The 57,241-nt window shown below is 70.1% G+C and carries 49 protein-coding genes and 2 pseudogenes (2 of these 51 cut by a window edge); 32 read left to right on the top strand and 19 right to left on the bottom strand.

The features are described from left to right. The 3 genes in view from ACFYXS_RS05220 to ACFYXS_RS05230 are tightly spaced (each overlapping or abutting the next) and all read left to right on the top strand, a layout consistent with a single transcriptional unit that may run on beyond the window. A protein-coding gene (locus ACFYXS_RS05220; RefSeq protein WP_389244044.1) for a carbohydrate ABC transporter permease crosses the window boundary here: on the top strand, positions 1-69 show its final stretch. It extends 822 nt beyond the left edge of the window; only the last 69 of its 891 coding nucleotides appear in the window; its start codon lies beyond the left edge, outside the window; it ends in the stop codon at positions 67-69. Next, positions 69-1,049 carry an aldo/keto reductase gene (locus ACFYXS_RS05225; RefSeq protein WP_389244046.1) on the top strand — a complete coding sequence of 327 codons (981 nt, stop codon included), beginning with the start codon at positions 69-71 and terminating at the stop codon, positions 1,047-1,049. The genes ACFYXS_RS05220 and ACFYXS_RS05225 overlap by 1 nt, the downstream gene beginning before the upstream one ends. Next, on the top strand, positions 1,046-1,690 hold the full coding sequence (locus ACFYXS_RS05230; protein ID WP_389244048.1) for a ThuA domain-containing protein: 645 nt from the start codon (positions 1,046-1,048) through the stop codon (positions 1,688-1,690). The genes ACFYXS_RS05225 and ACFYXS_RS05230 overlap by 4 nt, the downstream gene beginning before the upstream one ends. A gap of 97 nt (positions 1,691-1,787) precedes the next feature. On the opposite strand, the gene ACFYXS_RS05235 is transcribed toward ACFYXS_RS05230, so the two are convergent. From ACFYXS_RS05235 to ACFYXS_RS05245, 3 genes are all read right to left on the bottom strand, one after another. Beyond that, positions 1,788-3,899, bottom strand: a complete 2,112-nt coding sequence (locus tag ACFYXS_RS05235; RefSeq protein ID WP_389244050.1) for a LamG-like jellyroll fold domain-containing protein — start codon at positions 3,897-3,899, stop codon at positions 1,788-1,790. Positions 3,900-4,155: 256 nt separating this feature from the next. Then, complete coding sequence (locus ACFYXS_RS05240) at positions 4,156-5,679, bottom strand: GMC family oxidoreductase (RefSeq protein WP_389244052.1); 1,524 nt, start codon at positions 5,677-5,679, stop codon at positions 4,156-4,158. An 80-nt stretch (positions 5,680-5,759) separates the two neighbouring features. Beyond that, positions 5,760-7,241 carry an aldehyde dehydrogenase gene (locus ACFYXS_RS05245; RefSeq protein WP_389244055.1) on the bottom strand — a complete coding sequence of 494 codons (1,482 nt, stop codon included), beginning with the start codon at positions 7,239-7,241 and terminating at the stop codon, positions 5,760-5,762. A gap of 529 nt (positions 7,242-7,770) precedes the next feature. Here ACFYXS_RS05245 and ACFYXS_RS05250 point away from each other — a divergent pair. Next, positions 7,771-10,014: an RICIN domain-containing protein gene (locus tag ACFYXS_RS05250; RefSeq protein WP_389244057.1), complete on the top strand. Its 2,244-nt coding sequence runs from the start codon at positions 7,771-7,773 to the stop codon at positions 10,012-10,014. A 104-nt stretch (positions 10,015-10,118) separates the two neighbouring features. Further along, positions 10,119-10,586, top strand: coding sequence for a hypothetical protein (locus ACFYXS_RS05255; RefSeq protein ID WP_389244059.1), 468 nt, complete (start codon positions 10,119-10,121; stop codon positions 10,584-10,586). Positions 10,587-10,620: 34 nt separating this feature from the next. Here the strand turns inward: ACFYXS_RS05255 and ACFYXS_RS05260 are convergent, their stop codons facing one another. After that, positions 10,621-11,196: an ArsR/SmtB family transcription factor gene (locus ACFYXS_RS05260; protein WP_389244061.1), complete on the bottom strand. Its 576-nt coding sequence runs from the start codon at positions 11,194-11,196 to the stop codon at positions 10,621-10,623. A 197-nt stretch (positions 11,197-11,393) separates the two neighbouring features. On the opposite strand from ACFYXS_RS05260, the gene ACFYXS_RS05265 reads away from it, so the two are divergent. Together ACFYXS_RS05265 and ACFYXS_RS05270 are read left to right on the top strand one after the other, a co-directional pair. Continuing rightward, the gene (locus ACFYXS_RS05265) at positions 11,394-12,026 is read left to right on the top strand and encodes a hypothetical protein (protein ID WP_389244063.1); all 633 of its coding nucleotides are present in this window, start codon (positions 11,394-11,396) and stop codon (positions 12,024-12,026) included. A gap of 817 nt (positions 12,027-12,843) precedes the next feature. Further along, positions 12,844-13,356, top strand: coding sequence for a glycine-rich domain-containing protein (locus ACFYXS_RS05270; protein ID WP_389244696.1), 513 nt, complete (start codon positions 12,844-12,846; stop codon positions 13,354-13,356). A gap of 163 nt (positions 13,357-13,519) precedes the next feature. On the opposite strand, the gene ACFYXS_RS05275 is transcribed toward ACFYXS_RS05270, so the two are convergent. The 5 genes from ACFYXS_RS05275 to ACFYXS_RS05295 form a co-directional block, all read right to left on the bottom strand. Then, a complete protein-coding gene (locus tag ACFYXS_RS05275; RefSeq protein ID WP_389244065.1) occupies positions 13,520-14,611 on the bottom strand; it encodes a PP2C family protein-serine/threonine phosphatase in 1,092 nt (363 codons plus the stop codon). A 704-nt stretch (positions 14,612-15,315) separates the two neighbouring features. Continuing rightward, the gene (locus ACFYXS_RS05280; protein ID WP_389244067.1) at positions 15,316-15,726 is read right to left on the bottom strand and encodes a hypothetical protein; all 411 of its coding nucleotides are present in this window, start codon (positions 15,724-15,726) and stop codon (positions 15,316-15,318) included. Positions 15,727-15,936: 210 nt separating this feature from the next. Continuing rightward, entirely contained in the window at positions 15,937-16,116 is a 180-nt protein-coding gene (locus ACFYXS_RS05285; RefSeq protein WP_389244069.1) for a hypothetical protein, read from the bottom strand. Between the two features lie 134 nt (positions 16,117-16,250). Further along, positions 16,251-17,210, bottom strand: a complete 960-nt coding sequence (locus ACFYXS_RS05290; protein ID WP_389244071.1) for a hypothetical protein — start codon at positions 17,208-17,210, stop codon at positions 16,251-16,253. Positions 17,211-17,358: 148 nt separating this feature from the next. Further along, positions 17,359-17,598, bottom strand: coding sequence for a hypothetical protein (locus tag ACFYXS_RS05295; protein ID WP_389244073.1), 240 nt, complete (start codon positions 17,596-17,598; stop codon positions 17,359-17,361). A 134-nt stretch (positions 17,599-17,732) separates the two neighbouring features. Between ACFYXS_RS05295 and ACFYXS_RS05300 the strand changes: the two genes are divergently transcribed. After that, complete coding sequence (locus ACFYXS_RS05300; protein ID WP_389244075.1) at positions 17,733-19,043, top strand: HEAT repeat domain-containing protein; 1,311 nt, start codon at positions 17,733-17,735, stop codon at positions 19,041-19,043. Here ACFYXS_RS05300 and ACFYXS_RS05305 read toward each other — a convergent pair. Then, positions 19,001-20,425, bottom strand: a complete 1,425-nt coding sequence (locus ACFYXS_RS05305; protein ID WP_389244077.1) for a helix-turn-helix domain-containing protein — start codon at positions 20,423-20,425, stop codon at positions 19,001-19,003. The two genes, ACFYXS_RS05300 and ACFYXS_RS05305, sit on opposite strands and share 43 nt — an antisense overlap. A 237-nt stretch (positions 20,426-20,662) precedes the next feature. Here ACFYXS_RS05305 and ACFYXS_RS05310 point away from each other — a divergent pair, with 237 nt between their 5' ends. From ACFYXS_RS05310 to ACFYXS_RS05340, 7 genes are all read left to right on the top strand, one after another. Beyond that, positions 20,663-21,184 (top strand): hypothetical protein, encoded by a 522-nt coding sequence (locus ACFYXS_RS05310; RefSeq protein ID WP_389244079.1) that lies wholly within the window; start codon positions 20,663-20,665, stop codon positions 21,182-21,184. Between the two features lie 484 nt (positions 21,185-21,668). Beyond that, the gene (locus ACFYXS_RS05315) at positions 21,669-21,836 is read left to right on the top strand and encodes a hydrophobic protein (RefSeq protein ID WP_389244081.1); all 168 of its coding nucleotides are present in this window, start codon (positions 21,669-21,671) and stop codon (positions 21,834-21,836) included. Positions 21,837-22,062: 226 nt separating this feature from the next. After that, positions 22,063-23,037 carry a GNAT family N-acetyltransferase gene (locus ACFYXS_RS05320; protein ID WP_389244083.1) on the top strand — a complete coding sequence of 325 codons (975 nt, stop codon included), beginning with the start codon at positions 22,063-22,065 and terminating at the stop codon, positions 23,035-23,037. Between the two features lie 395 nt (positions 23,038-23,432). Beyond that, the gene (locus ACFYXS_RS05325) at positions 23,433-24,242 is read left to right on the top strand and encodes an alpha/beta fold hydrolase (RefSeq protein ID WP_389244085.1); all 810 of its coding nucleotides are present in this window, start codon (positions 23,433-23,435) and stop codon (positions 24,240-24,242) included. Next, positions 24,242-25,504 carry a PP2C family protein-serine/threonine phosphatase gene (locus ACFYXS_RS05330; protein ID WP_389244087.1) on the top strand — a complete coding sequence of 421 codons (1,263 nt, stop codon included), beginning with the start codon at positions 24,242-24,244 and terminating at the stop codon, positions 25,502-25,504. The genes ACFYXS_RS05325 and ACFYXS_RS05330 overlap by 1 nt, the downstream gene beginning before the upstream one ends. Before the next feature lie 11 nt (positions 25,505-25,515). Next, on the top strand, positions 25,516-25,857 hold the full coding sequence (locus ACFYXS_RS05335) for an STAS domain-containing protein (protein WP_389244090.1): 342 nt from the start codon (positions 25,516-25,518) through the stop codon (positions 25,855-25,857). 326 nt (positions 25,858-26,183) lie between these two features. After that, complete coding sequence (locus ACFYXS_RS05340; protein WP_389244698.1) at positions 26,184-26,999, top strand: LLM class F420-dependent oxidoreductase; 816 nt, start codon at positions 26,184-26,186, stop codon at positions 26,997-26,999. Between the two features lie 168 nt (positions 27,000-27,167). On the opposite strand, the gene ACFYXS_RS05345 is transcribed toward ACFYXS_RS05340, so the two are convergent. Continuing rightward, on the bottom strand, positions 27,168-27,764 hold the full coding sequence (locus ACFYXS_RS05345; protein WP_389244093.1) for a TetR/AcrR family transcriptional regulator: 597 nt from the start codon (positions 27,762-27,764) through the stop codon (positions 27,168-27,170). 195 nt (positions 27,765-27,959) lie between these two features. On the opposite strand from ACFYXS_RS05345, the gene ACFYXS_RS05350 reads away from it, so the two are divergent. From ACFYXS_RS05350 to ACFYXS_RS05370, 5 genes are all read left to right on the top strand, one after another. After that, positions 27,960-29,588 (top strand): MFS transporter, encoded by a 1,629-nt coding sequence (locus ACFYXS_RS05350; RefSeq protein WP_389244700.1) that lies wholly within the window; start codon positions 27,960-27,962, stop codon positions 29,586-29,588. A 149-nt stretch (positions 29,589-29,737) separates the two neighbouring features. After that, a complete protein-coding gene (locus ACFYXS_RS05355; RefSeq protein ID WP_389244095.1) occupies positions 29,738-30,640 on the top strand; it encodes an NmrA family NAD(P)-binding protein in 903 nt (300 codons plus the stop codon). Positions 30,641-31,153: 513 nt separating this feature from the next. Further along, a complete protein-coding gene (locus ACFYXS_RS05360) occupies positions 31,154-31,312 on the top strand; it encodes a hypothetical protein (protein ID WP_389244097.1) in 159 nt (52 codons plus the stop codon). Between the two features lie 229 nt (positions 31,313-31,541). Beyond that, on the top strand, positions 31,542-32,219 hold the full coding sequence (locus ACFYXS_RS05365) for an SMI1/KNR4 family protein (RefSeq protein WP_389244100.1): 678 nt from the start codon (positions 31,542-31,544) through the stop codon (positions 32,217-32,219). Between the two features lie 512 nt (positions 32,220-32,731). Then, positions 32,732-35,461: a glycoside hydrolase family 95-like protein gene (locus ACFYXS_RS05370; RefSeq protein WP_389244102.1), complete on the top strand. Its 2,730-nt coding sequence runs from the start codon at positions 32,732-32,734 to the stop codon at positions 35,459-35,461. Positions 35,462-35,559: 98 nt separating this feature from the next. On the opposite strand, the gene ACFYXS_RS05375 is transcribed toward ACFYXS_RS05370, so the two are convergent. The 5 genes from ACFYXS_RS05375 to ACFYXS_RS05395 form a co-directional block, all read right to left on the bottom strand. After that, positions 35,560-37,173: a peptidoglycan-binding protein gene (locus ACFYXS_RS05375; protein ID WP_389244105.1), complete on the bottom strand. Its 1,614-nt coding sequence runs from the start codon at positions 37,171-37,173 to the stop codon at positions 35,560-35,562. A gap of 511 nt (positions 37,174-37,684) precedes the next feature. Then, the gene (locus ACFYXS_RS05380) at positions 37,685-38,359 is read right to left on the bottom strand and encodes a flavodoxin family protein (RefSeq protein ID WP_389244702.1); all 675 of its coding nucleotides are present in this window, start codon (positions 38,357-38,359) and stop codon (positions 37,685-37,687) included. A 273-nt stretch (positions 38,360-38,632) separates the two neighbouring features. Continuing rightward, positions 38,633-39,298, bottom strand: coding sequence for an RraA family protein (locus ACFYXS_RS05385; RefSeq protein WP_389244107.1), 666 nt, complete (start codon positions 39,296-39,298; stop codon positions 38,633-38,635). A 373-nt stretch (positions 39,299-39,671) separates the two neighbouring features. Beyond that, the gene (locus ACFYXS_RS05390; RefSeq protein WP_389244110.1) at positions 39,672-40,589 is read right to left on the bottom strand and encodes an NADP-dependent oxidoreductase; all 918 of its coding nucleotides are present in this window, start codon (positions 40,587-40,589) and stop codon (positions 39,672-39,674) included. 264 nt (positions 40,590-40,853) lie between these two features. Further along, positions 40,854-42,122, bottom strand: a complete 1,269-nt coding sequence (locus tag ACFYXS_RS05395; protein WP_389244112.1) for an MFS transporter — start codon at positions 42,120-42,122, stop codon at positions 40,854-40,856. A gap of 593 nt (positions 42,123-42,715) precedes the next feature. Between ACFYXS_RS05395 and ACFYXS_RS05400 the strand changes: the two are divergent. The 5 genes and pseudogenes from ACFYXS_RS05400 (at position 42,716) to ACFYXS_RS05420 (ending at position 48,335) form a co-directional block, all read left to right on the top strand. After that, positions 42,716-43,547, top strand: a pseudogene (locus ACFYXS_RS05400) (PPK2 family polyphosphate kinase). A gap of 44 nt (positions 43,548-43,591) precedes the next feature. Then, positions 43,592-46,321, top strand: a complete 2,730-nt coding sequence (locus tag ACFYXS_RS05405) for a cation-translocating P-type ATPase (protein WP_389244114.1) — start codon at positions 43,592-43,594, stop codon at positions 46,319-46,321. Between the two features lie 172 nt (positions 46,322-46,493). Next, on the top strand, positions 46,494-46,850 hold the full coding sequence (locus ACFYXS_RS05410) for a carboxymuconolactone decarboxylase (protein WP_389244116.1): 357 nt from the start codon (positions 46,494-46,496) through the stop codon (positions 46,848-46,850). Between the two features lie 137 nt (positions 46,851-46,987). Beyond that, positions 46,988-47,401 carry an SHOCT domain-containing protein gene (locus ACFYXS_RS05415; RefSeq protein WP_389244118.1) on the top strand — a complete coding sequence of 138 codons (414 nt, stop codon included), beginning with the start codon at positions 46,988-46,990 and terminating at the stop codon, positions 47,399-47,401. A gap of 100 nt (positions 47,402-47,501) precedes the next feature. After that, on the top strand, positions 47,502-48,335 hold the full coding sequence (locus ACFYXS_RS05420) for a class II glutamine amidotransferase (RefSeq protein WP_389244120.1): 834 nt from the start codon (positions 47,502-47,504) through the stop codon (positions 48,333-48,335). Positions 48,336-48,481: 146 nt separating this feature from the next. Here ACFYXS_RS05420 and ACFYXS_RS05425 read toward each other — a convergent pair whose 3' ends face one another. Continuing rightward, positions 48,482-49,069: a hypothetical protein gene (locus tag ACFYXS_RS05425; protein ID WP_389244122.1), complete on the bottom strand. Its 588-nt coding sequence runs from the start codon at positions 49,067-49,069 to the stop codon at positions 48,482-48,484. 373 nt (positions 49,070-49,442) lie between these two features. Further along, on the bottom strand, positions 49,443-49,910 hold the full coding sequence (locus ACFYXS_RS05430; protein WP_389244125.1) for a hypothetical protein: 468 nt from the start codon (positions 49,908-49,910) through the stop codon (positions 49,443-49,445). Between the two features lie 453 nt (positions 49,911-50,363). On the opposite strand from ACFYXS_RS05430, the gene ACFYXS_RS05435 reads away from it, so the two are divergent. From ACFYXS_RS05435 to ACFYXS_RS05460, 6 genes are all read left to right on the top strand, one after another. Beyond that, positions 50,364-51,461 (top strand): MerR family DNA-binding transcriptional regulator, encoded by a 1,098-nt coding sequence (locus ACFYXS_RS05435; protein ID WP_389244704.1) that lies wholly within the window; start codon positions 50,364-50,366, stop codon positions 51,459-51,461. Next, positions 51,458-51,649: a hypothetical protein gene (locus tag ACFYXS_RS05440; RefSeq protein ID WP_389244128.1), complete on the top strand. Its 192-nt coding sequence runs from the start codon at positions 51,458-51,460 to the stop codon at positions 51,647-51,649. The genes ACFYXS_RS05435 and ACFYXS_RS05440 overlap by 4 nt, the downstream gene beginning before the upstream one ends. Positions 51,650-51,785: 136 nt before the next feature. Then, the gene (locus ACFYXS_RS05445; RefSeq protein ID WP_389244131.1) at positions 51,786-53,384 is read left to right on the top strand and encodes a molybdopterin-dependent oxidoreductase; all 1,599 of its coding nucleotides are present in this window, start codon (positions 51,786-51,788) and stop codon (positions 53,382-53,384) included. A 120-nt stretch (positions 53,385-53,504) separates the two neighbouring features. After that, complete coding sequence (locus tag ACFYXS_RS05450) at positions 53,505-54,164, top strand: fasciclin domain-containing protein (protein WP_389244133.1); 660 nt, start codon at positions 53,505-53,507, stop codon at positions 54,162-54,164. Between the two features lie 144 nt (positions 54,165-54,308). Further along, positions 54,309-54,896 (top strand): sigma-70 family RNA polymerase sigma factor, encoded by a 588-nt coding sequence (locus ACFYXS_RS05455; protein ID WP_389244136.1) that lies wholly within the window; start codon positions 54,309-54,311, stop codon positions 54,894-54,896. Further along, the gene (locus ACFYXS_RS05460) at positions 54,893-55,654 is read left to right on the top strand and encodes an anti-sigma factor domain-containing protein (RefSeq protein WP_389244138.1); all 762 of its coding nucleotides are present in this window, start codon (positions 54,893-54,895) and stop codon (positions 55,652-55,654) included. Before ACFYXS_RS05455 ends, ACFYXS_RS05460 begins: the two co-directional genes overlap by 4 nt. Positions 55,655-55,734: 80 nt before the next feature. Here the strand turns inward: ACFYXS_RS05460 and ACFYXS_RS05465 are convergent. Beyond that, positions 55,735-55,923, bottom strand: a pseudogene (locus tag ACFYXS_RS05465) (class II glutamine amidotransferase); the annotation flags it as partial. Positions 55,924-56,059: 136 nt separating this feature from the next. On the opposite strand from ACFYXS_RS05465, the gene ACFYXS_RS05470 reads away from it, so the two are divergent. Further along, on the top strand, positions 56,060-57,241 hold the 5' portion of the coding sequence (locus ACFYXS_RS05470) for an MFS transporter (protein WP_389244140.1). The gene runs 408 nt beyond the window's last position; 1,182 of the gene's 1,590 nt are visible here — the first part of the coding sequence; the start codon lies at positions 56,060-56,062; the stop codon falls past the right edge of the window.

The raw sequence follows: 57,241 nt of genomic DNA on the forward strand, positions 1-57,241 counted from the left end.
GCCCTGCTGTTCCTCTCGCTGCAGCGGTACTGGCGGGTCGACCTGCTGTCCGGGGGAGTGAAGGCCTGATGCGTCACGGTGCCGGCCCGCGGCCGGTGGCGGCCGGGCTGCCCCGCCTCGGCTTCGGCGCGGCGGCCATCGCGCAGCCGCCCGTACCGGCCAGTCAGGCCATGGACTGCCTGGGCGCGGCCTGGGACAGCGGGTTCCGTTACTACGACACCGCACCGATGTACGGCGACGGGCGCTCGGAACTGCTGCTGGGATGGATGCTGCGGGGACGGCCGCGGGACGCGTACGTGCTGAGCACCAAGGTCGGCCGGCTGGTCCGGCCCGGCCACCCGGACACCGCGCGCACCGGTGCGGGCTGGATCTACGACTTCAGCCACGACGGAGTCCTCACCTCCCTCGACGAGAGCCTGCGGCGGCTGGGCGTCGACCGGGTGGACATGGTCTTCATCCACGATCCCGATCACCACTGGGAACAGGCCCTGGACGGCGCGTGGCCCGCACTCGCGCGGCTGCGGGACGAAGGGGTGATCGGCGCGGTGGGGGTCGGCATGATCCAGGCGCCCATGCTGGCCCGGTTCATCCGGGAGACCGACATCGACGTGGTGCTGGCGGCCGGCGTCTACACCCTGCTCGACTCGCAGGCCCGCCTCGAACTGCTCCCCGAGGCCGAGCGTCGGGGCGTCACGGTCGTCGCGGCCCAGGCCATGCACGGCGGGCTGATCGACGGAGCCGTCCAATCGCAGTTCCGCTACCGGCCGGTGACCGAGGAGATCCGGGCGACGGTGGCGCGGATCGCGCGGATCTGCCGCGCGTACGGGGTACCCACCGCTGCCGCAGCGCTCCAGTTCCCGCTGGGACACCCGTCCGTGGGCTGCGTCCTCACCGGCCCCGCCTCGCAGGCCCAACTGCGTGAGAACCTCGACTGGGCGACGACCGAGATCCCGCCGGCGCTGTGGGGACGGCTGCGGGAGGAGGGCCTGCTGCCCCCGGACGTCCCCGTGCCCGCTCTTCCCGCGCCACGCCCCTGGAGCATCCCGTGAGCCGCATCGTCATCCTCTCCGGCGTGTCGGGGGTCGACGACCCCTGGCACGACTTCACGGCGACATCGCAGGCCATCGCGGACTGTCTGGACGCCGCCGGCTGGACCTGCACCGTGGAGACCACCGGCCGCTCCGACCGCGCCGGCCTGACCGACGCCGACCTGTTGATCGTCAACAGCGGGCTGGGGTCGCCCCCCGGACCGGGGACCGATCCCTCGGCGGCCCTCCTCGACCACCTGGCCTCCGACCGGCCGGTCCTGGGCGTCCACACCGCGGCGAACACCTTCGGGGCGGTGCCCGCGTGGGCGCGGCGCCTCGGGGTGCGCTGGGTGGACGGCGTGTCGATGCACCCGCCCATCGGCCCGCAGCGACTGACCCCGGCGGCCGGGCCCGTCCTGGCCGGCCTCGACGAGGTCACGGTCCACGACGAGCTCTACAGCCACCTGGACGTGCTCCGCCCGGCGGACGTGCTCCTCGCGCACGCCCTCGACGGCCGCGACCACCCGCTCGTCCTCGCCCGCTCGCAGGGCAGGCAGCGGACCGTCTACGACGCGCTCGGACACGGCGTCGAGTCCTACGCGTCGGCCACCCGCCGCGAACTGCTGCGCCGCGAGGTGCGCTGGCTGCTCGACGCGGGCTGAGCCGCGCGTGCCGGTTGGCCGGAGCCCGACGGCCCGCCGGAACCTGGGTTTCGGCGGGCCGTCGCGAGGTCGGACCTCAGGACTCAAGGGGGACAGGTCAGTAGCACAGGCAGGGATTCGTTTCCCCGCCCAGGCCGAACACGTCCGTGTCCCGGAGCGCACCGGAGTAGGCCTGCACCTCGTCCACATCGCCGTGGAGGTACTCGCCCCAGCCGTCACCGTCCTTCGCGCGGCCGATCTGGAGGTCACCGGTGCTGTGCCAGCCGTTGGGGAGGCTCGCGGTCGCCTGGGCGTTGGTGTAGCCGTCGGCGAAGAGTTTGACCGTGTCGGTCCCGTCGTCGTAGATCACGACGAGACGGTGCCCTTGGCCCTCACCGCCGTCCGCGGCCGCGATCTGGGACACCACCTTCTCGGGGGCTCCGACCTCGTCCTTCTCCGGCATCACCAGCTGCCAGGTGTGCGTGGACGGCTCGTAGCGCACCTTGAAGGCGTCGGTGTGCTCACCGGCCTGCGACAGCACGGTCATCGGATGGGCCGGCACGGAGTCCGCGAGGCGCACGACGACGCCGAGGGTGAAGCTGTCCCCGGTGTCCACGACGGGCCCGTCTGCGGCGGCGTACCCGGTCTCCCCGTCCAAGCGCAGATGCCCTTCGCCGACGAGCGGCGGCGGCATGTAGGTGCAGTCGGGGTCGAGGTCCGGGATGCACGAACTGTCGGACACACGGTAGATCGAAGCCCCCGCGCCGAGTCGCAGCGGCGCGCCGCCCGACTGCTCGGGGCTCGTGCCGTCCTCCTCGCTCCCCAGCGACCAGTGGCCCAGCAGGTTGGGCCTGCGCAGCGCCAGTTCGGCCATCTCACCCGGTACGACGACCCGGTCGTAGACCTGTACGTCACTGACGTCGCCGTCCCACCGGTCACGGTAGCCGGTGGTCCCGCGGGTGCGTCCCATCTGGAACGCGCCGGCCGTCGTGGCGGGAGACGCTTCCGCGGCGGTGCCGACCTCGTGGCCGTTGACGTACAGATGTGCGCGGCCTGTCTCGGCGTCGTAGAGCCCGAGCAGATGGGCCCACTCGCCGGTCTCGGGCGCGCCACCGGACACTTGAGCGCCCGCGATCGCGAACGACCAGACCGGACCGGGGTCCTGGCTGCGCAGCCCGAGGCTGAAGCCGGCCTTGCCGTCCGCGTCCTGGCTGGCGACGGTCATGGTCCGGCCGGTTTCGTCGGGCCGCGCCCAGGCGCTGACGGCGAAGGTCTTGCCGATGTCGGTGGCCGGGCCGTCCGTGGTGAGGAAGCCGTGGCCGCTGCCGTCGAGGTTGACCGTGGTGGCGGCCGCGGTGCCCGCGGGCGCAGGGCCGCCGAAGGCCACGCCGGTGCCGGCACGGGCGGCGGAGCCCGTCTCGGCAGCCGCGGAACGGGAGCCCGCGGGGTCCTCCAGCCTCCAATGGGCGACAGGGGCACGCCCGGACTTCACGTTGAACTCGTACTGCGACTCAGCGCTGGGTCGGCCCGACCTGTCGATCGCCTGAACCGTCAGCCGATTGGGCCCGGAAGTCAGCGGGAGGTACGGAATGGTCACGGCTGCGCCCGGCCGCTGGGCGGAGACGGTCCCCACCGGACCGCCCAGGAAACGGTAGGTGTACGACACCACGTCGTCGGACGGCGAGTCCATCGTGAAGTGGCCGTAGACGCCGACCCCGTCCACCCGGAACACGTCCTCGGGGTACTCGGGGGAACTGATCGTCGCCTTCTCAGGGTTCGCGTCGTCGTACACGAACGAGCAGACCGAGCCGTCGCCCTCATCGCTCCATGCGGAGGTCGCCCGGCCGTCGTTCGCGCGGACGTGCCAGGAGACGACCGTGTTCGCCGGGACGTCGTTCGGTATCGTCCAGGAGAACGGGGCCCCTGACGAGAAGGTGCCGGTGGTGAAGCCGCGGCGCTGCTGCACACCTGCCGCGTCCGTCCACCAGGCTTCGAACTCGCCCGTGACCGCACTGCCTTCGCCGGGCTGGTTGTCCTCCTCCGGGTCGTACAGCACGGCACGGAGCCTGGGCAGCTGCGAGATGTACGGTGTGTCGTCGCCGGTCGCACAGGCCTTGCCCTCCGACTGGAGGTCCTGGACCAGTGGCTGCTTCGGCGGCAGGTTGTCCAGCGCGTGCGCCGTACCGGTAGCGGTGACCAGCAGCGCCACCGCGCAACTCCCCACCACCATCTGTCTCCGCCGGTGCGTCCTTCCGAACCCTGTCAAGTGGCCCTCCCCTGTGATCGAGGCTCGTGGATCACACGAGCCGGACGAAGCTAACAGAGATCGCTGACAGCGCCGAAAGGGTTTTCTCTTCGTCCGGGCCAGCTGGAATCGCAGGTGGCAGCCTGCTGGAAGGGGATCGGTCTGTGACTGCGAAGGTTCGCCGGGTCGGTGGGTGCGGCAGATGCGGAAGGTTGTCCAGGCCGCCCGTGAACCCCTTCCGTCAGGGCCGCAGCATCTCGGCGGCCCGTTCGGCGATGGCGCAGACGGTGGCGTTGGTGTTCGCCGAGGGGATCGAGGGGATGACGGAGCCGTCGGCGACGCGCAGGCCGTCCACGCCGTGCACCCGCAGGGTGGTGTCGACGACGGACGCGGCGTCGTCGCCGATGCGGCAGGTACCGACGGGGTGGTGGTAAGGGGCCAGGGTCCTGCGCACGTAGTCGCGCAGGGCGTCGTCGCCGGTCGTCCCCGGGCCCGGCTGGGCCTCGTGACCGCGCCATGCGTCGAGCGCGTGCGCCCGACCGATCTCCCGCGCCAGACGCAGGCCCCGCAGGGCGGTGTCGAGGTCGCGGTCGTCGCCGAAGTAGTCGGGGTCCACCAGGGGGAGGACGCAGGGATCCGTACTCGCGAGGCGGACGCTGCCACGGCTGCGGGGCAGCATCGGAGAGACGCCGATGGTGTATCCCTGTCCCGCCCCGGGCATGTCGGCGGCCGGGATGTGGCCCGGGGCGTCGATGAAGAGCACTTGGAGGTCGGGGCCGTCGAGCCCGGGCTCGGTGCGGACCAGGCCGAACGCCTCGCCGTGGTTGTTCGCTGCCGCCGGGACCGGACGCGCCGACCGGTAGACGACGTTGGTCATCGGGTGGTCGTGGAGGTTCGCCCCGACACCGGGCAGGTCCACCAGGACGTCGACGCCCGTACGGCGCAGGTGTTCGCCGGGGCCGACGCCGGAGAGCATCAGCAGTTGCGCCGACCCCATGGTGCCCGCGGTCAGGACCACTTCGCCCGTGCAGCCGACCGCGAAGGTGCCGTCCTCGGTGCTGTACTCCACGGCCGTGCACCGCCCGCCGGTGATGCGCAGACGGTGGGCGAGGGCCCCGGTCACCACGGTCAGACCGGGGCGGTGCAGGGCGGGCGTCAGGTAGGCGTCGGCCGCGCTCTGTCGCCTGCCGTCGACGATGTTCAGGTCGGCCCAGCCGAATCCCTCGTCGGCTCCGCCGCTGATGTCGGACGCGCGCGGGTGGCCCGTCTCGGCCGCCGCTTCGAGCAGGGACGCCACGACCGGGTTCGGGGGAGTGGGCGGTCCCACGGTCAGGGGGCCGCCGACGCCGCGCAGCGTGGGATCGCGTCCGGAGGTGTTCTCGCTGCGCTTGAAGTAGGGCAGGAGGTCGTCGAACCCCCAGCCGGCCAGGCCGGATTCCGCCCAGGCGTCGTAACTGGAGCGGTGGCCGCGCACGAAGTTCATCGCGTTGATGGCCGATCCGCCGCCCAGCGCGCGCCCGCGCGCGATGGGGACGGCGGTACCGGTGGCCCGCTGCGGGACGGTGGTGTCTCCCCAGTTCGCCGAGGTGCTCAGCAGGGCGGGCCAAGCGGGGGGCGCGCTCATGTCGGTCGTGGTGTGCGCCGTGCCCGCCTCCAGCAGGAGCACCCTTGCGTCGTCGTGCTCGGTCAGCCGTGCGGCGATCACGCAGCCGGCCGTCCCGCCGCCCACGACGACGTAGTCGTAGCTGTCGGTGGTTGATTCCATGGTGGTCCGTCCCCGGATTTGTTGATCGGTTGTGCCGCTTTCCCGTTGACTCCTGTGCGTGGGCCTCGCGGGCGGCGCGGTCACTCCGTGATGGGGTAGCGCGGCGGCTGGGGTCCTTCGATGGTGATCCACTGGAGTTCGGTGAACTCCTCCAGCCCGGCGCGCCCGCCGGACTTTCCGTGACCGCTGTTCTTCACGCCGCCGAAGGGGCTCTGCGGCTCGTCGTCGAGCGTGGTGCCGTTGATGTGGCACATGCCGGCGTTGATGCGCTTGGCGAGGTCGAGGGCGAGGGGGATGTTCCGGCTGAAGACGGCCGAGGTCAGCCCGTAGTCGCTGTCGTTGGCCATGCGCAGGGCTTCCTCGGGCCCGTCGACGGAGATCACGGCGACCACGGGACCGAAGGACTCCTCGCGGTAGACGCGCATGTCGGGAGTGACGTCGGCGAGCACGGTGGGTGTGAAGCACGGGCCGTCGGCCGTTCCGCCGGTCAGCAGCCGCGCGCCGGCCGTGACGGCGTCGTTCACCAGGCCGGACAATCGCGTGATGCTGTCCGCTCCGACGACCGGGCCGAGCATCGTCGACGGGTCGCGGGGGTCGCCGCACCTGACGGTGGCGGCGAGGGCGGCCAGTCGCCGCGTGAACTCGTCGGCGACGGAACGGTCGACGATGATGCGTTCGGTGGACAGGCAGCCCTGTCCGGAGTTGGCGAAGGAGCCGAAGGCGGTGGCGCTGACCGCCCGGTCGAGATCGGCGTCGGCGAGGACCAGGGCCGGTGCCTTGCCGCCGAGTTCGAGGATCGCCTGCTTCATGTGCGCGGCGGCCTTCTGGGCGATGATCCGGCCCACCCGGGTCGAGCCCGTGAAGTGCACCCTGCGGACCGCCGGATGGGCGATCAGCGCGTCCACTACGTCGGGGGCGTCCGCGGGGGCGTTGGTGACGAGGTTGTAGACCCCGTCGGGGAGTCCGGCCTCGGCGAGGCATTCGGCGACCAGGCCGTGCGTGCGCGGGGTCTGTTCCGACGCCTTCATCACCACGGTGTTGCCCAGGGCCATCGCGGTGGGGACCGAGTTGCCGACGAGCAGAGCCGGTGCGTTCCACGGGATCAGGCAGGCGACCACGCCGACCGGCCTGCGGACCGCGATCGAGGTGCGGCCCGGTACTTCGGAGGGTATGAGCTGGCCGGTGAGGCCCTCGTGGACGGCGCTCGCCGCGTAGCGGAACTTCTCGGCGAGGGCGGTGGTGTTGAAGTGACCCCAGCCGGCGGTGCCGCCCATCTCCGCGGTGATGGCCGCGCAGATCTCCGCGGCCCGTGCTTCCAGTCGCTCGGCCGCGGCCCACAGCAGGCGGCGGCGTTCGTTGGGCGGCAGCGCGGCCCAGGAGGGGAAGGCACGTTCGGCGGCGTCGCACGCGCGTACGGCATCCGCGGGAGCGGCCGCTGCGGCCCGCGAGGCGACCTCGCCGGTGAAGGGGTCGCGGGCGACGTAGGTGTGCGCGTCGGCGGCCTGCTGCCAGGTGCCGTCGATGAGTAGCTGCTGAACGGGGTTGTCGATGGTGATGGTCACGGGATGTTCTCCTGCTCGGGGACGTCGCGGATCGCGCGGATCACGACGCTTGGCGGCATCGGAGGTCCGACGGGACGAGCGGCACGGGCCGGCGTCGGGAACGGCCGGCGGTGGCGCCGGGGCCCGGGGCGCCCGTGGTGGGGCGGAAGCCGAGCCGGTCGTCGTCCTCGGTGGATGGGTGGTGTTCCAGCCCAACAACAAGGGAGCCTAGCGCCGATAACGTATATATGCAAACAATGCTAACAACACTCCCAAAAATGAACAAAGGGGTGATTCCAGACCCGCCCTCCTCGTTACCGAACGTCCCTAGGCGTGAGCGGAACGTCGCGGCACATCGTGCAGCCATGTGCCGACGAGTGCCGGTCCTGCCGAGGAGCGAGTCGGTACCGAGCATCCTGACGATCCGTCATATCTTCATGCGGGCCCCATAATTCACGACTTAATTTTTGGTTTGTATTGACGCCCGGGCCGCCGGCTCCTACCGTCCGATCCAGCTCGCGCACCCCGCAACGCGACAGAGGAGACACGCGTGACCAACGCTCCCGCCGTGCTCGTCCGAGTCCGCCGTCACCGCAGACTCACCACCGTCCTCACCACCGCCACCCTGCTGCCGGTCGCCGCCGGCATCACCCTGCTCGCCGCCCCGGAGGCCGGGGCGGCGACCATCCCCACCATCCCCACCACCGTCGTCAGCGCCAACAGCGGCAAGTGCGTGGACGCGCGTGCCGCGACCACCGTGAACGGCACGGCCGTGCAGCAGTACACCTGCAACGGCACCGCCGCCCAGTCCTGGCAGTTCACCGCGACCGACAGCGGCTACTACCGGATCGGCGCGGCCTCCGCGCCGAATCAGGTATGGGACGAGACCGACGTCTCCACCGCCGACGGCGCGCTGACCCAGCTGTGGCTCTACGGCGGCGGCACCAACCAGCAGTGGCTGCCGGTCGCCGAGGCCTCCGGCTCCTACCACTTCGTCAACCGCAACAGCGGGAAGTGCCTCGATGTCCCGTCGGCGTCCACCGCGGACAGCGTCCAACTGCAGCAGTACACCTGCAACGGCACCGCCGCCCAGTCCTTCGCGCTCTCCGGCGGCGTCACACCGCCGCCCAACACACCGGACTTCGGCCCCAACGTGACGGTTTTCGATCCGTCGATGTCGGCGGCCGCCATCCAGTCGAAGGTCAACTCGGTCTACGCCACCCAGCGAACCAACGAGTTCGGCACCCAGCGCAACGCCCTGCTGTTCACTCCCGGCACGTACAACGTCGACATACCCGTCGGCTACTACACGCAGGTCTCCGGGCTCGGCCTGTCGCCGACCCAGGTCTCGATCACCGGTGGCGGCGTGCACGTCGAAGGCCACCTCGAGGACGGCAACGCCACGCAGAACTTCTGGCGCGACGTCGAGAACATGTCGCTGAGCCCCAGCTCCGGCAGCACCATGTGGGCCGTCTCGCAGGCCGACCCGTTCCGGCGGATGGACGTGCACGGCAGCGTGAAGCTGTGGGACGACACCCACGGCACCAGCACCAACTGGTCCAGCGGGGGCTTCATCGCCGACTCCCGGATATCCGGCCAGGTCAACTCCGGGACCCAGCAGCAGTTCCTGACCCGGAACACCGCGCTGAACGGCGGCTGGACCGGCCGCAACTGGAACATGGTCTTCGTCGGTGACACCGGCGCCCCGGCCACGTCCTTCCCCAACCCTCCCTACACCACCGTGGCCCAGAGCCCGGTCATGCGGGAGAAGCCGTTCGTCTACGTCGACGGTACGGGCGCCTGGAAGGTCTTCGTCCCGTCACCGCGCACCAACGTCCAGGGGCCGGACTGGGTCAACGGCACGCCCCCCGGGACCTCGCTGCCGATCGACCAGTTCTACATCGCCAAGCCCGGTGACACCGCCACGACGATGAACAACGCGCTCGCCGCGGGCAAGAACCTGATCATCACGCCGGGCGTCTACCACCTGTCCGCCGCTCTGAACGTCACCCGCCCCGACACAGTCGTGCTCGGGATGGGCCTGGCCACCCTCGTCCCGGACAACGGCAACGCCGCGATCACCACGGCCGACGTCGACGGCATCGACATCGCCGGACTGCTGATCAGCGCGAACACCACCAACTCCGCCACGCTGATGCAGGTCGGCCCGGCCGGGTCCACCGCCGGTCACGCCGCCGACCCGATCGTGCTGCACGACGTGTTCTTCCGCATCGGCGGCGACATCCCGGGCAAGGCCACCCAGACACTGGTCGTCAACAGCAACGACGTCATCGGCGACGACCTGTGGCTGTGGCGCGGGGACCACACCAACGGCGTGGGCTGGACGACCAACCCGGCCGCCAACGGACTGATCGTCAACGGCAACAACGTCACCATGTACGGCCTGGCGGTCGAGCACTACCAGAAGTACCAGACCACCTGGAACGGCAACGGTGGCCGCACCTACTTCTACCAGAGCGAGACCCCCTACGACGTGCCCAACCAGGCCGCCTGGACCACCAGTGGCGGCGATCTCGGCTACGCCTCGTACAAGGTCGCCAACTCGGTCACCTCGCACGAGGCATGGGGCGTGGGCGTCTACGCCTACCTCCGTGACAACCCGTCCCTGGTGCTCGGCCACGGCATCGAGGTGCCCACGGCGTCCACGGTGAAGTTCCACAGCATGGTCACCACGGTCCTGGGCGGTGCCGGCACCATCAACCACATCATCGACAACACCGGCAACCAGGTCACGGCCTCCAGCAACGTGGCCTACCTGGTCAGCTACCCGTAGACCCGTCCGCACCCTTCCCGCACCGGACGCAGGGGCCGGCCCGAAACCGGGCCGGCCCCTGCGTGTTGCGGCTCCTCGAGCCGCCCGCTGAGAAGTGGGCGGGCTTGCTGAGCACGGACGAGATCGTGCGGGGCTACGGGACCGCGTTGCCCGCTGACTATCTGTGGCTGATGGAGACGTACGGTCCGGGCGAGATCTCGCACTACCTCGGAATCCATGCTCCGGTCGGCGCTTCCGAGGTCGGAAAGGTCTCCGGCGTCTCTCCGAGCGAGGCCTACCCGGATGAAGGCGTGGAAGGCCTCTATCCGGAGTACCTGGTGTACGGCGGCCTTTTCGTCTGGGGATACACCCCCGACGGCGACGGCGCGTTCTGGAGCACCAACGGTGAGCCGGACGCGTGGTCGGTCGTCGTCTGCCGCAGGCACCACGGTCCTGACGAGCCGGCGTGGTCCCGCTACGAGTACGGCATCGTGGGGTTCCTGGTGCGCACCTTGCAGGGGCGGCTTCAGCGCAACCCCTTCAGCGGCACCGACCTGTGGCGGAACGAGACCGCCAGATTCGCACGCGACTGAGCGGCCGTCGGACTCCCTTGCGCCGCCCTGCCGGTCAGTCGGCGGGCAGGCCGAACCAGCGGAGCAGCACCGGTCGTGCGTCGTCGGGGGCGTCCTCGGGCCCGCGGGCATAGCGCGCGAGCAGGGTCAGATAATCGTCGTGGAACGCGTCCAGCTCGTCCTTCGTGAGGTGGACGAGGCTGCGTGAACCTCGCATCCAGCCTTCGGACTCCGCCTGTCCGGCGGTGAACTGCCGGGCGAGCTCGACGTCCTCCTCCATCCTCATCCGGTCGAGCTCGGCCGACAGGACGCGCTCGGCCTCCGTCAGCTCGTCCTGCGGCGGTCTGCGGATGTCGAGGCCGCGCACCCCGCGCCACCAGCGTTCACGCCCGGTGGAGCGCTCGGGGATGTCCTCGATGAGGCCACTGCGCTCCAGCATGCGCAGGTGGTAGCTGAGCGTCCCGGTGTTCTCGCCGAGGGCGGCGGCCAGCGTGGTCGAGGTGGCCGGGCCCGCTGTGCCGAGGTGGCGCAGGATCCGCAGGCGCAGGGGGTGCGAGAGGGCCTTGAGCACCTCGGGGCTGTTGACCGTGCGCTGCTGCTCTGCGGCTTCCGCGCTGCGCTCTTTCGTCATGGCGTCAGTCTATCCAGACAGCAGTAATTTCTCTGCAGACCTTCCTCTGCAGAGAAATCTCTGCAATGCTGTGACGCATGACACCGAACCGAGTGACGTCGAATCCCGCAGTCCGCCGCTTCACCAGAGCTGCCGCAGGGGCCCTGATTGTGGGGCTCGTCCTGGGCGCCGCACCCGCGCGAGGAGTCGAACGGGCAGTGAGTCCACCCGAGTTCGACTTCTCGGCCTGCCCGACCGTCGACGAGCTGCCCGCGGGAGCGGACCCCGGGACCTGGCGTTGCGAGGCCATGCACGCCACAGGGCACCTCCGCATGGGCGCCGTCGACGAGCCGCTCACCGAACCCATGAGGATCACCTTCGCGGAAGGCCGTGTGGACGGTGAATACCGCCAGATCTTCGGGGGGATGACCGCTGCGCCGGTCCAGGTCGGAGGCACCCCGTTGACCCTGACCCCGCAGTACGGCGGTTACTCGGACTTCCTGTCCGACGACACCCGGCGCGGCGAGTTCGACATCAAGTTCGCCATAGGCTGGGCGCACGGGCTGCCGGGCATGCCGTCGTCGGGCTGCTCGGTGGGCAACGATCGCGACGCGGTCCACCTGGTGCTCAAGGACACCGATCCCACCCGGGTGATATCCCAGGACCCCCTGGTCGCCGCCTTCGGCGCCCAGGACGCGGAGTTCGCCGCCCCGGGCACCACTGGCTGCGGCCCCCTGAGGCGCGTGCTCGACCGGGTCCTGGGCCTGCCGTCCGCGGCCGGGACGAACGCCTTCGACATGGATGTCACGGTGGCCATCCGGCCCTATGCGCAGACGGGTGAGGTTGAGTAGGCGTCAGCACCTGTAGGCCAGGTGACGTGGTTCTTGCCGCCTGAGCCGCGCCACGGGTCACCTGCAGGGTCCTCCCATCGACATGGATGCGCCGCACGCCTGACGCAGCCGTTGTCGCTGCACCCACCAGCAGTGCCGGAGCACTGCCGTTGAAGGCGTGTGATCACCCGGTCGCCTACCCGATGTGCACTACGGGCAACGCAGGGCGAGTCTTGCTGTGGGCTCGTGGCCGTCCCGATGGCTCTTCTCTCCCGGTGGGGCGGCGTCCGCTGTCCATTGCGGGCCCCTTCCTGGAGGTGACGTGTTGTCCCGAATAGCCATGCCTCAGGCGCCCCGGCGGCTGCGTCGAGGCGGTGTCCGGTTGTGGACGTCGGCTGCGAGCGTGGCCCTGGCGTCCAGTGCCCTGGCAGGTGGTGCGTACGCGGGAAGCGCCAACGACGGCCATGCTGAAGCGGTGAAACCCGCCGCGCCGGCCGGTTTCGCGGACCCGTGCTTCCTCTTCCCCGACTTCCCCGGGTGGTGCCCAAGCCGCCCCGGCTACCCCGGACGTCCGGGGCGCCCCGGTCCTTCCGGTCCTCCCGGCCCTTCCGGACCTCCCGGCCCGCAGGGCCCCGCTGGACCTGCCGGTCCTCAGGGGGCTCAGGGCGGGACTGGCCCGCAGGGGCCCACGGGGCCGCAAGGGCCGATGGGCGACACCGGCAGTCAGGGCCCGGTCGGGCCGCCTGGGATCGACGCCGCTCCCCACGACCTGGTGGACTTCACCGTCGGAGCCGCGACGTTCACTCCTCCCGCCGGGGTCACCAAGGTCTTCGTGCAGATGTGGGGCGGGGGCGGGGGCGGCGGGGGCGCCAGTCAAGAACTGACTTCCGTCCCCTTCGGCGGAGGCGGGGGCGCCGGTGGTTTCGCCTGGTGCGCCGTCCCGGTGACCCCCGGAACGGCCTACCCAGTAGTCGTCGGTCAGGGCGGGGCAGGCAGCCCGTCCACCGGGCAGGACGGCGCCGACGGGGCGGACACCACTATGTCCGGCGATGGCGGTGTCACCGCCACCGCACGCGGCGGCGCCGGCGGACGCTTCGGGGGCCACCTTCCCCTGACGACCAGTCCTGGCGGAATGGGCACCTGTCAATTGACCAGCGGTACGACCCGTCAAGGCGCCGCAGGTCAGCCACCCGTCACTGCCGATGGGCCGGCAGGCCAGGGGGGTCAGCCTGCGGTCAACGGCATCGTCGAACCCACGCCGTCGGGGGCAGGTGCCGGCGGCGACGGCGGCGCGCTCCACCGACGAGTTGCCCCTGACGGCGGCGCCGGATACGCCGTCATCTGGTGGTAATGCCGCACGTCTGACCGGCGCCACGACGCAGCACAGCGGCCCGGAGCCCCATGAACGGGGTTCCGGGCCGCTTCTCCCACGCGACCTTGGCCGCGGGCGTCGTGCACAAGATGGTGCTCCGCTCGGATGGCGAAGGCCCGAATGGCCGGCGCACGCTCATCGGTCATGAGTTGTTGGGCACACGGGTGATGGTGAGGAGCGCCATGTCATCAGCTCTCCGGCCACCGGCGTGTCGGCAGTGGTCGGCGACCAGAGCGTCGAGAAGCGCGTCTGGGCCGGCATGGCGATGTTCCGTGCATACGCCGGTGGGGTCGTAGAAGATGCCCGTCTCGTTCCGTGCTTCGGTGAGTCCATCGGTGTAGAGCAGGAGAGTGGCCCCGTCGGGGAACGCCATCGTGTCGACGCACGCGGGGCTGTGGTCGAGAGCCCCCAAGCCCAGGGGCGGGCTTCGCCTTGAGGGCTCGACATATCGCACCGTGTCTCCGAGGATCAGCAAGGGCGCCGGATGGCCTCGGTTGACCAGTCGGACCTCGTTGCCCCGCGGGGGGAACTCGACCAGTACGCCTGTGACGAAGCCTTCGAACTCGGTCAGGATCCCGGACTGTTGAGCTTCGAGGACGACGGCTTGCTCCAGCCGTTCCAGGAGACCGGTCAGGGTGGGCTCGTGCCGGGCTGCTTCGTGAAAGGTCCCGATACCGACCGCGACGGCCCTGACGGCCCCCATCCCCTTGCCCCGAACATCGCCGATCACGCAGCGCACGCCGAACGGCGTGTCGACCACGACGTAGAGGTCCCCGCCGATCCGCGCATCCGCCTGAGCGGCCTCATAGCGTGCGGCAAAGCACAGCGGACCGATTCTGTCCGGCGGGCGTGGCAGAACAGCACGCTGAACAGCCGCCGCGATGTCACGGACGGACTCCAGCTGCATCTTCCGGTGGTACAGCACGCGATTGAGGAAGACCGCGATCACGGTCACTGTCGCAACCATGATCAGCTCGCTGAACGCGATCGCACTCCAGCGATACCCGAAACGCCGGAACAGCAACCAGTCGACGAGAAGCGCGATCACCCCGGTGAGGACGGTGCCCCGTAGGGACAGCAGAGGCGCTGCCGACAAGATCGCAGCCGCGTAAAGGGCCGAAGCGCTGACGGTGCGGGGCGTACTGATGTCGATCAGTACGGCAACCAGAAGCAAGAGGGCCGGCAGCAGGCGGCTCCACTTCCCTACCCACTTCCACGCTCCCAGCCTTGCCACGTGCGTAGCTCCCGATTTTGCTGGGCCCCTGGTCAGCTCAGGCTAACCGCCCCCCATCCGCCCCGCTCCCCACGTCACCTGACCGGCCCACGCCGTGTTCCACCCCACGGCGGTCACCACCCAGGCGGGGGTACGCCGAGCGTGTGCGCCGTGAGCGCTCGGGTCGTTACGGCACGGCTGGTTCGGCGATTGGTCTGCCGCATCATTCGTGTCGCTCTTTCAGGACCGCGTGGCACAATCCTCCCCTGATCACGGGGGCACACAGCCCCCGACCTGGGGGTACGGCTGTGCGCAGGATGAAGCGGGCCGTCGTGGCGGTAGCGGCCATCGCGCTCGGAGCCGTGGGCTGCGACACCGACGACGCCGGCACGTCCGCAGCCCCGGCGTCGACGTCGCCTCAGCCTCGGCCCGCGGGCACCGGACCGCTCACGAAGGAGGCTGTGCGGGCGGACCTCGACACCTCGGCGGCGGAAGCGGGCCTTCCCGCGAACGTACCGGCGTACGCCCGCACGAACGGAGGGGCCTTGCCTGACACCGCCTGCCCCGCTGTGGGTTGAGGGTCAGCAGACCCACGGCCCGGGGAGTTCGGCTCGCACGACGTCGAGATCGGCAGGCGTGCGTCCGCGGGCGTGAATCCAGGACCCGTCCTCGGTGCAGTCCCGGCGCACGAGTCGGCCGGGAGCCGCGCACCACCGCAGTGGCGATCAGCTCGTCAAAGGTCGGCGGCCTTGGTCGTCAACGGGCGGCAACGCCGCGTACGCTCGCTCGACCTCGCCCAGGTACTGGTCCAGGCGGAAGCGAACTTCCTCGACAGGCCTTCCATCGAGGCCCGGGTACATCAGATCGGACCAGACGACCGTCTCGCTTCGGAGCCGGACTCGGACGGTCAGTCTGCCGGGCCCCGGTTCGGGCTGCTCCTGGGTCGCCACATCCACCGTGCACGGGTTCTCCGTCGGATAGAGCGGCCCGCCTGGGCGGAGCGGCCGCCTCGGACCGAGCCCGGCCATTCTGCTGTCGCTGCGCGTGATCATGTCGAGGGCATTGACGAAGAGGTACGTGTGAACGGCGGCACACGCAGGCAGCCCCGGGCACGCGCCGATGAGCAGCGTGCTCACCGCGGCATCGCTTCGCCCACCGGGCAAGGCGGCCCTGAGCTTGTGCGCGGATCTACGCGGCATCCGCGGGATGTGACGTCACGGGCCGATAGTAGCGTCTACGTCGTGCCAGGTCGGAAGGCTGAGGCGGCGGACGATGACCATCCTGGGCAAAGGCTGACCTGCGGCGACGCGGTCCTGCCCCTGCTGTGCGGCGCAGCTTCCGGCTCGTTACTGCTTCTCCGGCGGGACCTTCGCCGCAGGCGCCACCCGGCGGGGCCGGAACACTCGGAATATCCGTTTGATGCCCTTTTTCAGCCCTTCCAGCAGCGCATCGCCGATCAGCTCCATGATGATCCACGCGACACTGCGCAGGATGGCGCGCACGATTGCGCCGACTATCTCTTCCATCCGCTCCTCCGAGGTCCGCGGCGGATGACGATACACGCGGGCGTTTGCGCGATCTTGGCATGGCGGCCCGCCGGCCCACGAGATGGCCGCGGTGCCTGTCCGATCCGCGCCATGGGAAGTCCATGAAGCGCTGATCAGCCGTTCTCCGCCTCCAGGAGCAGCGCATCGAGCGCCGCACGCGCCGCGGTCAGTTCGGCGGGGGTGGGATCGGCCGGTTCGTGCGGAACCAGCGCGGCGGGGTTGACCACGACAGTGGCTCCCTCATCGGCGACGAGGGCAGACAGTGCGCCGATGTCGATCGGCGGGACGACGCGGCCGAGCCGACGCAGCGCGGCCGTGATCGGGGGCCTAGGGAAGGGAAAGTCCGGGGGGAGCAGCCCGGCCTGCTGGGAGTGGTCGGCGCCGTGGAAGTCCAGGACCCAGTTCTCCCAGCGCGGCAACGGCCAATGATGGATGCCGACCACGGTCCGCACGGCCCAGAGCGAGACTGTGCGGGCCTGCGGGTCGAAATGGACGCCGCCGTGCGGCATGTCGGTGAGCGCGGGGGTGGCCGGCGTCGCGGCGAGCAGGTCGATCAGGCCGGGGCCGGAGGCGAGTTGCTCTATGGGTTCCCAGTCGCTGCCCCACGCGCGAACGCTTCCGTCGGGCAGGCGGAGGGAGACGACGGAGCTGGGGTTGGGGTACTCGGTGTCCGCGAACCCGGCCGGCTCGAAGGTCTCGAACCAGCCCGGCTCACGCGTCAGGTCCCTCCCGAGGCCCAGGTGGTGGGTCAGAGCACCCATGCCGTCGTAAGCGAAGCGAAGGTCCCAGCCGGGCCATGTCCGGGCCACTACGGCGCAGGCGGCGAGGTGATCGGCCCAGCCGCCGCAGTCGGCGAACCACAGCAGGATCCGGCGGTCGTGGTCGACGAGTGCGGCGCCCTCGCACCACACATCGTCGAGCCACTCGTCGATCTCCCGGTTGGCGCGGAAGCAGCGTGTCGCCGCGTCCGGACCGGGCAGCAGATCGTCGACCACCCGGTTGGCGCCCCAGTGCGAGTAGTACCGCTTCCAGGCGCCGTTCTCGACCACCACGTATTGCGCTCGTGCTCCCATGCGGAGCGAAGCTAGTTCAGGTGGACGAAGGGCGACGAACGCTTTTCAGGCGACGAGTACGGAAAGGGCGCCGACGACCGGTGAACTGGAACCGCGGGCGTGCGTGCATGGCAGGCGCTGTTCGTCGGCGTCGTCACGCCCCAGACGCTTACGGTTGCGGTCCGTTGATCTCCGGTCGGCGGACGCGACGGAGTCGCCACGCGTGGATCTCGCCGTAGAGCACGGATGCCGCAAGGATGAGGAGCACGGCCACGATGCTCGCCGACCACCGTTCAGGCACCCACCAGTGGCCTACGACCGCCCACGCGGCGGCGATCGGCACGGCGAGGAGGTAGCCGCGCAGACGTGCACGCAGCGGACGCACATCGTGCCGTGGTTCGACTGCCATGATCGACCCTGTCTCGTCGCGGGATGACGCCTGATCACCAGCGTATGCCGAGCCCCTTTGCCCCACAGTCCGACGCTCCAGCCGGCAGGGGGCCAGAGCGCCGCCTTGGTCCTGTTGTGCCAGGATCTGCTGCCGTGACGGACCACGACCACGACCCTCTTGCCGGCCTCGACGACGTGCCCTGGGCCCAGCTGCACCATTCCTACGGCATGGCCGACGACGTCCCCGGACACCTCCGGGCGATGCAGGCGGGGGTCTGGGACGGCCGGTACCCGCCAAGTGCGCAGCTCGCGAACCACATCGTGCACCAGGGCACGCGATCGCAGGCCGCGGTGTACACCGTTCCGTTCCTCGTGCGGATGGCACTCGACCCGAGATTGGTCAATAGGCATCGGTTCGTCGGTCTGCTGGTCGCCATCGCGATCGGGCTGGACAACAACTGTCTGCCGAACGGCTACGACCCTCAAGAAGACCGCACCAACCTGGCGAATCTACGCGGTGAAGCCGACGTCTCGGCTCGGTGGATCGGCGAAGCGGCCGACGAAGAGCAACGCAAGGAGCGCGAGGAGATCTGGGCGCACGTGCTCATCGGTGCTGAGGCCTCGGTGCGTTGCTATGACGCCGTCCGGGAGGCACTTCCCGCCCTCGCTGTCCTGCTGACTGCGGACAGCCCTGAACTGCGGGCCGAGACGGCGAATTTGCTGGCGTGGTTCCCTGAGTCCGCGGGAATGTCGATTCCGCTCTTGAAGGCGTTCGTCGTCGATGAAGGCTCGCCCGGCGCGGCAGCGACGGGAGTGGTCGCTCTCGGCCTGCTCGGCGATCCGGCGATCGTTCCGTTCATCGGACGCTACCAGGACAGTCCGGTCGTCGAGTTGCGCTGGGCCTCCGCGTTCGCGTTGACGCGGTTCGGCATCGCCGGCCCGGCCGTTGTCGAGGTGCTGACGCAGGTCGTCGCCCGGCCGCCTGGGCACACCGAGACCATGTCGTTCCTGAGCGGTTCCTACAGCGGCCTCGCGGCGATGGCCCTGGCCGAGATGTCGGAGGCCACGACGCTCCAGGCGGTCGATGCCATGCTCGTCGGCCTGGCTGCCAGTACGGGCGCCGAAGGGTTTTATGACAGGTACTACACGGCGCGGATGCTGTTCGCCCTGGCTTTCCCGGGCGATCCCGCCGAACCGCCGCAGTCCTTCGCCGACCTGAGCAACGTGCAGCAGCGTGTCGTGCGTTTCGTCGCCGACCGGGACGAGACCGCCTGGCCGTCCATGGACGCTTTGCGTCGGTGGGGGGGGGGTGCCGACCAGGCGCGCCGACCTGCGCGTATACGCCGGGGTTGCCGAGGCCGGCCAGTAGGCCCGTGCCTGCCCGACCCCTCGCCGAGGGGCGGGCGTGCGGTTGGCCCCGCTCAGCTGTCGAGGAGGCTCCAGCCCCGGTTCGCGTACCAGTAGTGCGGCAGGCCTTCGATGCTGCTGGTGCGGAACGCCAGGCCGTGGTCGTCGATGCGTTCGGTGCCGGTGCGGCCCTGGGAGGACCAGTCGAGTTCCAGGTACCAGCGGCAGTCGCAGCTGGTGGTTCGGGCGTCGACGAACAGCACTTCGGGGTCTTTGGAGGACACTCGGTAGGGCATCTGGAGTGCCGGGGTGGTCGTTCCGCTGTCGTTGCCCGGGACGGGGCGGGCGATGGGCCGGTCCTTGTCGAGGTTCACGGCGAACGAGCGGGGGCTCATGTCGCTGCCGCAGCCTTGGCCGGTGGAGTAGACGGTGCCCTTGACGGGGGCGGTGCGTCCGATGACGCGGACCCGTAGTGCCTCCAGGACGACGGCCGTGTCCGTCCGCCCTTGCACCGAGATGGAGAGGAGTATGTGGCCGCCGTGGACCGCGCCTTGGGTGCGGGCCCAAGGGGCGGCGTCCTGGGGGGCGGGGGGTGGTGGTACTTGCTGGGGTGGCTTGTTGATGACGTAGTCGTGCAGGCAACCGACGTCCCAGAGCTGGGAGTTCGAGGTCCAGGTGAGGGGCGGGGCGGTGGGGGAGGCCTCGGTGGAGGGGTTCGTGGACGGGCTCGATGAGCGCTCGCCTACGGCGGGTGCTTTCGGTGAGGGCGCGCCGGTCGGACGGAGGCGCGTGGCGGAGGCGGGTGCGGACGGTGTCGGCGAGCCGTGCCGTGCGCCCGCGGCCTGGGTGGTCGTCGTGCCGGACCCCTGGTCGTCGCCGGTGGCCGAGGAGTAGCCGGACCGCAGGGCGGACAGGCTGCCCAGAGTGGCGATCAGCGCGGTCACGACAGCTGCGGTGACCACTGAGCGGCGCCTGTGCCAGGGTATTCGCGTGGCGGGGCGCGATGCTGCGTCGGGCTCGCGCGACGAGCCCGCAAGGACCTTCTCGGGGGCCTGCCGGGGTTCCGCCGACGGGCCGGCCGCGGGGCCGGGCGCCGCGGCGGGCACAAAGTCGGCGGCCGCCTCGGAGGCGGAGTCGGCGGCCACCGCGGACACGAGCTCAGCTGGTCCATCGACGGGGGAGTCCTCGCTGCCCGCCTCGCGGGCTCCGGCGACCTCCGGTGCGGCTTCGCCCGACGCCCGGGACCGCTGTCGTGCCGCCACGGCCAGGACCCACAGCCGGTGCAGCTCGATCCGTTCGGCCGGACTGGCCTCGCACATCGCGGCGAACCGTTCCACGGGTGCGTAGCCGAGCGGCACGGCGTCCCCCGCGCAGTACCGGTGCAGCGTCGAGGCGTTCATGTTCAGGCGGCGTGCGAGTGCCGCGTAGCTGCGCCCGGTGCGGGCCTTCAGACGCCGCAGCAGGGCCGCGAACTCCTCCACCTCGTCCTGGGTCGACACCGGTTCCCCCCGCCTCGCGTCCCAGGACGGCATCCCAGGCACTCCCTATAAGGAGAGGTCAACAGGCCTGGGATGGTTCCACCGTTGCGGATGGGGCGCCGTCCGTTGTCCCCGGACCGCGACGCCGCCGATGCTCTTGGTGTCGCCGGAGCCGTCCTCCGCACCACGAGGGTCGAGGAGGCCGCCCCGCGCACAGCGACGTACTTCCGCACCCATCGAAATCGGGGAACCACACTGATGAACAGCAACACGACCTCCCGCAAGCACGTCCGCCGCACCGTTCTGATCGCCGGCCTCGTCGCCGCCGCGGCCCTGCCGGTGGGGCTCACCGCGTCGGCACAGGCGTCCGTCACCGCCCCCGTCAAGGTGTCCGCCGTCGCCGCGCCGTCGGTCAGCGGCACGAACGGCGAAGCGGTCACCCGGGTCGCCGACTTCTACGGCGCGTACATCGACGCCAAGGGCGACTACGAGGACCCGGACGGCGCGCTGGCCACGGCGCTTCGCAAGCACTACCTGAACACCGAGTTCGCGCAGCGGCTGGCGGCCTGGGAGGAGGACAACGGCACGGACGGCGTCCTGCGTGCCCAGAACGTCCCGGCGCGGTGGAAGGTGACCGACAACGGCGCCGTGGGCAACGGCCACGAGGTCATCGTCACCATGACCTACGGCAGCGGGGCGACGACCCAGAAGATCAAGCTCTTCGTGCTGCTGGAGCGCTACGACCACATCGTCGACATCGAGACCACCAGCGCTCGCTGACGCGGAGCCGTGCCGTCCGGTCCGTCCCGACCGGCACAGGACACCGGGGGCGGGTCGAGGGATGCTCTCCCGGGGGTACGGGCTCCGTCCGTGCCCCCGACGGCACGGTCGCCCGTCCCCTGCGCCGCTCTTGCGACGGCGCCCGCCGGCGGAGAGTCGCCGGGCGGGCGCCGCTGATGTTCCTCGGGGGCCGCCAGGTGGCCGGGGCCGGGGCCGGGGCCCGTAGGCTCCGCCCGCGCGGTGCGGGCCCTCAGCCGACGCGGCGTGCCTTCACACCATCGGCCTCGAGGGCTTCGCGGCAGTAGCCGTGAGTGAATCGATGCCCTGCGGCAACTATTGCCGCAGGGAGGTGTTCGCGCGGAGCCGTCGCCGCCGCGCGCAGGGCGCGGGCCCGTGTGGTCACTTGGTCCGCTTCGCCGCTGCTCCGAGGGTTACGCATAGCGACCGACAAGCGGGGCAGACGCGGAGTCAGGAGGTTGATGACATGGTTCCTTTGGTGCTTGTTCTGCTCTTGGCCCTGATCCTGTTCGGCGCGGGGTTCGCCCTCAAGGCGCTGTGGTGGATCGCGATCATCGTGTTGGTGGTGTGGGCGCTCGGGTTCGTCTTCCGGGCCGCCGAGGGCGGCGGACGTCGCCGCTGGTACCGATGGTGATCTGACACCGCTCAGTCCAGGGGTGGGGTTCGTGCAGCCGGCAGGGCCGCGAACCCCACCCCTTTGTGCTGCCCTCCCGCGTTGCGGGTAGACGCACCGGTAGCGGCTCGTCGGCATCGCGTTCCGGAATCAGCGCGTACCTCCCCGGCGAGCCGCCCCCGTGCACGGCACTGCCGGCCGAGGAATCCGGATGACATCGTGAACAGGCGCTGCCTATCGTCGGCCCATGGCCTTCGACCTCGCGAGTCTCACCCGCCGCCCGATCACCACGACGGACGCCGCCGCCCTGGCGGAACTGCTCAACGCGATCGAGGTCGTCGACGATTTCGGTGAGTACTACTCCGAGTCCGACGCTGCCGACCAGATCAACGCCCCTCTGCTCGACCTCGACCGCGGCACGGTCGGCGCCTTCGACGGCGACCGCATGGTCGGCTACTCCTCCGCGGCGCACAAGCCGCTGGCCGAGGGGGTGCACCGCGTGGTCGTGAGCGGCGGCGTACATCCGGAGTATCGGCGCCGAGGACTCGGCGCTCAGCTGCTGGCCGCCGGGATCGCCAGTGCCAAGGTGCTGCACACGATCCATCACCCCGGCCTGCGGCTTGCCGTCGACGTCCAGAACAACGCGCTCAACGACAGCGCGCTCGCCTGCTACCAAGCTGCGGGGATGACGCCCCTTCGCTGGTACTCGCACATGCGGCATCCGCTGGGAGCCGCCATTGTCGACGTGCCGGCACCCGAGGGCTTCGTCCTCGAGGGCTATTCGGGCGACAACGACCCCGAGTTCTACGCGGTCGGCAACGAGGCCTTCCTCGATCGCAGGGGCGGCGTCCCGATGCCCCTGGAGCAGTGGCGTGGGCTGCTCGGCTGGCAGGCGTTCCGCGCTGACCTCAGCTTCCTGCTGCGCGATGCGGACAGCGGCGCGGCCGTCGGCATGCTGCTGACCTTCTTCTGGGACGCGGACACCGAGGCGACCGGTGTCCGTGACGCACACTTCATGCGCATCGGAACCTGCCGCGCGTACCGCAAGCGCGGCGTGGCCGGTGCGCTGATCAGTCACGCGCTGCGTTCCGCCCAGGACAACGGATTCGATCGCGCGAGCCTCGAAGTGGACGCTGACAGCCTGACCGGAGCGAACGGGCTGTACGAGCGGGCCGGTTTCACCGTCGTCCGCACTGAGGTCGGCTACACCCTCAACGTCTGAAGGCCGGTTCGTCGGTCACGACGCGGCTCCCGAATCCCCTCCGCTCCCACGCCGGCGAAGGGAGCCGCCGGGCTACGCGGCCATCGAGTGCGAGCCGGTGCTCCGGCCGGCGGTATGCGGAGACTGCTGGTCGCCGAGCATGTCGAGAAGGACCATGGCGTCGTGGGCGGGGTCCGCGGCGTCGGCGTAGTAGGCGAAGAGACGGCCCCCGCTACTGATCCGCCCACCGGCACGACCACGAGGGTGCGGCTTCCTGCCGCGCCCTCGTGGCCCGTCTCCCGCCGCCGCGGATGGGCATTGCGCAGTGCCGACCGGGCCCATCGGCCGCCCGCACGAGAGGGGGACGCAGGGTCGTCGAGGCTCCGGCTGGTCCCCTGTCTGCGAGGATGTGCCGTATGAACGTGCGCAGCAGGAACCAGGTGAAGGTGTCCGGCCGAGTCGGCGGCCCTGTGGTGATGCTGGCGCACGGGTTCGGGTGCGATCAGAACTTGTGGCGGCTGGTCATTCCGACCCTGGAGCGCGACTTCACGGTCGTCCGCTTCGATCACGTCGGAGCCGGCCGCTCGGAACTGTCCGCATGGAGCGAGGAGCGGTACTCCAGCCTGGACGGCTACGTCGACGACCTGCTGGAGATCTGCGAGGAGATCGGGCTCGGTCCGGTCACATTCGTGGGGCACTCGGTCAGCGCGATGATGGGTGTCCTCGCCGCCGCACGGCATCCGGAATCGTTCACCGGCCTGGTGCTGCTCGCCCCGTCGCCGTGCTTCATCGACGATCCCGCCGACGGTTACCGCGGCGGCTTCACCGCGCAGGACATCGAGGAACTGCTGCAGTCACTGGACGCGAACTACCTGGGCTGGTCAGGGGCGATGGCGCCGGTGATCATGGGCAACCCCGAGCGCCCCGAACTGGGTGAGGAACTGACCACCAGCTTCTGCGCCACCGACCCGGACATCGCCCGCGTCTTCGCGCGCGTGACCTTCCTGTCCGACAACCGGGCGGACCTGGCCCGGGTGACGGTGCCCACCCTGGTCGCCCAGTGCTCGAGCGATGCGATCGCCCCTCCGGAGGTGGGGGATTACGTCCACGCCGAGATCAAGGGCAGCGAACTGGTCACCCTGAACGCGACGGGACACTGCCCGCAGCTCAGCGCCCCCGAGGAGACCGCCCAGGCGATCGCCGCGTTCGTGGGGACGCTGCGGTGATGTGCCGGCCCGATGGCGACCAGGACCCTGAGCCCGAGTCCGGCGAACGACCCCATGACGACCAGATGTTCTCCGCCTTGCTGGAGGACAGTGCCGAGGACCTGTACGAGAACGCCCCCTGCGGCTACCTGTCGACGCTGATGGACGGCCAGATCGCCAGGGTCAACACCACGTTGCTGAACTGGCTCGGCTACAGCCGCGGCGACCTGGTGGGCCGGCGGACGTTCTCCGACCTCCTCACGGTCGGCGGCCGGCTCTACCACGAGACCCACTTCGCACCGTTGTTGCGCATGCAGGGCGAGATCAGCGGCATCGCCTTGGAGATGAAGGCGGCAGACGGCAGCCGGATGCCCGTACTCGTGACGTCGGTCGTCAAGACCGGAGACGACCGGCAGCCCCTGCTCATCCGGACCACGGTCTTCGACGCCCGCGACCGCCGGGCCTACGAGGAGGAACTCCTGCGGGCCCGCAGGGAGTCCGACGCCGAACGAGAACGCCTCCAGCAGTTGGCCGCCACGCTGCAGAAGACCCTGCTGCCGCCGACGCTGGAGAACGTGCCCGGCCTTGACGTCGCCGCGCACTATCACATCGCCTCCACCGACGAGGTCGGCGGCGACTTCTACGACCTGTTCCCCCTCGGTAACGGTACCTGGGGGCTGTTCCTGGGCGACGTGTGCGGCAAGGGCGCGGCGGCCGCCGCGGTCACCTCACTCGCCCGCTACACCCTGCGCGCCGCCGCCGTCTACAACCCCGAACCGGCCGCCGTCCTGAGCAATCTGAACACCGTGCTCAACCACGAGTACAACGGTGACGACCCGCGCTACTGCACCGTCATCTTCGGCGTGCTCACCCCCGAGAGCGATCACGACGGCTTCCGTATCACTCTCGCCGGCGGCGGGCACCCTCCGGCGATGCTCCTGCGGGGCGACGGCACCGCCGACTACCTGCCCACGCCGGGCGGGCAGCTCGTAGGTGTCCTGCCCGACGCCCACATCGCGACCACCAGCTTCCGCCTCGGTGCCGGGGACACCCTGCTGCTGCACACCGACGGCCTCACCGAGGCCCACACCGCCGCCACGGGCGACGACCGGTACGGAGACGAGGCCCTCCTCGACTTCGGCCGTGCTCTGGCCCCCACCACCGCCCCGGACACCATCGACGCCATCCGCGTGCTCCTCGACACCCTCGGCGCCGGGGTGGACGACGACACGGCCGTCCTGGCCGTCAGCGTGCCCCGAACCCACCGTGAAGAGCGCCAGTGAAACAGCTGAGCATGACCACCCGCACGACTCCTTCCGGCCCGGTCGTGGAACTGGCCGGAGAACTCGACCGCCACAGCTCCCTCGACTTCCGAGAGCTCCTTCCCGGGCTCGCCATCACGGCGGGCCAGCAACTCCTCGTGGATCTGGGCGGCATCACGTTCTGCGACTCCAGCGGCATCACCGCCTTGATCGTCGCGCGCAACCACGCGATCACGGCTGAAGCGACCGTGGTTCTCGCCGCCGTGCCCGAACGCGTCGGCAGAATCTTCAGCAGGGTCGGCCTGGACCAGGTCTTCCCTGCCTTCCCCACCGCCGAGGCAGCCGAAGCCGCCTGGACGCCCCCACCCATCTGAGGCCACGCCCCGCGGCACGTGAATGCGCTGCCGGCGGCCGCCTCTGGGGCCGCTTCCCGTCATGGTTCACGCCGAACGCCGGTTGCGGCAGCAAGTTGCCTTGCGGAGGGCGGCGAGTACGCCGGAGCACCCTCCACGCGCCCGCTCGCTGCTCACCTGTCTCGTGTCCGAACGTCAAAGCCGGAGTTCCGGAGTCGGCGGCGGCCCGCGTGATGGCCCGGGACCGGGATGGGTGCTCCGTCGTCGTCCGCCGGTTGCCGGGGCTCGCGGTCCGCCTCAGGGTGGAAAGGGGGTGTGCCTGGATCACTTCAGGGACGGAGCTCATGGTGAAGTTCGGGATCTCGACCTTTCTGACCGACGAGAGCATCAGCCCGGCCGTACTGGGGCCGGCCCTGGAGGAACGGGGCTTCGAATCGGTGTTCATCAGCGAGCACACGCATATCCCGGTCCTCCGGGAGACCCCGTACCCCCGCGGTGAGCTGCCGCGCGAGTACTACCGCACACTGGACCCCTTTGTCGCCCTGACCGCGATCGCCTCGGTGACCGAGAGACTGCTGGTGGCGACGGGTATCGCGCTGGTCGTGGAGCGGGACCCGATCGTGACCGCCAAGGCGGTCGCCTCGCTCGACCTGGTCTCCGGCGGCCGCATGATCTTCGGCATGGGCGTCGGGTGGATCCGTGAGGAGATGCGGAACCACGGTACCGACCCCCGCAGCAGGGGGCGTCTGGCCGACGAACGGATGCGGGCGATGATCCGGCTGTGGACCGAGGAGAAGGCCGAGTTCCACGGTGAGTTCGTCGACTTCGACCCGGTCTACAGCTGGCCGAAGCCGGTGCAGCGCCCGCACCCGCCGATCTACGTCGGCGGGGGCGAGGGCGCCTTCGCCCGGATCGCGGAGTACGGCACGTCCTGGCTCGCCCTCGGTGGACGCCCGGACCGGCTCGCCGATCAGATGGGGCAACTGCGCCGTACGGCACGGCGGGACGTCCCGGTGACGGTCTCCGGCACGCGCCCGGAGGATCTGCAGGGATACGCGGAGGCAGGCGTGGAACGGGTGCTGTTCCGCCTGCCGACCCTGCCGGAGAGCGAGGCCCTCCGGGAGCTGGACAAGCTGGCCGCCGGGATCAGTGTCCGCCCCTGATCGAGGCTCCCGCGTCGGCGAGTCCCGCCTGGCACCGCCGAGGGAGCCGGCTCGCCCCGCGATCCTCGTCACATCCGGGGCCGCGTTGGCTTGCTCGGCGGATTCGCTCCCTCCCGGGTTCGGCCCCGGGCCCGGGCGGCGGCCCGCACCGTCAGTCCGCGGTCTCGGTCAGTCCGTGTGGTGCTGCGGTTCGGACTGATCGGAGTCGCTCATGGTGAGAGCCGTGCGCGCGGCCTGGAGCAGTTCCTCGGAGATCGGGTTGCCCCGGGTGGCGCGGGCGAGGACGAGGGCGCCGACCATGGTGCAGAGCTGGGCCATGCCGTCGTCGTCGCCGGTGGCCAGCCGGGCGGCCCGGCTCCGGACCCCGTTGATGTAGACGCGCTGGGAGCGGGCGGCCTGGTCGGGTTCGCGCCCGAGGTCGGCGGCGAATCCGGAGACGGGGCAGCCGTCCCCGGCGTGATCGCGGTGCCAGATCGAGAGGTATTGGTCGATCAGCGTGCGGCGGGCGGTCTCGTGGTCCCCGGAGGGCTCCTCCAGCCCGGCCGGCGAGTGTGCCGCCGGATCCTCGAAGGCGTGGGCGATGGCCTTGTCGACCAGGTCCTCCTTGGAGGCGAACTGCTTGTAGAACGCTCCGTGGGTGAGCCCGGAGGCCTTCATCAGGTCGGCGATGCTGACGGCGGTGCCCTTCTCGCGGAACATCCGGGAGGCGGTGGCCACGACGTACTGCCGGTTCTCCTGCGCTTGCGCTTTGGACGCGCGGCCCACGGGATCACTCTCCTCAAATAACTGTCGCTTGTCATCTATCGTATCCCGTGTTTAGTCTGATGGCGACATCTATTTTGTCGGCAAGGCCGCCCAGCAGGTCAGGCCGGGCCTGGCGCCGCCCCGCGCCGCCCACAGCCGACGGTCCCCGCCCGGCAATCGCAGAACCTTCGACAGCACTGGAGACGCCCCGTGGCACTGCCATCCACTCCCGCCGAGCCCTCGACGCCCGAGGAGTCCACGCCACCCGTGCCGCCCGCCCGGCGACGAGGGGTTTCCGAGGTGGTCCACCGCCGGCGCTGGGCCATCCTGGCCGTGCTCGCGTTCAGCCTCCTGGTGGTGATGCTGGACAACTCGATCCTCAACGTGGCGATGAAGACCATCGCCCAGCCCGCCCCCACCGGTCTCGGCTCCACCCAGAGCCAGCTGGAGTGGGCGGTCAACTCCTACACGCTGGTCTTCGCCGGACTGCTCTTCACCGCGGGTCTGCTGGGCGACCGGCTCGGCCGCAAGAAGGTGCTGCTCTTCGGCATGGCCGTCTTCGGTGTGGGATCCGTGCTGTCCGCGCTGTCGGACTCCTCCGGGCAGCTCATCACCTTCCGCGCCGTGATGGGCTTCGGCGGCGCCTTCATCCTGCCCGCCACCCTCGCGATCATCATGAACGTCTTCGAGCCCGAGGAGCAGCCCAAGGCCATCGGCATCTGGACCGGTGTGGTCGGTTTCGCCATAGCCGCCGGCCCCATCGCCGGCGGCGTCCTGCTGGAGCACTTCTGGTGGGGCTCGGTCTTCCTGGTCAATGTGCCGATCGTGGTCGCCGCGATGATCGCGATGGTGGCGATCGTCCCCGACTCCAAGGACCCCAGGCCCGGCAGGCTCGACCCGGTCGGCGTGCTGCTGTCGATCGTCGGTCTGGCGGTGCTGGTCTACGGCATCATCAAGGGCGGCCAGTTGGGCGACTTCACCCGGCCCGAGGCGTGGGCGACGATCCTGGCCGGCCTGGCGGTCCTCGGCGGTTTCGTGGTGTACGAGGCCCGCAGCGACCATCCGGCCCTGGACGTCACCTACTTCCGCAACCGGCGGTTCTCCGCCTCCGTCGCCGCCATCGGCCTGGTCTTCTTCGCGCTCATGGGCGTCACGTTCTTCAGCGTCTTCTACAACCAGAGCGTGCGCGGCTACAGCGTCCTGCAGTCCGGACTGCTCGTGCTGCCGCTGGCCGCCTCCCAGATGTTCTTCGCCCCGCGGGCGCGACTGGTCGTGGGCCGCTTCGGCGCCCGAGCGGTGTGCGCCACCGGCCTCGTCCTGACCGCCGTGGCCTTCGCCGGCTTCCTCCTGCTCGGCCAGGACACTCCCATCTGGGTGCTGGAGGTGCTGTTCTTCCTGATGGGCACGGGGATGGCCCACGTGATGCCGCCCGCCACCGTCATGATCATGTCGTCGCTGCCGCGGGAGAAGGCGGGCTCCGGGTCCGCGGTCAACAACACCTTCCGGCAGGTCGGCGGGGCCATGGGCGTCGCCGTGCTGGGGTCGCTGCTGTCCACCACCTACCGCAACGGCATCGGCGGCCACCTGAACGTCCTGCCCGGCCCCGACCGGCACGCGGCAGGTGAATCCGTCCAGGCGACCCTTGCCGTCGCCGAGAAGCTGGGACCGGCCGGCAGGGCCCTGGTGCAGCCCGCGCACGACGCGTTCATCCACGCCATGCACATCACCGCGGCGGGGTCCGCGGTCGTCGCCCTGATCGGCGCGGTCGTCGTGCTGGTCTTCCTGCCGGGCAAGGCTCCCGCCGCGGCTGTCGGTGGTGCCAAGCCGCAGCGCCGGCCCGTCTGACCTGACCCGGTCGGTGATGGCGGCGTGGGAAGTCGCCACACGGACCCACGGTGACATTGCGGGGGCCAACGTCTCGCTGACGGCTCCGCTCCCCCTCTGATCACACCTCACCTCACGTAATGCCTATGACTTTCGAAGGAGATCACCCCATGGTTGCGAACAACCTTGTTCTTGTCCCCGGTGCCGGCGGCGTGGGCCGCACGGTCTTCGAGCACTTGCGCGCTCAGGACGTGCCGGTGCGTTTCATGGTCCGTCGCGAGGACGAGCGCGCCGCCGAGTTGCGGGCGCTCGGGGCGGAGGTCGTCATCGGCGATCTGACCCGGCCCGAGACGGTGGCGGCCGCGCTGCAGGGCGTGACGCGGATGTACTTCGGTATGCGCGTGTCGCCGGAGCATCTGCTGGCGGCCACCGTGGTGGCCTCCGTCGCGAAGGAGTACGGGAAGCTGGAGGCCCTGGTCGACCTGTCGCAGATGACGGTGTCGCAGATGACCGCCACCAGCACCGAGGAGTCGCACCAGCAGCGGCTGCACTGGCTGGCGGAGCAGGTGCTGGACTGGTCCGGCCTGCCCGTGGTCCACATCCGGCCGACGGCGTTCCTGGACACTCCGCTGTTCACCGCACTGGCCGCGCGGACGATTCAGGAGAACGGCACGATCGCGCTGCCGTTCGGCGCCGGACGCACCTCACCGGTCGCCGTGGACGACGTCGCCCGCGTCGTCGCCACCGTGCTGCGCGATCCGGCTCCCCACATCGGCCAGGTCTACGAGCTGACCGGGCCGCGCTCGGTCGACATGACGGAGCTGGCCGAGGAGTTCTCCCGCGCGCTCGGCAGGCCGGTGTCGTACGTGGACATGCCTCCGGAGCGGTGGGAGGCCCAACTCCCGAAGCTGGGGATGCCGCCGCACCTCGAACAGCACGTCGCCACCATGGCCCGGCTGCACCGGGACGACCGCTACAACCGCACGGCCGACGGCGTCGAGCGCGTGACCGGCGTGGCCCCCCGGTCGATCGAGGCGTTCGTGGCCGCCCGCAAGGACTTCTACCTGGGCTGAGCCGCCCCGGCCAAGGCCGGCCCCGGGACGACTGCCGTCGCGGGGCCGGCCGGTTCCCGCTCCTTGGGCGCCGCTCCAGTCCTCGCCCCGCTCCGCTGCGCCGGCCTCGCGCTAAGGTGCCGGCGAGACAGGAGGGCTGGCGTGTCACTTCATCCCAGCGAGACGGAGAGAGCCATGATCGCGAGGACATACAAAGTCGCCGCGGTTCTCGCCGCTGTGTCGTGGAGCGCTGCGGGATGCGCTCTCTTCCCTTCCGACCCCGCGGGCCCGGTGTCCGGCGCCCGGGTCGAACACGGGACGGTCCTCGTCAAAGTGCCGACGTGTCCCGGATCCCTCCAACGTCGCTTGGAGGTCCGGGACTTCGACTCCGGGTCCGCGACTCCGGTCTGGTGGGCATCCGACCCCATCAGTGGAGCGGCCCGTCGAGGGGAAGTAGAGCTGTTCACGGGGAACGGATTCCGACACAGCACCGGAGCACCAGGTGCAGTGCCGCATACCGTCGATGTTGCTTACGTGGACTCCGAAGGCGACGGGTGGAGTGCCGTGTTCAACGTGAAGGAGATCGCGCAGGAGAAACCGATCGTGGGCCAGTACTGGACCGAAGCAGGTCCCAAGACCGCCGCTCAGATCGACGCCCAGCTTCGATGTCGTCACCAGAAGGCGAATAGCTGACAGGTGACGCGGGCAAGGAACCCGCCCGATTCGCGGCCGGTGTGCTGACCCGGGCTGCCGTCACAAGGAACGCCGTCAGTTGCGGAAGTCAGCAGGGCGGCCATGAGGTGCACGGATCGGAACAGCCGGCGCACGAGGGCTACGCGGGGCCGTCGCTGGGCCGTCCCAGGCCCGGCTTCCGGCAAATGCCGGGCCCGAGTGTCGGCGGTGGCCGATAGTGTCGGGTGTCGTGATCGACTGGACCGGGGTGCGCGAGCGGGTTCTGGCTCTGGGCGCTGCGCCCGGCAGTGACAGGGTGTTCGGGGCGATGGGGCACGGCTTTGTGCTGGACGCACCGTTGACGCTCGCCGAGGTGGCCGATCTCGAGGCGTGGTTGGACGTCGAACTACCCGAGGACTACCGCTCGTTCCTGCTGCAGGTGGGAGCGGGCGGAGCCGGCCCGGCGTACGGCGTCTTTCCGGTGCGGCGCGAAGGTTCGGACTGCTGGCGGTGGAACGGCGACAGCCCTGAGGAGCTCGAGCCGGGCATGCTCGCCGAGCCGTTTCCGGGCGGGCCGGATCCTGAGGCAGCGGCAAGGATCCTGGCCGAGCAGCCGTTCCAGGAGCAGTTCGAGGACCTTGCCGATCTCGACGCCGCCTTGGAGACGTGGGAGGAGCGTCTGGTCGAGGTGCAGTACGACCCGCGCTCCACTGCCGGGGCGCTGTGCCTGTCGGATGAGGGCTGCGGGCTGACGGTCTGGCTGGTCGTCACGGGCTCGGAGCGCGGACGCATGTGGCGTGACCCGCGCAGCGACGGCTCGGACCTGCATCCGATACGTGACGCCGCCGGTTCTCCGCTGGACTTCGCCGCTTGGTACCTGGGCTGGCTCACGGCCGCCGAGGCCGTGTGCGGCTCGTGGCAGCCGTGACCTCCGTGACCCGCGCCCTGCCCTGCCCGACGCGACGAGGACCGGCGGGTCTCAGGGGTCGGTCGGTGATCCGACCTGTGTCGTCCACCTGACCCGGGCGCGTCGGTCCATCGCGCGGGCCGCCGGGGCGGCGACGCGATCGCCCGCGCGCTGAGACCGTCCGACCATTTCGGCCGGACGTTTTGCGCTGACTGTTGACCCGTCAAGACATCCGATGTTCACTTCCCTTGACGCGGCCATGCCGATGTCGTGATGTCCCCGCACGCCGTACCCCCGCTTGTTGTGGGCGCTGTGAGAGCGAACAGCCTCGTACGCCCTGTTCTGGCAGTTCAGTTGCAGGTCCCGATCGGTGCATCGCTTCGCCGTGCCCGCTTACGGCGCGGGGAGCGAATGCTCCGTAGAAGCAGTCCGGCCCAGTCATCCGATCAATCTCGCTCGACGTCGACCGGTCGCAGTCCAGCCCCGTGCTGTCCCGCACCGGTCGTCACCCCCACCAGCAGGGAGGGCATTCGATGAGACTGCGCAGACTCGTGCGAGCCGCGCTCGCAGCCGTCTGCATCATGACCGCCACCGCCGTCGGCCTCTCGGCCCCGGCAGCGGCGGCACCGACGGACGCCGCGTTCGACTCCGCCACCGGAGCCCTCAACGTGGATCGCGCCGCCTACATGTCCAAGCACGACCTCGTCTACAACCGGCCCAACACCAATCCGCTGCACGGCCTCACCGTCGGCAACGGCCGTACGGGTGCGATGGCCTGGCAGAACAACGGGCTGACCATGCAGGTGTCCGGTGTGGACACCTCGCAGCAGACGGCGTTCGGCGCCGGAATGCTCAACCTGTCCACGACCCCGGCGCTCGAGAGCGGCTACAGCACCTATCAGCAACGCCTGTCGCTCTACGACGGCACCCTGACCACCAGGTACGACGCCAATCGCACGGTGACGGTGATGGGCGTGCCGAACTCCGAGGTCATGGGCGTGCACGTCGAGGACTCGCGCTCCGGGGTCTCCGCGGTCACCCTCGACCTGAGCCTGTGGGACACGTCCCAGCTCGGCAACAGCGGCGACGTGCCCGACCTCAACACCTGGAAGACGGTCTCGACGTACGCCGACTCCACGGGTGCCGGGCTCAGCCGCGGGCAGTCCGACGCGCAGAACTTCGGCTCCACCCTGGCGGCCACGGTGGAGGGTGCGGCCTACAGCGCACGGGTCGTCGACGGACGGACCGTCCGGCTGTCGATCACCCCGTCACGCAGCTACACCGTCTGGTTCACCGCGAGCAGCCGGCTCAACGCGCCCTCCCACGACTCGGTCGCCGAAGCGAAGCGCGCACTGGCGTCGGCCAAGAGCCGCGGCTACAGCGCGACGCTCGGCGACTTCACGTCCTGGTGGCACGACTTCTGGGCCAAGTCGTTCGTGCAGTACTCGGGGTTGTCCGGGGACGCGGACTACCTGGAGAACGTCTACTACCTGAGTACCTACATGATCGCCGCCGGGGGATACGGAACCAACCCGTTCCACTTCATCAACGGCGTGTTCCGGGCCACCGGTGATCAGACCAAGTGGAGCAACGCCTACTGGTTCTGGAACCAGCGCGACGTCTACAACTCGTTCCTCGCCTCCAACCACGTCGATCTGCTGGCCGGCTTCAACCGCCTCTACAGCCGCAACTCGGCGGCGCTGAAGGCGTACACCAGTACCCGCTACGGCGTCGACGGGCTGTGGGTGCCGGAGACCATGGGCTGGGACGGCAACGCCCGGGGCACCGTCAACAGCGACTTCACGAAGAACATCTGGTCGACGGGCACCGAGGCCGCGTACAACATGTACCTGCAGTACGCGTACACCAACGACTCCGCCTACCTGCGCAACACCGCCTACCCGTTCATGCGGGACGTGGTGAAGTTCTACGCCGCGAAGCTGTCCCTGGACTCCGCGTCCGGGAAGTACTACGTGGCGAGTTCGAACGCGCACGAGACGTACTGGAACGTACCGAACGCGATCACCGACCTCGCCGCGGTGCGCACCCTGTTCCCCCTCGCGATCCGCACGTCCCAGACCCTGGGCCTGGACGCCGACCTGCGGCCGCAGTGGCAGCGGATCGTCGACAACCTGATCGCCTATCCGTCCACCGCGGACGTCTATCTGCCGCACACCCCGCCGCTCGCGCAGACCCGCAACGGCGAGAACGTGGCGGCCGAGATCATCTGGCCCTACGACCGGACCGGCATCGGCGCCCCGGATCAGCAGAAGGCCGTGAACACCTTCAACGCGCGCCCCTTCCCGTACGGCAACGTCTGGGCCAACGACGCCGTGCAGGCCGCCCGGCTGGGCCTGGGCGACCAGGCGTACCAGGGCATGAAGACCATGCTCCGCAAGTACCAGACGTATCCCAACGGCATGACCGACAACACCAACGGCGTCTTCGAGTACCTCGGGGTGCACCTCGCGGCCCTCAACGAGTCGCTGCTCCAGTCCTACAACGACAAGATCCGGGTCTTCCCCGCGGTGCCGAGCGACTCCTCGTTCACGGGACGCTTCACCCTACTGGCCAAGGGCGGCTTCACGGTCAGTTCGGAGCGTGAGGCCGGCGAGGTGAAGTACATCGGTATCAAGAGCCTCTACGGCAACACCACGCGGATCGTGAACCCGTGGGGGAGTCAGCAGGTCAGGGTCCGCGACGTCGCGGCCGGCACCACCGTGCTCACCACGAGTGCCACCGAGTTCGACCTCCCCACGGCCGCCGGCAAGGTGTACGTGGTGGAGCGCACCGCCAAGCCGCTGTCCTCCTACACCTCCGTACGGCTCACCGGATCCGCGAACCAGGGGGAGAAGGCCCTGAGCGGCACCACCTCCACCCTGGGCCTGGCCCAGACCGCCAACCCCATGGTGAACGACACCCAGTTGACCTACGACAGCAACTGGTACCCGACCAGCGGACGGGGCTACGGCGACTACAACGACGACACCCACCACAGCACGACGGTGAACGCCGTGGCCCAGTACACCTTCACGGGTACGGGAGTCGCCTACCTCTCCGAACGCAACGGCGACATGGGGCCGGTCGACGTCTATCTCGACGGCGCCCTTCAGGCGACGGTGGATCTACGGGTCTCCGGCGCGCGGCAGGCGCAGCAGACCGTGTGGCAACGCAGCGGACTGACCCGGGGATCGCACACCATCCGTATCGTCAACCGCAGCACCTCGGTGGGGATGGTGGACGCCCTGCGCATCACACCGTAGGAGGTCCGTGAACCGGGGGCGGGACGTGCCCCCGGTCGGAGCGGCGCCGCACCCGGTGTTCGGGGTGCGGCGCCGCCATTTTCCCTACCTGCCCCTGGTCAGCGGACGCGGATGAAGACCACGTCGTACCCCAGGTTCGTGCCGCGGTTCTTGACGTAGACGCCGTCCTTGCCGCCGTTGGGGTTGCCGGTGTTGCCCTCGACGGTGGTGAAGGAGGAGCCGCCGCTCACCGTCCGCACGATGCCGATGTGCTCGTTGCCGTCGTTGAAGTTGCTCCCGCCGTTCCAGTCGAAGGCCACGATGTCGCCGGGCTGCGGGTTGGTTGTCACCGAGAGGTGATAGGCACCGGCCCTCGCCTGCTTCACCCAGCCGGAGACGTAGCTGTTGCGGTAGGTGGTGGCACCGGTCTGCCTGGCCACCCAGCTCACGAACGTCGCGCACCAGGCGTAGTTGTTGGTGGACAGGGAGAGGCCCACGGACACTCCGTAGCTGTTCGCCCGGGCGCTGCCCTCGACCGTGCCGACCTCGGCGGCGGCGACGTCGAGCATCTTGGCGTACCCGCCGCCGGGCGGCGGTGACGAGGGCGGGGTGACCGCGCCGTACAGGGCGGCCTTGGTGTTCGGGCCCACCCTGCCGTCGACCCCGAGGCCCTTCTCGGCCTGGAAGTCCCGCACCGCGCTGTCGGTCATCGGCCCGAAATCGCCGTCGACGGCCAGATCGGCGCCGTGGTGGTTGAGGAGGCTCTGCAACTCGGTGACGCAGCCGCTGCGCTGGCCCTGGACGATGTCGGTCGGGCACGACGCGGAGTTGAGGTTGATCGGCGTGGGGGCGCCGTTGCCGCCGCCACCGCCGATGTTGGAGTACAGGGCGTTCTTGGTGTTCGGGCCGACCTCGCCGTCGGCCGACAGGCCGCGCGAGGACTGGAAGGACTTCACGGCCGCCAGGGTCGCGGGACCGAACTCACCGTCGACGTCGAGGTGCTGGCCCTGCCCGTTGAGGAGTGCCTGCAGGGTCGCGACGCAGCCGCCGGTCTGGCCCTCCACGATGTTCGCCGGGCACGACGAGGACCGCAGGTCCAGGCCTGTCGACGGCGCCTCGTCGGTGTCGTACAGCTCCCGCTTGGTGTTCGCGCCGACCTCGCCGTCGACCGACAGGCCGTGCGAGGACTGGAAGCTGCGGACCGCGCGGTACGTCTCCGCCCCGAACTCGCCGTCCACGCTCACCGCGTAACCGAAGTGGCGCAGCAGCCGCTGGAGTTCGGTGACGCAGCCGCCCTTGCTGCCCTGCACGATGTTCGCCGGGCACGACGAGGACGTGAGGTTCACCGGTGCGGGCGCCGTGCCCCCGGTCGCGTACAACTTGCTCTTGGTCTGCGGGCCCACCCGGCCGTCCACGGCGATCGCGGTGGCGGCCTGGAACTCACGCACCGCGTACAGCGTGTTGGCCCCGAACTCACCGTCCACCAGGAGCCCCGCGCCGTGGGCGTTGAGCAGGTTCTGCAGCTCGGTGACGCAGCCGCTCACCTGGCCCTGGACGATATCGGTCGGGCAGGACGACGAGGTGAGCTTGATGGGCGCCGGCGCGGCCATCGCCGGGCCTGCGCCCATCAGGATGGTTGCCGCCAGGATCGCCGCGGTGGCCGCGAAACTCACGATCCGGGCGCGCCCGCCGGGTCTGGTGCCCGGGGCGGAGCGACGTAAGGGGTTCTTCATGACGGTGGGGGTCTCCTTCGACGGATCATCTGAACGAGCGACCGGGTCGAGCGGCCGCCGGGCGGCCGCGCACGACGCTGACAGCTGACGCCCACGCGGGCAATCCGTTTCGAACAACTGGCCGGATTCCGTCGTCAAGTCCGGGAGCGGGGAGCCGCTTTGTGCTGCCGAAGGGGCTGGTTTCGGTCGCCCTGGCGGGGCGCGGCTGATGTTCTTACGGCCCCTGGCGTGGCGGGGAATCGCGCATGGCAGCGGATCCCCGGGCAGGGAACGGCCCTCCAGGATGCGCGCGGCCCAGCCCCTTCGGATGCCCGGGCCCGCATCCGGTGCAGGATCCCGTCGATCACCTGCCGGTGTCCCGCCACCAGCCACACCGCCGGTCGCTGACCGGCAGGAACGGCCGCAGCCGTTCCCACTCGGCACCGCTCAAGCCACCCCGCCCCACGTCCGCATCATCGAGCCGGACGGCGAGAAGCCACACGATCGGCCGGACGAGTCCTGCCAGGGACGGTCAGCGGTGCTCGGGATTCGCGTTCTCGGTGCGGCAGCCCGCGTCCCAGGCGGTGCGCTGGTTGCCGTAGGCGGGGATGCCGCCGAGGTCCTTCAGGGCCCTGGCCAGGTGCAGCAGGTTCCACGTCATGAAGGTGAGGTTGCGGTTGGTGAAGTCGTTCTGCGGCCCGCCCGACCCGGGGTCGAGGTAGGAGGGCCCCGGCCCGGCCTCACCGACCCATCCGGCGTCGGCCTGCGGCGGGATGGTGAAACCGAGGTGCTGAAGGCTGTAGAGGACGTTCATGGCGCAGTGCTTCGCCCCGTCCTCGTTGCCGGTGATCAGGCAGCCGGCCACCCGCCCGTAGTACGCGTACTGGCCGGCGGCGTTGAGCAGGCTGGAGCATGCGTACAGCCGCTCGATGACCCGCTTCATCACCGAGCTGTTGTCGCCCAGCCAGATGGGGCCGGCCAGCACCACGATGTCCGCCCGCAGGACCCGCTCGTACAGCTCGGGCCACGCGTCGCTCTCCCAGCCGTGCTCGGTCATGTCCGGCCAGGTACCGGTGGCGATGTCGTGGTCGATCGCCCTGACGATGTCCACGTCGACGCCCTGCTCGGTCAGGATGCGCGCGCTACGGTCCACCAGGCCCTGGCTGTTGCTGACCTCCGGCGACCGCTTCAGTGTGCAGTTGACCATCAGGGCCCGAAGGTCGTCATAGCGGGCGGGCGGGATGTCGGCGGATTCCGGCTGACCGGTCACGTGGGCTCTCCAGGGTGTCCCTCACCGGGCCGTACGCGCCGGCCCGGCGGCCGCCACGCGGTCGGCGATCTTCCTGCCAGAATGACGCCCGCCCACGGGGTCCGCCAGCCGATCGCCCCGCGACGCGCGGACGGTGAGCCATTCGGCAGCGGGCCGACCGCGGTCGCCATACGGGCCGTAGGGGCCATCTCGCACGGCCGCCACTACGGGCTACACCTCGGTCGCGGTCTGTTCCCCGCTCCGCAGCCGGGCGGGGTCCTCGGCGCGGATCAACTCGGCGCTGCGCTTGTCCTCGCCCTCGATGCGGACCGCCTCCTCCAGCACACGCCGCACGCTGCCGACGGGGATGACGACGGCGCCACCGGAGTCGGCGTAGACATAGTCGCCGGGCACGATGCAGACGCCGCCTATCTCGACAGCAGTGTTGGCCGCGAACGGCATCACGGTGTCCCCACCCCAGCGGGTGGCCTGCCCGCGGCACCAAGTCGCGAACCCATAGCCGGCGAGCTCGGCGAAGTCGCGGAGCCGGCCGTCGGCGAGCACCCCCGCCACGTGGTGGTTGTGCAACCGGGACAGCTTGGTGCCACCGGCATGGGAGGAGTCGGGGTGGCCACCGCTGGACAGCACCACGACCTTGCCCTCCGGGGCGTCGCCCACTGCCCGGTAGAACACCGTGGCGAACCCGAGGTCCTTCTCCGGCAGATCGTCGCGGTAGGGGAGGTACGCGACCGTGACCGCCGGTCCGAACATGACCCGGGTCGGGTCGGGGCTGACGAGGTCGACGATGTCCGCGCGGTGCCCGTGGACGCGTCCCATGGCGTCCACGAGGGACGCGCTGTCGACCCGGTCGAGCAAGCCGCGCAGGTCCTCCTTCACCCGGACCACGGTTCCATGCGCCGATCCGCAGCATTGGCGCCCCTCCGAGTGAGGGACGCACGGTCCCGCGATCCTCCACGCATCAGGACCTCCGGCGGTGTGACGGCCGGCGCCGCATGGCACGGCGCCGTCCCGGGACGTGCGCCCGCGCCCAGGGCGTCCATCGGACCACACCCGATCGGACCGCGCATCTCCGCCATACCCGGGCCCCGCCCTCGACATGGCACGCATGTCCGGGGTGCCGCGGTCAGCGGCCACGACGCGCCGCTCGGGATGTCTTCGAAGGCGTAGCCCCGGGCGAGAACGGGAAACGCCCAGTCCGAGTCGAATGCCTCCTGCAACGCGTCCGCTGTCAGGTTCTCCAGGGCCGTCATCAGGGCCGGAGCACGATCTTGCCATGGGTGTGTTGCCGCTCCAGTTCACGGAAGGCGTCTCGCACGTTCTCCAGCGGGTACGTGCGGGCGATCGGCACCTCCAGCTGCCCGCGCGCGGCAAGCCGGGCCAGCTCGCCGAGCACGACCGCACACGCCGCCGCACCCTCTCCGTGCGTCCGCGCGCCGACCTTGGCCGCCGTCTGCCAGTCGCTGATCGTGTTGATCCGCTCGGGCCGTACACCCAGCTCCACTGCCAGGGCCACGTAGCCCTCGCCGAAGGTGTCGATGAACGCGTCGACACGGCCGCCGGAGGCCTGGCGGATCCGCTCCGCCACACCTGGCCCGTACGCGACCGGGATGACACCGCGATCCTTCAACCAAGCGTGGTTCCGCTCGCTCGCCAGCCCGATCACCGTCGCGCCGTGCCTCCGCGCGAGCTGCACGGCAAGCGACCCGACCCCGCCCGCCGCACCGGAGACGACGACCGTGTCCTCCGGGCCGGGGTCCACCGCGAACACCGTGGCGTAGGCGGTCGTGCCGGCCACATACAGCGCCCCGGCCACCTCCCAGGCCAACCCCGCCGGACGGGCGACCAGATTCACGTCGTCGACCACGACGAACTGCGCGTGACTGGCCCGCCTGTGAGTGAAGCCCAGGACCTCGTCACCCACCGCGAAGCCCCGGACGTGAGGGCCGGCCTCCACCACGACACCGGCCAGATCGCTGCCCTGCCCAGAAGGAAAGGCCGCCGGCCAGCGTTCGTGCAGCGCGCCTGCGCGGATGTGCGCCTCGCCGGGTTGGATCCCGGCCGCGCGGACCTCGACCAGCACCTGCCCAGGACCGGGCACCGGCCGCTCCACCTCCTCCACCCGCAGTACATCGATCCCGCCGTACTCGTGAAACCGCACTGCCTGCATTGCGTGATCACCGCATTCTCTCGTCGGGACAAGGCCTGACCGGCCGTGCGTCAGAGGACCGGAGCCGACCGTGCCATCGCGTTCAAAGAGCAAGCGGGGAGCGGTATTCCCGAGCGCGGCCCACGGGGACGTCGACGGAGGGGTGGCCTGTCGATCACCTGCCACCGTGGCCTTGGCCGGGACGGCCCCTTGCTGGGGGTTGCGGGTGGAGCGTGCCAGAGGTACGCCGTGCACGGGCTGCCTGCCCGAGTGCCGGACGGAGTGTCAGGCCCGGTCGGCGGACACCGCGGCATCGCCCGTGCGCTCGTGGAGTGCCACGGCGGTGACGCCGCGGCCCGAGCGGCGACCGTGAAGGGCACGCCCGGCCAACGCGAGTCCCGCGAGCAGCAGGAGGGCGCCGCCGCCGGCGGCTACGCCGTGCCAGCCGTAGGCGGAGTACAGCACTCCCGCGATGGCGGATCCGGCGGCGCCGCCCGCGAAGACCGCGAACATGTACACCGTGTTCATGCGGGCCCGGATCTCGGGTCGTGCGGTGAAGATGCGTGCCTGGTTGGCGATCTGACCGCTCGTCGCGCCGTAGCCGAGGAGGTTGCAGCCGACGGCGAGGGCGACGAGCGACTGTCCGGCGAGTGCGAACAGTGCGAAGGCGAGCAGGGCTGAGGTGATGGCCAGGGCGTTGACGGCGTCCGGTCCCCAGCGATCGGTGAGGCGGCCGGAGTAGCGGGCGGCCAGTGCGCCGGGGACGCTGAACAGGCCGAACAGGCCGATGACCGCGGGGCCCAGTCCGATGGGGGGCGCGGTCAGGTGGAAGGCGAGGGTTGACCAGAAGGCGGAGAACGCGGCGAAGACGGTGGCTCCGAGTGCGGCGGACAGGCGCAGTGGTGCGTGTTGGGTGAGGAGTCCTGGGAGCGAGGCGATCAGGCGGAAGTAGCCGTTGGCGGGTGCGGCTTCGGAGGGTCGGCCGGCCGGCATGTAGCGGGGGAGTACCAGGAGGAGGGTGGCGGTGGCCAGTGCGGCGACGAGGTATCCGGCGCGCCAGGTGCCCGCGGCTTCTGTGATGAGACCGGAGGCGGTGCGGGAGAGGAGGGCGCCCATGGTGAGTCCTGTGCCGACTGCTCCGAGGGCTCGTCCGGCTTGGCCGGGGGCGGCCATGGAGGCGACGGTGGGCATGATGACCTGGGGCAGGACGGTGCTGGCGGACAGTACGAGGGTGGCCATGCCGAGGAGGGCCACTGTGGGGGCGAAGGTTCCTGCCAGTAGGGCCACTGAGGTGATGGCGAGCAGGGCGGTGGAGAGCCGGCGCAGGTGGGCGCGGTCGGCGAGGGGCACGATGGCGACGATGCCGAGTGCGTAGCCGATTTGTGCGGCTGTGGCGACCAGGCCGGCGGTGGAGGTGGTGATGCCGAAGCCGCGGGCGATCTGGTCCAGCAGGGGCTGTGTGAAGTAGATGTTGGAGACGGTGATCGCGGTTGCTGTGGCGAAGACGGGTATGGTGCCGCGTTTGACGTCGGGGCGGGTGGTTGCGGGGGTCATGGATCCTCGTGGGTGGTGCACGGGCGGGTCGATGGGGTGCTGGGCCTGGTGCGTTCGTTCCTTTCCGTGCGTGATGGGTGTGCGCGATCTCCATTCAGGATGAGGATCATCATCCTGAATGTCAAGGACGAACGCTCCTGCCCGCTGCGCGGCCGGAGCCGCAGGTCTTCCCGTGGGTGAGCCGCTCCGCTCAGGTAGTCGTACCGGTGCGGAGGGTGAGATCGGGTTTCCGGCCCGGCGGCTGCACGCGTACCACGAGGAATCTGTCGGCCGGCCGAACGGGGAAGGGCTCTCCACATCGTGGACCGGACGGAGCATGTTCCCGGACCGGCTTCAGGGGGCGATCTTGTCGCCCTCGCCCGAAAATGAAGGGGTGACGCGCCCGCAGCACGACATGAAGCGAGGCCTGTCGGGCTGACGATCGGCGGGGCGCCCGTCGAAGCGACGGCCAGGGATGGGTACGAGTTCTCCTGGGGCTTGTGTTCCGATCCCGGCCGAGCGCCAGGCTCCGAGGACGCCGGGCGCGGCCGCTGGCCGCTGAGCGCGCCTGACTCGGTCCGGAGAACGACGCCGCGGAGAGGAACCGGTCGGTGATGTCGGACGGGAGAAGCGAGCGCGTAGCGGATTTCATTGAGCCGCTGCGGGGGGAGCCGGGGTCGAAGGTCCGTCCGGACCGGGACTTCGATCCTCGCTTCAAGGCTGGTCTGACGAAGCGGGACGGGGTCGAACTGCTGCGGACGGGAGTGGCACTGCCGGCGGAGTACCAGGAGCGGCCGGCCGCCCAGGACAGCTGCGGCGTGCTGCTGTGCCTGCAGGCGCTCGACGCCGGGGGCAAGGACGGGACGATCCGTCATGTCATGAGCGGCGTCGATCCGCAGGGTGTGCGGGTGAGCAGCTTCAAGGTGCCCTCCACTGAGGAACTGGACCACGACTACCTGTGGCGCTATGCCCGGCGGCTGCCTGAGCGCGGTGAGATCGCCATTTTCAACCGCTCGCACTACGAAGAGGTGCTCGTCGTACGCGTGCATCCCGAACTCCTTCTCCGGCAGAGGCTACCCGGGCATGCGCGCGGATCGGGTGTGTGGGAGCGGCGGTACCGGGAGATCAACAACTGGGAGCGTTACCTCACGGACAACGGGTTCACGGTGGTGAAGATCTTCCTGAACCTGTCGAAGGAGGAGCAGCGCACGCGCTTCCTCAAGCGTCTCGACGTGCCGGAGAAGAACTGGAAGTTCTCCGCGGCGGATGTGCACCGCGGCGATCCTCGCGCACGCACTGATGGACATCGATCCCCGGTACCCGGAGGTGGGGGACGCGGCGCGGAAGGACCTGCTCGCCGCCAAGCGGAAGCTGGAGGGGGAGGCCCCGGCGGGTCTTCCGGCCGATCCGTACGCGGCACGGCACCGGGGGAAGAAGCGCCGCTAGGCCGGTGAGCCGAGGTGCGACCGGCCAGGATCGGAGGCAGGGCGATGACGGTACAGCCGGATTCCGTGGGCGGACGGCCGCGGGCGTCGGAGGACGGCGGCTGGTACGCACGTTCCCCCGAGGAGGTCGTGGCGGCCCTCAGTGTCGATCCGGCGGTCGGGCTCGCTGCGGCACGGGCCGATGAACTCCGGGTCGCGCACGGCTCGAACGCCCTGCCCGAGGAGGGTGGGCCTGCGGCCTGGCGCCGGTTCCTGTTCCAGTACCGCAGTTACATGCAGATCGTCCTGGTGGTCGCGGCCGTGGTCTCGCTGCTCATCCAGCAGTGGACCACCGGGGTCCTGCTTTGTGTGCTGACCCTGCTGAACGCCGTCGTGGGTCTGCGTCAGGAAGGCAAGGCCGAGAGCGCGATGAACGCGCTGAAGTCGATGCTGGAGGCCACGGCCAGGGTGCGCAGGGACGGTACGGAGGCCGAGATCCCGGCGGATCAGCTCGTTGTCGGTGACATCGTGCTCGTCTCGGCCGGGGACCAGGTGCCGGCGGACGGGCGCATCATCGAGGCCAGCGCCCTGCAGATCGACGAGTCGGCACTGACCGGGGAGAGCGTCCCCGCCGCGAAGGACGCCGGCACCCTGCCGGGTGGGCGGGGGTTGCCGCCCGGTGACCGGACCAACACGGCGTTCATGAACACTCCGGTCACCCACGGCAGCGGTGTGCTCGTCGTGACGGCCATTGGCGCGGACACCGAACTCGGCAAGATCTCCGGGATGCTGGCGGCGACCGAGAAGGAGGTACCGCCTCTCACCAAGGAGCTCGACACCCTGACGCTGTGGATCACGGGCGCGGCGGTGCTCACCATGATCGTGATGTTCGCCCTGGGACGCAGCCGGGACCAGGCCTGGGACGTGCTGTTCGTCAGCGCGGTCGCCTTGGCCATCGCGGCGATCCCCGAGGCCCTGCCGACGGTGACGCAGGCGATCCTCTCCGTGGGGAGCCTGAACCTGGCGAAGCGGAACGCCATCGTGAAGGAGCTGCCGTCGGTGGAGACCCTGGCGTTCACCTCGGCGATCAACTCGGACAAGACCGGGACTCTGACGATGAACCAGATGACCGCCGTCGAGGTGCTCAGTCCCACCGACAAGTACACCGTTTCCGGCACGGGCTACGGCCTGGCCGGGAGGGTGCACCATGCCGTGGGGTCCTCCGCGGGGATCGAGGACGCGATCCTGCCGTATGTCGTGGCCAGCGACGCGAGGCTGGTGGACGGCGAGGTGGTGGGCGACCCCACGGAGGGCGCGCTGCTGGTGCTCGCCCACAAGGCGGGGCTGGACACGGACGCCACCAGGGAGCGTCTGCCGCGCCTCGCGACGCTGCCGTTCGATCCGGGATACAAGCTGATGGCCACTTTCCATGCGGCCCTCGGCGACGCCGGTCGTCCGGTCGTCCGGTGCTTCGTCAAAGGCGCGGCGCCGGCGGTGATGGCGCGGGCCACCACCGCGCTCGCGGCGGGGGAGACCGTCCCGTGGGACGCCGGTCTGCGGGGCCGCGCCGAAGCGGCGACGGAGCGGATGGGCGGCGAGGGGCGCCGGGTGATGGCCGCGGCCACCAGGGACCTCGACCCGGCCGGCTTCGATCCGGACGGCGACCTTCTGGCGTACGTCACCGGGCTTCGGATGACCAGTCTGGTGGGCATGGTCGATCCGCCCCGCGAGGAGTCGAGGGCCGCAGTGGCGGATGCCCAGGCGGCGCACATCCGGGTCCGCCTGGTGACCGGCGACGACGTCACCACCGGAGCGGCGATCGCCCGGCAGATCGGCATCCCCGGTGAAGCCGTCCTCGGCGCCGACTTCGCCGCGATGAGCGAGCGGGAACGGCTGGCCCGCATCGACGGTATCGGCGTGGTGGGGCGGGTCGCGCCGGAGCACAAAGTGCTGCTCGCCGACACGCTCAAGAAGAAGGGCGACGTCGTGGCGATGACCGGGGACGGTGTCAACGACGCGCCCGCCATCAAGGCCGCGGACATCGGCATCGCGATGGGCAGTGGTACGGATGTGGCCAAGAACGCGAGCCGCATGATCCTTTCCGACGACAACTTCGCGACCATCGTCTATGCCGTGGAGCAGGGCCGGGCGATCTACGACAACCTCACCAAGTACATCCGCTTCGTGCTGCTCCTGCTGGTCACCTTCGTCCTGACCTTTCTCGGCGCCACCGTCTTGAACATCGCGGCGGGTGAGCCCTTCACTCCGGCGCAGGTGCTGTGGATCCACTTCGTGGTCAACGCCTCCTTCGGTTTCGCGCTCGGCTTCGACCACGAGAGCCCAGGGCTCATGAGCCGCAGGCCGCGTCCGCGCGGGGAGTCGGTGCTCACCCGGCCCGTGTTGGTGACGGTGGGGCTCGCCGGGCTGGCGATCACCTGCGGCCTGCTCGGGTTGATCAAGCTCGGCCAGGCCCGCTTCGGCAGCGTCGAGACCGGTCAGTCGATCGCGTTCACCGCCTTCGCGCTCTGTCTGGTCGTGGCCGCGTTCGAGTGCCGCAGCGAGACGCAGTCCGTGCTGACGCCGTCCACCTTCGACAGCAAGCAGATGAACTGGGTTGCTCTCGCCCAACTGGTCCTGGCGGTACTGGTCACCCAACTGGACGGCTTCCGCCGTGTCCTGGGGACGACCGCGATCGACGCGAGGCAGTTCGGATGGGCGCTGCTGACGGCTCTCGCGCTTCTGCTGGTGTGGGAACTGGGCAAGCTCCTGGCCCGCCGGTCGAGGAGCGCGGGGTGAGCGACGGGATGGTTGCGCGGTTCCGGGCCGTGCCCCGGGTTTGCACAGTCCGAAATGCGTGGGCCTTGAGGGGACCTTACGGTGGTAGGGCAACTCGCCGACTTGTGCGGGCTTCTCATGGTGAGGGTAGGGCGCGTGTCGGCTCCTCAGAACTCAGGAAGGCGATTCCGACATGGCCACTGCGTCTGAAGCTCCCGTTCTCGAAACGCTCACCGCCATGACCATCGACTCCATCGAGCGTTGCGGAATGGACGAGGACACGCTGATCCTCACCCGCATCGCCGCGCTGGTGGCCATGGACGCACCGGCGATCTCCTATCTCGCCCACGTCGATCCGGCGATCAAGGCCAATCTGACGGTGGAGCAGGTGCAGGACGTGCTGGTGGCGATCGCCCCCGTCGTGGGCACCGCGCGCGTCATGTCGGCCGCGGGTCACATCGCCGAGGCGTTCGGCTTCGCGATCGCGTTGGCCGAATCCGAGGCGACCTCCATCGCCCAGGCCGAAACCCGGAGCCGGAGCAAGTCCTAGGCGGACACCGCCCGCTGGTGATGCCGGCGGGCGAACCCGCGAGGCGATGGGCCGTGGCGGTTGTCGGCCGTTCAGCAGCTGCCACGGCCGCAACAGGCGTCGTGGGGTGATCATGGGGGTGCTGGGAGGAGAAGCACATGACCGGCCACATGAATCTGGCCTACGACTATCCGCTCTTGGGCGCCTTCTGGACCATGATGTGGATTTTCCTCTGGGTCATCTGGATCTTCCTGCTGTTCCGGATCATCGTGGACATCTTCCGCGACGACTCCATGAACGGGTGGGGCAAGGCAGGGTGGGCGATTTTCGTGATCATTCTCCCGTTCCTGGGGGTCTTCGTGTACCTCCTGGCGCGCGGCAAGGGCATGGGAATGCGCGAGACACAGCACGCGATGGCCCACAAGAAGGCGGTCGACAGCTACGTCCGGGAAACCGTCGGCCTGGGAAATGTCAGCGCGGCCGATGAGCTCGCCAAGCTCTCGGAGATCAAGGCCAGGGGAGATCTCACCGAGGAAGAGTTCCAACGGGCCAAGGAGAAGATCCTGCCCTGAGGGCCTTCGCCACGTCGGGGGCCGGGCGCATCCCGGTTCCGGGCCCGGAGCGTGACGTCGGCCCGTGGGCGGGTCCGGACGTACGGAGCGGGAGTCCTCCATGTGCCGATGGCTCGTCTATTCGGGGATGCCGGTGCTTCTCGACGACGTCCTGTACCAACCGGCCCATTCACTGATCGACCAGAGCCTGCGGTCCCGGATGGGCGTCGAGACCACCAACGGTGACGGTTTCGGGATCGGCTGGTACGCGCCGGGCATCGACACCCCGGCGGTCTTCCGGGACACCGGCCCGGCGTGGAACAACCGCAACCTGCGCGAGATCGCCGGCCATGTCCGCTCGCCGTTGTTCTTCGCCCACATCCGGGCCACAACTGGTACCGCGGTGCAGCAGACCAACAGCCATCCCTTCCGGCACGGCCGCTGGCTGTGGATGCACAACGGAGCCATCGCCGAGTTCGACCGGCTCCGGCGTGACCTGTGCCTGGCGGTCGACCCGGCGCTGTACTCGTGCATCGAGGGATCGACCGACTCCGAGGTGATGTTCTTCCTCGCCCTCACCTTCGGCCTGGACAAGGACCCGCCCGGAGCGGTGGCGCGCATGGCGGGTCTGGTCGAGCGGGTGGGCCGCACGCATGGTGTGGAGTTCCCGCTGCAGATGACCGTGGCCGTGTCCGACGGCGAGCGGGTGTGGGCCTTTCGTCATTCCAGCGAAGCCACGTCCCGGACGCTGTTCTACAGCACCAGGATGAGCACCCTGCGTGAGCTCTACCCCGATGTCGCCTTCCTGCGGGGCCTGTCCGAGGAGACCCGTCTGGTCGTGTCGGAGCCGCTCGGTGACCTGCCCGGCGCCTGGAACGAGGTCCCCGAGAGCAGCTACGGGGTCCTCCAGCCCGCCGGGGACGTGCTGCACCACTTCGAACCGCAGGACGTGTAGGGCAGGGTCCCTGCCGACGCTCGAAGAGGCCGGGCCCGGTCCAGGGCCTTCGGCGGTCAGCCCGGCCGATAGGGGGCCGACATGCGGCCGGCCGGCCCTTGGGCCGGTCGGGTTCGCTGGACTGTTCCGCCCTGACGAGGAGGCATTCAGCCTGCCGCGGCCGCCGCGTTCCTCATCCGGACTCGGTCGATGCACCATGCGCCCAGACCCACCAGTACGGCGGCTCCGGCCGCATAGACCGGCAGCCACAGGGTCGTCGTGGCGGAGAGACATTCGGCGACGACGTCGTGGCTGTGGGACTTCTGCGCGGAGGGCAAGGCGGCACCGGCACGACCGGCCAGGTCGGCCAGGGCTGCCTCCGTCCGGATGCTTTCGTATGTGCCCAGCGCAATGCACCGGGCACGGGTGCCCGGCATCGGAAACAGCCACGCCCAGCGCTGCATCATGGGTGCCAGTGCGATCGCCGCACAGAGCCCCACGACCAGCGAATACGCCGCCAGACTCCGCACGTACACGGACCGCGGGCCCGGCGCACACGTCGGCAGCCGGGAAAAGGCCAGGATCACCGCGAGAAGCGTCAACCCGATGTACGTGGCGAACCACTGCCACGAACCCTGCGTGAGAGCGAATGTCAGTACGGCGGCGAGGCCGATGCCGATGACCCCCGCCTGACCGGGAGCATCACGGCCCGCGCCGGTGGACGCCGATTCCCGGGCTCCTTGACTACTGTGCACGTTCCCTCCGGCCTGGTCCGGCCACCAGCATCCAGGCGCCTCCCGCCGCGGACCCGGCGCCATGCCGGGCCGGCCCGAAACCTCAGCCCGGTCGGCGGGAAGCCCCCTTCCCCCGACGGCCGCCTGCCGCGGGTCCGGCCCACAGTTCGATGTCGATGACGTCGATGTTGGTGAACCCCACCCGCGGCCCCTGTGCGGGCCGGCGGCGAGCGCCCCTCGTATCCGCGTCCCCCGACCCGCGGCTGGAGTGTTGCCGCGCTCCAGCCTGCGTCGAAGGGTGTGCGTTCCGAGCTGCGTCCGTCGATGGCCAGTTCCCTCAGGCGGTCGGCCTGGGTGGTGCCGTCGGGGGTGTTCGGTGTGCGCCACAGGCAGCTCATGAGCATGATGACGTCGACGGGGTCGATGCGGCCCTCACCTCTTTGTGGAGGTCCGGCCGGCGGTTCAGCAGCTCAGTCAGGTGCTTGAGTCTCTCGGCGGGATCTCCCGATCGCGCGAGCGCGTCGATGGAGTCCAGCACGCGCTGCGCCTCATCGTCGATCTGTGCGTGCGAGGAACTCCTCCTGATCTGGCGCCGATGCCCGCCCCGCACCCTGCCGTCATCGCGGCCGCCGCCGCCGCAGCGCCGCGCCGTGCCGCCGCCGTCCACGCCCGCCTCCCCGCGGACCAGAGCCCGGCAGGTGCGCAGCCGGATGCGGATGACGCACCCGAGGAAGCGCAGCCTGATGCGGATGCCTGCCCGCCCGAGGACGACGACACCGAGGAGACCGACGAGCTCGTCGAGGCACTCTGCCTCGACGCTTCGTCCGCGCCGGCGGCGGCCGCAACGCACACCGAGGCGCATCCCTCCGCAACCTGCCCGCCTCCGACCCCGCCCCTGTGGCGACCCCCACCGCGCAGGAGAACGTCGCCGAGGACAAGGACGACGTGTTCCCAGTCCTCCCGATCGCACTCGGCCCGGTCGCCCTGGCGGTCATCGGTATCGGCATTTGGTGGTGGCAGCGACGGACCGCCGCCGGCAACTCCTGCGCTGAGGCTGTCCGTTGCCCCGGCACGCTGTACCCCTGCAACGGATGTCCGGGGCAGCTGGGGCCTCGCGAAGTCCTGCAAGGCGCTGGGCGCCCCGGGGGCCCTCTCTCCAGTTCCAGGCTCTGAACCAGACCATCGCTCTGGCTTTCAGGAGTCGCCTCGGACCACTGCTTCGCGTTCGGCTCTTGCTGCCGTAAGTGAGGCTCGATGGCTTGACCCTCACGTGGCGTCAGGCTGCAAAGTCGGTGCCGTGGAGGATCACTGGACCGTGGGACGCGTGGCCAAGCTGGCCGGCGTGAGCGTCCGCACGCTGCATCACTATGACGAGATCGGGCTCGTTCGGCCGTCGGCGCGGACCGCGGTCGGGTATCGGGCCTATACAGCGGGCGACGTGGAGCGGCTGCGGGAGGCGCTGGCGTATCGACGGTTGGGCTTCGGACTGCGGGAGATTGCGGAACTGATCGGTGACCCGTCCTCCGACGCGGTCGCGCACCTGCACCGACTGCGCGGCCTGCTCCTGGAGCGGCGTGATCGCGCTGACGCCATGGTGACGGCCATCGACAGGGAACTCGAGGCACGGGCGAAGGGACTGAAGGTGACACTGGAGGAGCAACTGGGGATGCTCGGTGCGCGGTTGTACGACGCGATCGGCGGCGCCTACACCGCGACACGGCGTACCGAGCCGCGGATCGCCGCGCAGATCTGGGACGCGCTCGGCGACGCGCAGACGGTGCTGAACGTCGGGGCCGGCACCGGCTCCTACGAGCCTGCTGATCGCGACGTGACCGCGGTGGAGCCATCGGCGGTCATGCGCGGGCAGCGGCCGGCCGGCTCGGCGCCATGCGTGGCCGCCGCCGCGGAGAGCCTGCCGTTCGAGGACCAGTCCTTCGACGTCGCGATGGCCGTCTCCACCGTTCACCACTGGGGGGACCCGATAGCGGGGCTGCGTGAGATGCGGCGCGTGGCCCGCCGCGTGGTGGTGCTCACGTTCGACACCGACGAGCCCGGATGGCAGGACCGGTTCTGGCTTACCCGCGACTACCTGCCCGAATTCGCCGCCGTCCTCGCGGGATTTCCCTCGCTTGCTGGGATGGCCGACGCGATCGGCGCCCGCGCTGAGCGGGTGCCCGTCCCATGGGACTGCGCCGACGGCCTGTTCGAGGCGTTCTGGCGCCGACCGGGGGCGTATCTGGAGGATCACGTACGCCGCGCGATGTCGGTGTGGACGAGGGTCGGGCCGGAGGCCGAGCGGCGGGCGGTGCGAAGTCTCAGCAACGACCTCGACTCCGGCCGGTGGGCCGAACGCAACGGCGACCTCGCCGACCTCGACGCGGCAGATCTCGGCCTCCGCCTGCTCACCGCTTGACCCGCATCGCAGGTTCAGCGTCACGGCGGCTCCTGGACGGCCCGCTGGTCCGGCCGGTCGAGATGTCGGCGGATGTGCTGGACGACCAGTTGATCCGGCAGCTGGTCGACCGGGCCCGTGCCAGCGGGCACCAGTTGGCGAGTGTCGCCGACGAGCGACGGATTTTTCGTTCTGCTGGAATCCCGTAGCCAAATCCGCCGGTAGTTCGCGACCCCTGCGCGCGCTGGCATTGCCGTCTGCCCCGCTTGCCGTTTCGTATGCGCCGATGCGGTGGCTCTTCACTCGATGGGGTGAGGCTCCAATCTGGCTCCGCCAGGGTGACGAATGCCTGGTGTGAGGATCTTCAGCAGGCAGCAGACGCAGCAACTGACACGCGGCGCCTTGGGCGCGGTGTCCGGACTGCTTGCCGCCGGTGCCGCTCTTGCGGCCGCCGAGTTGGCGGCGGGCGCGGTCCGGCCGCAGGCGGGTCCGGTGGTCGCGGTCGGCGGTGCGGCGATCGACCGGACACCGGCGGCAGTGAAGGACTGGGCGATCCGCTCGTTCGGCACCAACGACAAGCTGGTGCTGCAACTCGGGATCCTCGCCGTGCTGGGCCTCCTGGCGGTTGCCCTGGGGCTGCTGGCCCTGCGGTTCCGCCGCACCGGGGCGGCGGGCGTGCTGGGCTTCGGTGTGCTGGGCGCGGCTGCTGCGTTGAGCAGGCCGGACTCCATCGGTGTTCTCGACGCGTTGCCCTCCCTGGTGGGTGCCCTGGCCGGTGCCGCCCTGTTGTGGCTCCTGACCGGGCGCCTGACACCAGTGGGCGCGCCCGCCACCGAATCCGCGTCGGATGCGTCCTGGGACCGCCGCGGTTTCCTGGTGGCCGCCGCCTCGGCGGCCGCCGCGTCCACCGCGGCCGGGGCGCTGGGACGCGGTCTCGCCTCCTCCGCCGGCAAGGAGGCGGCCGCGTCCCGCGCCGCCGTCAGGCTGCCGCTGCCGGGCTCGCCCGCACGCCCGGTGCCGCGCGGCGCGGCGCTGCGGGTCGGCGGGATCAGCCCGTTCGTCACGTCGAACGCCGACTTCTACCGCGTGGACACCGCGCTGGTGGTGCCCAAGGTCGACGCGACGCGGTGGCGGTTGCGTGTCCACGGCCAGGGCGTGACCCGGCAGTTGGATCTCGGCTTCGAGGACCTGCTGCGCCGTGAGCTGATCGAGCGGGACATCACCTTGACCTGCGTCTCCAACGAGGTCGGCGGCCCCTACGCGGGCAATGCCCGCTGGCTGGGCGTACGCCTCGCGGACGTACTGCGCGAGGCGGGCGTGCGGCCGCCGTCGCAGGGCGGCCCGGCGGACCAGATGGTCTCCCGGTCGGTGGACGGCATGACGATCGGGACACCCGTCGAGGAGGTCATGGACGGGCGCGACGCGCTGCTCGCGCTCGGCATGAACGGCGAACCCCTGCCGCTGCAGCACGGCTTCCCGGTCCGCATGGTCGTCCCCGGCCTGTACGGCTACGTCTCGGCCTGCAAGTGGATCGAGGACATCGAGCTCACCACCTTCGACGCCTACGACTCCTACTGGGTGAAGCGGAAGTGGGCACGTCAGGCCCCGATCAAGACGCAGTCCCGCATCGACACGCCCAAGCCGTTCGCCCGCCCGAAGGCCGGGACCGTCATGGTCGCGGGCGTCGCGTGGGCGCAGCACCGTGGCATCGAACGCGTCGAGGTGCGCGTCGACGACGGCCCGTGGCGGGACGCCGACCTCGCCGCCCAGGCCACCACCGACACCTGGCGGCAGTGGTCCCTGTCCTGGGAGGCCACCGCAGGGCCGCACACCCTGACCACGCGGGCCACCGACGGCACCGGCGCCGTCCAGACCGCCCGGCGCGCCCGCACCATCCCCGACGGCGCCAGCGGCCGGCACTCGGTGGTGATCACCGTGGACTGACCCCGCCGTCGCATGTACCCCCGTACCCCCGTACCCCCGAGCCCCCGAACCCCGGGGACGCACCAACGGCTCCACGAGCCGCTCCCACCCCTGAAGAGAAACGATCAAGGAGATTCCCTGATGAACACCCTGCGCTTCCGTCGCGTCGCCCTCGCGGTGTCCGCTGCCGCGGTCCTGCCCCTCGCGCTGACCGCCTGCGGCGACAGCAGCAACGACAAGGCCTCTGACGCCTCGTCCACGATGGCCGCCTCCAGCCCTGCCGACGACGGCGCCACGAGCCAGGACCCCGGGGACGCGATGGCGATGAACAAGCCCTTCGGCGCGGCCTGTTCCGCGGTGCCGAAGGACGGTGCCGGCAGCTTCGACGGCATGGCCCAGGACCCGGTGGCCACCGCCGCGTCGAACAACCCGGCACTGTCCACCCTGGTGGCGGCGGTGAAGAAGGCCGGTCTGGTCGACACCCTCAACAGCGCGCAGAACATCACGGTGTTCGCGCCCACGAACGACGCGTTCGCGAAGATCCCGAAGGCCGACCTCGACAAGGTGCTCAACGACAAGGCCACCCTGACCAAGATCCTCACGTACCACGTCGTCGGCCAGCGGCTCACCCCCGCCCAGCTGGAGAACGGCTCCTTCGACACGCTGGAGAAGGGCAAGCTCACCACGGCCGGTTCCGGCGAGGACTACACCGTCAACGACTCCTCCCACGTGGTCTGCGGCAACGTCAGCACCTCCAACGCCACCGTCTACATCGTCGACACCGTCCTCATGCCCAAGTAATCGCTGGCCCCTGTCCGGGCCCGCTCCGCGGCGGGCCCGGACAGGACACGCGGGCAGGACGCCCGAACCGGCGGATCACCTGACCCATCCGCAAGGCACGCCGCACCGAAGAACTGGTGTCCCTTACATGCTTTGGAGGTCATCATGCACGTCGCGGCACCAGGTGAGCACGCGGCAGCCCCGGACGGGGGAGTCCTGGAGGAGTTGCTGACCCGCGTCGCGAACGGTGATCACGAAGCCTTCGAGACCCTCTACACCGCGACCGCCGGCGCCGTCCTCGGCCTGGTCCGTTCACTGCTGCGCGATGCCGCGCAGTCCGAGGAGGTGGCCCAGGAGGTCCTCATCGAGGTCTGGCGCTCCGCGTCGCGCTTCGACCCCGGCAAAGGCAGCGCCATGGCGTGGGTCATGATGCTCGCCCACCGCCGGGCCGTGGACCGGATCCGTTCGGTGCAGAAAACCGTGGAACGGGACCACAAGGCCGCCGTCAGCGACCACCAGACGCCGTTCGACGTGGTCACCGAACAAGTCGAGCGACGCCTCGAACGCCAGCAGGTCCGGCGCTGCCTGGACCAGCTCACCGACCTGCAGCGCCAGTCGGTGACCATGGCCTACTACCGCGGATACACCCATCAGGAGACCGCCCACCTGCTCGGGACCCCGTTGGGAACGGTCAAGACCCGCCTGCGGGACGGACTCATCCGCCTCCGCGACTGCCTGGGGGTGACCGCATGACCTCCGCCGACCTGCACACGCTTACCGGCGCCTACGCCCTCGACGCCCTGCCGGAGGAACAGGAACGCGCGTTTCACGCTCACCTGAACCACTGCCGGTCCTGCACCACCGAAGTACGTGAGTTCCGTGAGACCGCGGCGCGTCTGGCCCTGGCCGCGGCCGAGATCCCCCCGCGCTCCCTGCACACCGGTGTCATGGCGGCACTGCCCGCAGTAAGGCAGCTCCCGCCCCGTGTGACAGGCGGCCGGACGGTTCTCCCCATGTCCCGACGGCACATCCGGCGATGGCAGCAGCGGCTGCCGCACCTGGCCGCCGCAGCGTGCCTGGCCGCTTGCGGAATCCTCGGCACCTGGGCACTCCACACCCAGCACGCCGCCGACGAGCAACGGGCCCGCGCCGCCCGGGCCGAACAGCACGCGGCAACACTGGCCGCGGTACTGGCGGATCCGAACTCCGTCACACGAACCGCCACACTCAGCGGGGGCGGCACCGCAACCGTGGTGGCCTCCTCCCGGCAAGGCGAGGCCGCCGTTTTCTACTCCGGTCTCCCGGTTCTGCCGGACGGGCGGGTCTACCAGCTCTGGTACGGCAAGAACGGCACCATGCGACCGGCCGGACTCCTCACCCCCCAACGGGCCACCGGATCCGCGCTCCTGACCGGCAGCCCCCAAGGGGCCGACGCCGTCGGCATCACCACCGAACCGCACGGCGGCTCCACCAGCCCCACCACCACACCACTGGCCCTGCTGTCCTTGTGACACCGTCCCCAGCCAGGCCGCGCTGTTCCGGGCTCACTCGCCGACGCGGCCGGCCTCGATACGCCGGCCGCGGATGGTGTCGACCACGATCGCGAGACCGCCGGGGTGTCGATGCCCGGCGCGCACCAGCCGATGCCGAAACCGTCACCGTTGGTGGTCGCGACGCCCATCCGGGAACGCAGGCTCTGGTCGATCAGTGAATGGGCCGGTTGGTACAGGACGTCGTCGAGAAGCACCGGCGTCCCCGAATGGACGAGCCATCGGCACATGGAAGACTCCCGCTCCGCACGCGGGGTGATGCGAATGTCAGCTTTCAGGTGAAATGGGGTTTTTCGCCTTATGCTGCGTTTGTCGTTTGTCGCCCACACCTCCGTGGGCAGGTCGAGCCCGGCGGAGGTGCACGCGGTGGGACGTTGGCGGCCTCTCGTCATTCTCGGTACGGCCCAATTCTTGATGGTGCTGGACACATCGGTGATGAACGTCTCGATCAGCCAACTGGTCGAGGACTTCGACACGGAGGTCACCTCCATCCAGGGCGTCATCACCCTCTACACCCTGGTCATGGCCGCCTTCATGATCACTGGCGGCAAGCTCGGCGACATGTTCGGGCGGCGGCGTGCCTTCGCCATCGGACTCGTCGTGTACGCCACGGGATCCGCGCTCACCGCAGTGGCCCCGGAGTTGTGGGTGCTCGCCATCGGCTGGTCGGTGATCGAGGGACTTGGCGCCGCTCTGGTCCTCCCCGCCCTGGCGGCACTGGTGGCCGGCGCGTACACCGGCCGGGACCGGGCCGTTGCCTACGGGGTCATCGGCGGTCTGGCCGGAGCGGGCATCGCGGTCGGCCCGCTGCTCGGCGGATGGGTCACCACGTACCTCACCTGGCGACTCGTCTTCGCGGCCGAGGTCGTGGTGGTGGTGGCCATCCTCTTCTTCGTACGGCTGATCGAGGATCATCCTCCGCCCGCGCCTGGGCGCCGGCTCGACATCGGCGGGACGGTGCTGTCCGCCCTCGGCCTGGCCCTGGTGGTCCTGGGCGTGCTCCAAAGCAGCTCCTGGGGCTGGCTGAAACCCCGTAACTCCCCGGTCACGGTCTTCGGGTTCTCCCTCACCGTCTTCGTCATCGCCGCCGGAGCCGTCGTCCTGAGCGTGTTCCTGACCTGGGAACGGCACCAGGAAGGCCGAGGGCGCGAACCGCTGATCCGGTTCTCGTTGTTCGCCATCCCACCCCTGCGTTCCGGCCTCTTCATGCTGCTCGCCCAGAATCTCATCCTGCTCGGTCTGTTCTTCGTGATCCCCCTGTACCTGCAGGTCGTCCAAGGCTTCGATGCCTTCGAGACCGGCCTGCGACTGCTGCCCGTCTCCGTCACCATGCTGGTGTCCTCCATGAGCGGTCCGTTCCTCGGGCGGATCGCGGGCCCCCGCGCGGTGGTGCGCCTCGGGCTGCTGGTGTTGTTCGTCGCCATCCTGTGGTTGCTCGCCACCATCGGGCCGCGTATCGACGACTTTTCCTTCGCGGCGGCGATGGCTGTCCTGGGACTCGGTATGGGACTGCTCGCGTCCCAGCTGGGCAACGTCGTCCAATCCGCT

The sequence above is a fragment of the Streptomyces sp. NPDC002574 genome (assembly GCF_042889545.1).
Lineage (GTDB): Bacteria > Actinomycetota > Actinomycetes > Streptomycetales > Streptomycetaceae > Actinacidiphila.

What these genes read in the sequence shown, in the direction of transcription:
- ACFYXS_RS05290 (WP_389244071.1), bottom strand. Translation starts at nt 17,210, where the DNA reads ATGGGAGCACGAGCGCAATACGTGGTGGTCGAGAACGGCGCCTGGAAG.
- ACFYXS_RS05380 (WP_389244702.1), bottom strand. Translation starts at nt 38,359, where the DNA reads ATGGTCAACTGCACACTGAAGCGGTCGCCGGAGGTCAGCAACAGCCAG.
- ACFYXS_RS05420 (WP_389244120.1), top strand. Translation starts at nt 47,502, where the DNA reads ATGTGCCGATGGCTCGTCTATTCGGGGATGCCGGTGCTTCTCGACGAC.
- ACFYXS_RS05445 (WP_389244131.1), top strand. Translation starts at nt 51,786, where the DNA reads ATGCCTGGTGTGAGGATCTTCAGCAGGCAGCAGACGCAGCAACTGACA.
- ACFYXS_RS05320 (WP_389244083.1), top strand. Translation starts at nt 22,063, where the DNA reads ATGGCCTTCGACCTCGCGAGTCTCACCCGCCGCCCGATCACCACGACG.
- ACFYXS_RS05355 (WP_389244095.1), top strand. Translation starts at nt 29,738, where the DNA reads ATGGTTGCGAACAACCTTGTTCTTGTCCCCGGTGCCGGCGGCGTGGGC.
- ACFYXS_RS05410 (WP_389244116.1), top strand. Translation starts at nt 46,494, where the DNA reads ATGGCCACTGCGTCTGAAGCTCCCGTTCTCGAAACGCTCACCGCCATG.
- ACFYXS_RS05455 (WP_389244136.1), top strand. Translation starts at nt 54,309, where the DNA reads ATGCACGTCGCGGCACCAGGTGAGCACGCGGCAGCCCCGGACGGGGGA.
- ACFYXS_RS05415 (WP_389244118.1), top strand. Translation starts at nt 46,988, where the DNA reads ATGACCGGCCACATGAATCTGGCCTACGACTATCCGCTCTTGGGCGCC.
- ACFYXS_RS05430 (WP_389244125.1), bottom strand. Translation starts at nt 49,910, where the DNA reads ATGCGCCTCGGTGTGCGTTGCGGCCGCCGCCGGCGCGGACGAAGCGTC.
- ACFYXS_RS05405 (WP_389244114.1), top strand. Translation starts at nt 43,592, where the DNA reads ATGACGGTACAGCCGGATTCCGTGGGCGGACGGCCGCGGGCGTCGGAG.
- ACFYXS_RS05390 (WP_389244110.1), bottom strand. Translation starts at nt 40,589, where the DNA reads ATGCAGGCAGTGCGGTTTCACGAGTACGGCGGGATCGATGTACTGCGG.
- ACFYXS_RS05270 (WP_389244696.1), top strand. Translation starts at nt 12,844, where the DNA reads ATGTGGGGCGGGGGCGGGGGCGGCGGGGGCGCCAGTCAAGAACTGACT.
- ACFYXS_RS05460 (WP_389244138.1), top strand. Translation starts at nt 54,893, where the DNA reads ATGACCTCCGCCGACCTGCACACGCTTACCGGCGCCTACGCCCTCGAC.
- ACFYXS_RS05225 (WP_389244046.1), top strand. Translation starts at nt 69, where the DNA reads ATGCGTCACGGTGCCGGCCCGCGGCCGGTGGCGGCCGGGCTGCCCCGC.
- ACFYXS_RS05325 (WP_389244085.1), top strand. Translation starts at nt 23,433, where the DNA reads ATGAACGTGCGCAGCAGGAACCAGGTGAAGGTGTCCGGCCGAGTCGGC.
- ACFYXS_RS05295 (WP_389244073.1), bottom strand. Translation starts at nt 17,598, where the DNA reads ATGGCAGTCGAACCACGGCACGATGTGCGTCCGCTGCGTGCACGTCTG.
- ACFYXS_RS05235 (WP_389244050.1), bottom strand. Translation starts at nt 3,899, where the DNA reads ATGGTGGTGGGGAGTTGCGCGGTGGCGCTGCTGGTCACCGCTACCGGT.
- ACFYXS_RS05285 (WP_389244069.1), bottom strand. Translation starts at nt 16,116, where the DNA reads ATGGAAGAGATAGTCGGCGCAATCGTGCGCGCCATCCTGCGCAGTGTC.
- ACFYXS_RS05370 (WP_389244102.1), top strand. Translation starts at nt 32,732, where the DNA reads ATGAGACTGCGCAGACTCGTGCGAGCCGCGCTCGCAGCCGTCTGCATC.
- ACFYXS_RS05375 (WP_389244105.1), bottom strand. Translation starts at nt 37,173, where the DNA reads ATGAAGAACCCCTTACGTCGCTCCGCCCCGGGCACCAGACCCGGCGGG.
- ACFYXS_RS05315 (WP_389244081.1), top strand. Translation starts at nt 21,669, where the DNA reads ATGGTTCCTTTGGTGCTTGTTCTGCTCTTGGCCCTGATCCTGTTCGGC.
- ACFYXS_RS05335 (WP_389244090.1), top strand. Translation starts at nt 25,516, where the DNA reads ATGACCACCCGCACGACTCCTTCCGGCCCGGTCGTGGAACTGGCCGGA.
- ACFYXS_RS05260 (WP_389244061.1), bottom strand. Translation starts at nt 11,196, where the DNA reads ATGACGAAAGAGCGCAGCGCGGAAGCCGCAGAGCAGCAGCGCACGGTC.
- ACFYXS_RS05310 (WP_389244079.1), top strand. Translation starts at nt 20,663, where the DNA reads ATGAACAGCAACACGACCTCCCGCAAGCACGTCCGCCGCACCGTTCTG.
- ACFYXS_RS05330 (WP_389244087.1), top strand. Translation starts at nt 24,242, where the DNA reads ATGTGCCGGCCCGATGGCGACCAGGACCCTGAGCCCGAGTCCGGCGAA.
- ACFYXS_RS05450 (WP_389244133.1), top strand. Translation starts at nt 53,505, where the DNA reads ATGAACACCCTGCGCTTCCGTCGCGTCGCCCTCGCGGTGTCCGCTGCC.
- ACFYXS_RS05240 (WP_389244052.1), bottom strand. Translation starts at nt 5,679, where the DNA reads ATGGAATCAACCACCGACAGCTACGACTACGTCGTCGTGGGCGGCGGG.
- ACFYXS_RS05395 (WP_389244112.1), bottom strand. Translation starts at nt 42,122, where the DNA reads ATGACCCCCGCAACCACCCGCCCCGACGTCAAACGCGGCACCATACCC.